This window comes from Rugamonas sp. FW305-51 (assembly GCF_058786935.1).
In genome coordinates this window covers 31,300-88,578 of the sequence record NZ_JBYSZG010000008.1, presented here as the reverse complement: position 1 = coordinate 88,578, position 57,279 = coordinate 31,300, and the positions used below count along the sequence as shown (strand labels likewise).

The following is a 57,279-nucleotide window of genomic DNA, read 5'->3' as shown; positions in this document are numbered from 1 at the left end:
CGTGATCAGCGGGCATTCCGCGTCATTCAGCATGGTCAGCGCTTTTTCGATCTGGGCGCGGGTGGCCTTGGGCTTGTAGGCTTCCAGCGGCTGGTAGGTGTCCGGATCGAATTCGATTTCGGCCATCTGCACGTCGAACGGCAGGTCGACCAGCACGGGGCCTGGACGGCCGGAGCGCATGATGTGGAAGGCTTGCTGGAACACCATCGGCACCAGTGCCGGCTCACGCACGGTCACGGCCCATTTGGTCACCGGCTTGGCGATCGATTCGATATCGACGGCCTGGAAATCCTCCTTGTACAGGCGGGCACGTGGGGCCTGGCCGGTAATGCAGAGGATAGGTATGGAATCTGCCTGGGCCGAATACAGGCCCGTAATCATGTCGGTGCCGGCGGGGCCGGACGTACCGATGCACACGCCGATGTTGCCGGCCTTGGCGCGGGTGTAGCCCTCGGCCATGTGCGAGGCGCCTTCCACGTGGCGCGCCAGGATGTGCTTGGCGCTGCCCTGCTTTTTCAATGCCGCGTAAAATGGGTTGATCGCGGCACCCGGTACACCGAATACCTGGTTGACGCCTTCTTTTTCCAAAACGATTGCTGCTGCCTGCGCTGCCGTCATGCGTGCCATGCTGTGCTCCCTTGTATGTGTAAGGATTGACTGATGAATGGATGCTACCGGCAAAAAGCGGCGCTGATAAGAAGACAAAACCTCGCTTTATTCGATACTGGAAATATCGAATAACTGTGGAATAATGTGGCTATGGACAAACTCACCCAAATCGAGGCCTTCGTCGAGGTGGCCGAAAAGGGCAGCCTGGTGCGCGCCGCACTGGGCCAGCACATCACGCCCGTGATGCTGGGACGCCGCATCGACGCGCTGGAAAAGCGCCTGGGCGTCAAGCTGATGCACCGCACCACGCGCCACCTGACGCTGACGGAACAGGGCACGCTGTATCTCGACCACTGCCGCAAGCTGCTGGCCGACCTGGGGCACGCGGACCGCATGGTGTCCGAAGGCCGCCACCGCGCCACCGGCCACCTGACCGTGTCGGCGCCGGCCGCCTTCGGCCGCAAGCACGTGGCGCCGCACGCGGCGGGATTCGTGCGCGCCCATCCGGACGTGCAGATTTCGTTCAACCTGACGGACCGCGTGGTGGACCTGGTACGGGACGGCTACGACGTCGGCATCCGCATCGGCGGCGTGATCGACCCCAGTTTCGTGGCCGTCAAGCTGGCCAGCAACCGGCGCGTGGTGTGCGGCACGCCGGAATACTTCGAGCGCAACGGCATACCCCGCACGCTGGAAGACCTGGCCCAGCACAACTGCCTGGCCTTCAACCTGCAGGGCGGCCAGCAGCGCGGCTGGTACTTCCAGGACCAGGGCAAGCAGGTCACGGTACGCGCGGACGGTAACCTGAACTGCAACGACGGCGAGCTGCTGCACCGCTGGGCCACCGAGGGACTGGGCCTGGCCTGGCGCTCGTCGTGGGAAATCCAGGCGCAGCTGGCGTCCGGCGAACTGATTACGGTGCTGGACGACTACGCCCTGCCCCAGTACGACATCATGGCCGTCTACCCGCAGCAGCGGCACCTGCCGGCCAAGGTGCGCTTCTTCATCGACATGCTGAAGGAGATCTACGCGCGGCCCGACTACTGGCTGGGCAACTGACGGAAGCTTGCGGCGGCGTGCAAAGCGCAGTAGTCTCACGCATGGGTTCCGCACTCGGCGGCCACTCGCCACACATGGAGAAATAGGTATGAAAAAGATAACCGGCTCGCGCCGCACCATGCTCGCCGGCTCGCTGGCCGCCGCTGCGGCGGGCGCCCTCGCCGCCACGGGCGCCACTGCCGCACCGGCCGCTGCCAAGCCCACGGCTTACAAGGCGCTGTTCCAGGTCAGCGACGACGATCCGAAAAAATGGAACCAGACGCTGAACAACATCAAGAACCTGCAGCAGGACCTGGGCGCGGCCAACGTCACGGTCGAAATCGTGATCTTCGGCCCGGGCATCGGCATGGTCAAGGTCGAATCGGAGGTGGGCAACCGGGTGCAGGAAGCGATCGACGCCAAGGTGGCGGTGCTGGTATGCCAGAACACCATGCGCGGCGCCCACCTGACACCGGACGACATGCTGCCCCGGATCGGCTACGTGCCGGCCGGCGTGGGGGAAATCGTCCGCCGCCAGGCCGAAGGCTACGCCTACATCCGCTCCTGATCACACCACCACGACCAGTTTGCCGCAGGCCGCGTCGCGTTCCATGAGCGCGTGCGCCTCCGGCAGCCGCTCCAGCGGGAATACCTGCCCCACGCGAGGACGCAAGCGGCCCGCTTCCACCATGCGCACCATGGTCCGGAAAGGCACCGCGCTCAAGGGAAAGGCGGCGCCGCCGAACTCGAAACTGCCGAAAAAGCTCAACTGCACGCCGCTCGGCATCTGGCTGAGGGGCTGGAACGCTTCGAGCGGCGCCATCCCGCCCAGGAAGCCGGCCAGGCACACCCGGCCGCCGGGCCGCGTGGCCCGCATCGAATCGAGCACCGTGCTGTTACCCACGATATCGAGCACGGCATCGAAGGGCGCGCCATCCCACGCCGAGTCGGCCAGCGCACCGTCGGCTACGATGGCCTGCGCCACGCCCGCCTCCAGCAGCTGCGCCTTGCGCGCCGGCTGACGGGTCGTTGCGTACACTTCCGCGCCCAGCTGCAAGGCCAGGTCGATGGCAGCCATGCCCAGGCTGGCCGTGCCGCCCCGCACCAGCAGCCGCTGGCCCGGCCGCAGCGCCAGGTTGCCGTGCAGGCAGGTCCAGGCCACGGCGTACGACTCCGGCAGGGCCGCCAGAGTGGCCCAGTCCAGCTTACTGTCGACAGAGACGACATTCTCGCGCCGCACCGCGACGAATTGCGCGTAGCTGCCGTTTACCGTGCGTCCCATGCCGCCCATGCAGGCCATGACGGTCTGCCCCCGCGCCAACCGGCCACCGGGATCGGCCGCCACCACGCCGACGCACTCGATCCCGCTGATGGGGGCAGCATCGCCCCATTCACCGCGCCGCATATAGAGTTCGGCACGATTCAGGCCGAAGGCGCGGATCTCGATCAGCACCTCGCCGGCGCCGGGGACTGGCACTTCCACCTCACGCATTTGCAGCACCTCCGGACCTCCGTACTCCCTGCGCACCATGGCTTTCATTGTTTTCGCTCCTTGAACTGATGAAGAAGACGTCAGCTTAATGGGCCGAAGTTGAAATAAAAATCACGAAATTTCAACACACAATGTAGACTAAGCCTACTTTCATAACCCAAGCGCCACGCACTGCCCCATGCCCGATCCCACCATCCTGCAATTGCAATGCTTTGTCGCGCTGGTCGAGGCAGGCAGTTTTGCCGCCGCCGCACAACGCCTGCACCGCACCCACCCCACCATCCATGCGGCCGTCAAGGCGCTGGAACAGCAACTGGGACTGGCCCTGCTCGATCGCGGCGGCTACCGCGTGGCGCTCACGCCGGAAGGCGCCGCCTTCCTGCCCCGCGCCCAGCTGTTCCTGCGCGAGTACGGCGAATTGCAGCGCGGGGCGATCCAGCTGGCCAACGGCGAGGAGCCGGAACTGCGCATCGTCGTGGGCGACCTTTGCCCGCTGCCGGCCACCATGGCGCTGCTGGTGCCGTTCTTTTCCGCCCGTCCGGGAACCCGGCTGACCCTGCAGGCGGACGCCATCAGCGGGCCCTGGGAGCGGCTGGCGCGCGGCGAATGCGACCTGATACTGCACCACCGGGACCAGCCGTCGCCGCGCTACGAAACACTGCCGCTCGGCGCGGTCAGGCTGGTGCCGGTGGCGGCGCCCGGCTTTATCGGCGCGGCTGACGGCGAACCCGCAGGCCCTGAAAGGCTGCGCGGATACATGCAATGCGTAATCCGCGATTCCAGCAGCCGGCCGCAGGAGGCCAACTATCACCTGCTCGACGGCGCCCGCACCTGCAGCGTGCCGGATCAGGCGATGAAACGGGAGCTGATCGTGCAAGGCATGGCTTGGGGCCACATGCCGCTGCATCTGGTCAGCGACGATCTCGCGGCGGGCCGCCTGCAATCGCTCGAAAGCGCGCTGCTCCCTGCCACGTCGCTGGAACACTACGCCATGCGCCGGCGCGATGTCGCGCACGGTCCCGTGGCGCAGGCCCTGTGGCGCCACCTGGCCGGCCAGGCGCCGGCCGGGCAGCCGAAGTAACAGCTCCGGCCCACGCAAAGCCTGGTAGCTTCCGTCCGCGCGAGCTGTCACAATACCGGTTTTGCCCCCTAACTGTTCACTGCTATGACTACTCCACGCATCTTCGGTACCCCACTCACCCCATCGGCCACCAAGGTCATGCTGCTCGGCTCCGGCGAATTGGGCAAGGAAGTGATCATCGCGCTGCAACGCCTGGGCGTGGAAGTGATCGCCGTCGACCGCTACCCGAACGCACCGGGCCACCAGGTGGCGCACCGCGCCCACGTCATCAACATGGCCGACGGCGCCGCGCTGGCGGCCCTGATCGAGCAGGAACGGCCCGACCTGATCGTGCCGGAAATCGAAGCCATCGCCACCGACACCCTGGCTGCGCTGGAGCAGGCCGGCAAGATCACCTGCATCCCGACCGCCCGCGCCGCCCAGCTGACCATGAACCGCGAGGGCATCCGCTGCCTGGCGGCCGAAACGCTGGGCCTGGCCACCTCGCCTTACCGCTTCGCCAGCAGCCTGGCCGAACTGGAGGCGGCCTGCGCCGAGATCGGCTTCCCGTGCGTGATCAAGCCCGTCATGTCCTCGTCCGGCAAGGGCCAGTCCAAGATCGACGGCGCCGCCGAAGTCAAGGCGGCCTGGGATTACGCCGCCGCTGGCAGCCGCGTCGATTCGGGCCGCGTGATCGTGGAAGGCTTTATCGACTTCGATTACGAAATCACGTTGCTGACGGTGCGCTCGCTGGGCGCCGACGGCCAGGTCGAAACCAGCTTCTGCGAGCCGATCGGCCACCTGCAGGTGCTGGGCGACTACGTGGAATCGTGGCAGCCATGCCGCATGAACCCCGTGGCCCTGGAGCGGGCGCGCGACATCGCCCACAAGGTCACGGCCAACTTGGGCGGCATGGGCCTGTTCGGCGTGGAGCTGTTCGTCAAGGACGACATGGTCTGGTTCTCGGAAGTGAGTCCCCGTCCGCACGACACGGGCATGGTGACCATGGCCACCCAGGTGCAGAGCGAATTCGAATTGCACGCCAAGGCCATCCTCGGCCTGCCGGTCAACGTGGCGCTGCGCGCGCCGGGTGCGTCGGCCGTGATCTACGGCCAGCACGAGGCGGCCGGTATCGCTTTCGAAGGCGTGGCCGACGCGCTGCGCGTGCCCGGCAGCGACATCCGCCTGTTCGGCAAGCCGGAATCGTTCGCGCGCCGCCGCATGGGCGTGGCCCTGGCCACGGCGGACGATGTGGAAACGGCGCGCCTGCGCGCCAAGGAAGCGGCGTCGCGCGTCAAACCGGTGCTGGCCAAATAAGGGCGGCCGGGCGGATCGGGACAGGCGCCCCGCCAGCGCGGCGGCTTCTGTCCTGGAACTTGCCATTTGGGTCAAATCGGCCAATACTGCTTGAGCTTGCATGGTAAATAGACAAGACTGCAGTTTTGCTACTTTCCATTTGACCGCAAAGGAAACCCGCTATGGCTAACTGTCCCGTTGATCTCTGGCGCGCGCTGCACAGCGACGACTTTCCCGAAGGGGCGACCTTCCCCGACGGCAGCGCCCGCCCCGGCATCCTGTATCCCCTGTTCGAACGCAAGACCCTGCCCAAGCCCGGCGGCGGCACCCGCATCCGCCAGCCCGACGTGACGGTGCGCGACGGTATGGTGCAGACGGGCGGCGGCACCTCGCTGTTCGACCGCAGCCACTGCTTCAAGGGCAAGAGCTGGCGTTACTTCGTCATCCCCAAGGACACCGTGGTCGACCCCAACCTCAAGATCGTCGACACCGGCTACAATCAGCAGTTCGCGGCCGAGCATTACCAGATCGAGGTGGAAAAACCGATGTTCGTGGCCGCGCTGAAGGGCGCGCTGGACAACCTGGCGCGGGCCGCCATTCTCAAATCCGTCGAAAACGCACGCAAATAAGCGAGCCGGGAGAACACCATGGGTATCAGCGACCAAACCGCCATCATGGCCATCCGCGCCATTGCCGCCAAGACCAGGGAGCTGGCAGCGCAGATCGAGACGGCCGACGATGACGAGGTATCCTATCTGGAGGAGGAACTGCTCGATTATTCCAAGGCCCAGATGGACCTGAAACGGCACTACACCGCGGTGCAGGCGCAAAGCGACAACCTGCCGCCCTACGACAGCCTGCTGGACTAGCGGCCAGCGGGTGGCCACCGCTACATCTGCCGGAACAGGTCCACATAGTTGCGGCTGACCACCAGCTGTTCCGGCCTGCCCTTGAGCTGCACCATGAGCCGGCCGCGGAAATCCTGGCGGGTGCCGGCCACATGGCGCGCCGCCACGATCACGCTGCGGTGGATCTGCCAGAACTGCTGCTCGTCGAGCTGCTCTCGCAGCTTGCTCAGCGGCGTGCGGATCAGGCTCTCACCCCCGGCCAGGAACACGCTCGTATATTTGTCGTTGCTCTGGAAGTAGATCACTTCATCGATAGGGATCAGGCGCGTCTCGTCGCCGTGCGCGGCCCGTATCCATTGCAGGGGCGGCGCGGCAGGCGCCGGCGCCGGCGCCACGGCTGGCTGGCCGCCCAGCTGCCCACCCAGTTGCCGCAGCAGCGCCTGCAATACTGCGGCGGACGCATCGCCTGAAATGGGCGCCGGAATGCCGGCCGCGCGCTCGCCTTCCCGCCCACCCAGCGCCGCCTTCAGCTTGGCCACGGTCTTGCCCAGCCGTTCCTGGCTGGCCGGCTTGAGCAGGTAATCGACGGCCGAATGGTCGAACGCATCGACCGCATATTGGTCATAGGCGGTGATGAAGACGATGCGCGGCGGGCGCTCGCCGCCGGCCAGCCTGGCCGCCACGTCCAGCCCCGTCATGCCGGGCATGCGGATGTCAAGGAATACCACGTCGGGCGCCTCCTCGTCGATCAGGCGCAGCGCATCGAGGCCGTTGGCGGCCTTGGCGACGATACGCAGTTCCGGCCAGGCGTTGGCCAGCAGGGTTTGCAGATGGTCGCGCAGATGCGCCTCGTCGTCGGCGATTATTGCGCGCGGGTGGTCGATGGCTGGCTCCCGTTCAAAGGCAGCAGCAGACGCACGGTCATGCCGCAAGGTTGATTTTCAAGCAATTGTACCTGAGCCGCATCGCCATACAAAGTGCGCAGCCGCTCGCGCAGATTGCTCAAGCCCACGCCGCCGCCCCGCTTGTCCGACACGGGCGCGGCACCGGCCAGCCCGACGCCGGTGTCGCTCACCTGCAGGCACAATTGCCCGTCCCGCACGGCGGCGCCGAGGACGATCTCGCCGCCCTCCACTTTCGGTTCCAGCCCGTGGGCGATGGCGTTTTCCACCAGCGGCTGCAGCAGCATGGGCGCGATCACGGCGGCCCGCAGCTCTGCCGGCACCTCGATCCGGTAGCGCAGGCGCTCGCCCATGCGCACAGCCTGCACGTCGAGATAGGCGGCGATCAGGTCGGCGTCGGCTCCCAGCGTGGCTTGCTCCTCGCGGCTGGCCGCCAGGCTGGCACGCAGATAGTCGATGAAGCGCTCCAGCATGTGCTGGGCCAGTCCCGGCTGCGGGGCGATCAGGCCGGCCACGTTGGCCAGCGTGTTGTACAGGAAGTGCGGCTCGATCTGGGCCTGCAGGGCCCGCAGGCGGGCCTCGGCCAGCTGGCGCGCGGCCGTCTCCAGCTGCTCGCGCTGGCGGGCCGCCTGCGTTTCGGCCGCGATGCGCCGTTCGCCGGACAGATGCACCGCCAGCATGAACAGGGCGATGAAGACGGCCAGCGGCAGTACTTGCGTCAACGCCTCGCGGCTCACCAGCAGCTGCAAGGGATTGCTGCGCTTGAGCAGCGCGAAGCCCAGCGCGTAACCGAGCAGGGAGCAGGCGCAGGCCATGCCGAGCCGGTACGCGAGCCGCGGCCAGCCGCGCGCCCGGCGCGGCCAACCGTTCAACAGCCGGTTGCCCGCCAGCGTGCACAGATGGATCAGGTAGCCGATCAGATTGGAGATCAGCAGCATCGGCCACCAGTAATCGGCAAACGTTGCGCCGCCCGTGGTGAACATGATGGATACCCCCGCCAGGCACAAGGCCAGGCCGGCATTCCACAAGCCCGTGTAGACGAAGTTGCGCAGCGGCGAGGCCGGGAATCGCCGGAACAGCGGGATCGCATCGAGCGGATGGGGCGACAGCTTGAGCTCTGCCTGGGCAGATACTTGAGTCATCTTCGGTTTTCCCCGACGGTGCGGCGGCGCCGGCTCACAGGCCCTGTCCCGCCACGATGGCCGTGGCGCCCACGCCGGCGCGGCCCGCCGGCAGATGGCGCAGGATGACGGCGAACATCTGCTCGACGTCGATCGGCTTGGCGATGAAGTCGTTCATGCCGGCCAGGATGCATTGCTCCTGCTCGGACTGCATCACGCCGGCCGTCATGGCCAGCACCGGCACGTCGAGCCGCAGCTCGCCGCGGATGGCGCGGGTGGCCTCGAAGCCATCCATCACCGGCATCTGCACATCCATCAGCACGGCGTCGTAGCCGTCGGGCCGCGCGCGCAACGCGTCCAGTGCGGCCTGGCCGTTGTCGGCCACGGCGACCAGGGCGCCGGCAAATTCGAGCATGCCGCGCGCCACGATCTGGTTCAGGGGATGGTCTTCCACCAGCAGCAGCCGCAGGCCGGCCAGGCGCTGCGCGGCGCCGTCGGGCGCGCCCGCGCGGGGCGCGTCGCCGCCGCGCTGGGCCAGCGCCTCGTGCAGCGTATCGAACAGGCTCGATGCCGTCACCGGCTTGATCAGGACGGCGTTCGCGTCGCGCGCCTGCTGCGACGCCATCAGCTTGTCGCGGCCCCAGGCGCTGACCATGATCACCACCGGCAGCTCGCCTTCGGGCAGCGCCGCGCGCAACGCCTGCATGGTGGCCAGGCCGTCCATGCCGGGCATCTGCCAGTCCGCCAGCACGGCGTCGTAGCGGCTGCCGGCGGCCAGGGCGCGCTGCAGCAGCGCCACCGCCTCCGGGCCGGAACGGGCGCTGTCGGCGTCCCAGTGCCAGGCGTGGATGGTCTTGCACAGGTAATCGCGGCTGGTGTCGTTGTCGTCCACCACCAGCAGGCGCAACGGCCCGATAGTCGGCGCCGGCGCCACTACCTCGGGCGCCAGCTGCAGCGGCACCGTGACGGCGAACCGGCTGCCCCGTCCCACGGCGCTGCTGACGTCGATGCTGCCGCCCATCAGCTCGACCAGGCGGCGGCAGATGGCCAGCCCCAGTCCCGTGCCGCCGAAACGGCGCGTGGTGGAGGCGTCGGCCTGGCTGAAGGCCGAGAACAGGCGCCCTTGCTGGGCCGCGTCCATGCCGATGCCCGTGTCGCGCACGACAAAGCGCAGGCGCACGCCGTCGGCGCCGCGCGCGGCCAGTTCCACCAGCAGCGACACTTCGCCCTGCTCGGTGAACTTGACGGCGTTGCCCACCAGGTTGATCAGGATCTGCTGCAGCCGCATGGCGTCGCCCACCAGCGCGGCCGGCACGTCCGGGTCGACGCCGATGGCCAGCTCGATGTTCTTCTCGCCCGCGTTCAGCGTCATCACGGTGGCGATGGCGTTCAGTACGTCGTTGAGCTGGAACGCCATGGGCGCCAGTTCCATGCGCCCCGCCTCGATCTTGGAAAAGTCGAGCACGTCGTTCAGGATGCCCAGCAGGGCCTTGCCGGAGGCCAGTATCATGTCCAGGTACTTCTTCTGCACCGAGCTCAGTTCCGTATTGCCCAGCAAATAGGCCACGCCCAGCACGGCGTTCATCGGGGTGCGGATCTCGTGGCTCATGTTGGCCACGAATTCGCTCTTGGCCCGGCTGGCCGCCGCGGCCCGCTTTTCGCTGGCGGCCTGCTGCAGCTCGGAGTTCTTGCGGCCGGTGATGTCGGTCGCCATCAGATAGGCGCCCGCCACCGTGCCGTCCGGCGCCACGTCCGGCACCAGGTCCACCATGAAGTGCTGCACCTGCTCGCCCTGCCCCGTGGCCCGCTCGTAGTGGATACGCTCGCCGTTCAGCGCCCGCGCCAGGTCCGCGCGCCACGGCTCGGAAGTGCCCAGCGACACCTCGTCGATCCGCTTGCCCAGCATCGACTGCGGGTCTATGCCCCACTGGCGCTGGTAGTGGCTGTTGGTGAACTGGTAGCGGCCCTCGCGGTCCAGGTAGGCGATCAGCACGGGCAGGTTGTCGGCGATGATGCGGGCCCGCTTCTCGCTGGCGGCGATCTGCTCCTCGTAGGCGATGCGGGCCGAAACGTCGTGCAGGAAGGCGGTCGCCATGTAGCTGTCGCCGTCGCGCAGCACGCCCACCGACAGCTCGACCGGCACTTCGCTGCCGTCGCGCCGCATGGCCGGCACCCGCACCCGGTTGTTGACGATGGGCCCGGTGCCGCTGGCGGCGAAGGCGCGCATGCCGGCCACATGGTGCTGGCGCAGCCGTTCCGGCACCAGCAGCACGGCGATGTCGGAGCCGATCGCCTCCTCGCGGCGCCAGCCGAAGGTCTGCTCGGCCTTGGCATTCCACTCCGTGACGATGCCATCGCTGTTGCAGCTGACGAAGGCGTCCGGCGCCCGTTCCAGGATATTGCGGATCAGCGTTTCGCTGTCGCGCGTGCGCTGCTGGGCTACCTCGCGCTCGGCCATCAGGCGATAGAAGGCGCTGCTCAGTTCCCCGATCTCGTCCTTCCGATTCAGCTGCAGCACCTGGATGCCGGCGCGGCTGTGCGTGATGCGGCCGATATTGCGCCGCAAATGCTCCAGCGGCTGCAGCAACCGTTCTATGCCGACCCAGGCCAGCAGCCCGGCCAGCACCGCGAACACGAAGGCGGCGCCGGCCGCCTCGTAGCGCATCTGGCGCAGCGGCGCCAGCGCTTCGTCGCTGGGGAAGCGGGCCGCCGCGATCCAGTCCGTCTGCTGCAGGCGCTTGTACGAGTAGATGCCGCGCACGCCATCCTTGTTGTCGGCCTCGGTCCAGCCTTCAAAACCGCCCAGCGCCCGTTCCGTGGCCAGGTTGCGGCCTGGCCGGGCGTTGATGTTCTGCAGGATGCGGGCCTTGCTTGGGTGGCTCAGCAGCACGCCCTGCGCCGTCATGATGAAGGTGAAGCCCGTGCTGCCGGGCTTGAGGGCGCTCAGCGACTGGAACGGCGCGTAGCGCAGCAGGTTGATGCCGCCGGCCAGCACCAGCGCCAGCTTGCCGTCGCGGTCATAGACGGGGGCCGTGATCAGCACCGTTGGCGCACCCACGACATGGCTGAAGAACGGGGCCGAAATGACGCCGCGCCGGCTTGCCACGGTGCGGTCGAAGTAGGGCCGGCCGCTGGCGTTGAACGGCTGCAGCGGCATGTCCGTGTCGAAGGTGTCGAGCAGGCTGCCGTCGGCTGCGTACACTTCGATGCTGTTGAATGCCCCGCGGCTGGTGGGGCGGTCGGCCAGGAACTGGTGCAGCAGGCGCCGGTCGCGGTGGGCGCTCTCGGGCACCGATTCGGCCAGCGCGGCCAGCATGGCCAGCTTGCCGGCCAGGTGTTCGTCGATATGGGCCGCCGCGCCCGACAGCAGCGCATATTGCTGGTTGCCGATCACCGCCTTCATGTCCCGTTCAGCCAGCATCAGCGCCACCACCGTCACCGTCACGGTGGCGGCCAGCACCAGCAACACCACCATGGTGCTGAGCCTGAATTTCAGGGTGGACGGTAAAAAACGGTTAAGCGGCATGGGTAACATAGACTTCATGACAACGACAGAAATGAAAGTATCACACGGCGCGGCCCGAAAGGCCACTGGCGGCGCTTGTGGTGTGCCGGATACGATCGCGGCCAGGAGAGCCGGCCTACCCCGCGTCCGGCAGGAATTGGGGCGCAATCGGGGCCAATTTGCGCTATAGTTATTTCCTTGGAAGCAACTAGGGAGCCCTGCATATGACCGATGGCGCGCAGACGAAACAGCAGGACGGCCGGGCATCGCCCAACGCCCCCGCGCTGACGGCCCTGCTGCCGGTCGTGCTGCTGGCGCTCGCCTATTACGGCGCGGCCCGTCTGGGTCTGCTGCTGGCTTTTTCCAACAGCAACGCCAGTCCCGTCTGGCCGCCCTCGGGCATGGCCTTCGCCGCCGTGCTGCTGTTCGGCTACCGGGTCTGGCCCGGCATCCTGGCCGGCGCCTTCGCCGCCAACCTGTCCACCTTCCACGCCAACGGCTTGCCGGTGGACGGCACGGTGCTGATGGTGTCGCTCAGCATCGCCGTCGGCAACGTGCTCGAGGCGCTGGTCGGCACGGCGCTGCTGCAACGTTACGCGGACGGCGCCCGGCCCCTCAACCAGCTGCACAACGTCTACAAGTTTGCCGTGGTGGCCATCTTCATGTGCATGGTCAGCGCCGGCATCGGCAGCAGTGCCCTGGTGCTGTCGCACCTGGTGCCGGCCAGCGCCCAGTGGACCGTGGTCAGCACCTGGTGGGTGGGCGACACGGCCGGCGTGCTGGTGGTGACCCCGGCCCTGCTCGCGTGGCGCCACGCCGGCGACCAGCGCTGGAGCGCCGCCCTGCTGCTGGAACTGGCCGTGTCGCTGGCCCTGCTGCTGGCGCTGGTGCTGCTCATCTTCGGGCGCCACTACACGGGCGCCAGCGGCACCCAATGGCTGGCCTACCTGGTGCTGCCCTGCATCGCCTGGTCGGCCTGGCGCCACGGCCTGCGCGGCACCACCCTGGCATGCCTGACGACGGCCGCGGCGGCCGTGCTGGGCACCATCAACGGCCTGGGGCCGTTTGCCACCGGCACCTTGAACGACGCCCTGATTTCGCTCGAGAGCTTCGTCGTCGTGTGCAGCCTGCTGGGCATGGTGCTGTGCGCGGACGCGCGCGAGCGCCAGCGCCTGCGCCAGTCCCAGCATGGCCGCTTCGGCACCCAGTGGCTGACCCTGTTCGCCGGGGTGGCCATCACCGTCACCGTCTGGCAGCTGGTGTCCGTCAACACGGAACGGCGGGCCCGCGAGCAGTTCGAAGTGAGCTGCATGAACATCCAGCAGCGCATCGCCAAACGCATGACGCTGTACGAGACGGGCTTGCGCAGCGCCCAGGCGCTGTTCAGGACCACGCCGGCCGTGTCGCGCCAGCAGTGGCACGACTATGTGGAGGGCATCGCCATCGGCCGCAATTTCCCCGGCGTGCAGGGGATGGGCTATGCCCGTTACCTGCGCCCCGGCGAGCAGGGTGCGCTGGAACGGGCCGTGCAGGCCTCGGGCTATCCCCAGTTCCGGGTATGGCCGCCGGCCGACAGCGACGCCTACGCCCCGGTGCTGTACCTGGAACCGTTCACCGGGCGCAACCTGCGCGCCTTCGGCTACGACATGATGTCCGAGCCGATCCGGCGCCGCGCCATGCTGGAGGCGGCCCGCAGCGGCCGGGCCACGCTGACGGCCAAGGTCACGCTGGTGCAGGAATCGGAGGAGCACGTGCAGGCCGGCTTCCTCATGTACCTGCCCGTGTATTTCCGCGACGCGCCGCAGGCCACGCCGGAGCAGCGCATGGCCGCCCTGCAGGGCTTTGCCTACAGCCCGTTCCGCACCCAGGACCTGATGCGCGACATCCTCGGCAGCGACAATATGGCGCTGCAGCTGGAGATCGACGACGGCGGCCCCACGGACGGCGGCGGCCGGCTGTACGCCAGCGGCATCCGCAGCGCCGAACAACGCCGGCTCTATCCCAATCCCTTCCTGCTCACCAGCACCATGACGGTGGCCGAGCACGGCTGGACGCTGCACTTCACCTCCCTGCCCGCCTTCGAGGATTCCATCGACCGCCAGAAGAGCCACATCGTACTGCTGGCCGGCACCGTCATCAGCCTGCTGTTCTTCGGCGTGGTGCGGGCGCTGACGGCGCGCCGCGAATACGCGCTGGCGCTGGCCGAGGACATGACGGCGGCCCTGCGCCGCTCGGAGAGCTCGCTGCTGGCGGCCAAGGAGCAGGCTGAGGCGGCCAGCCGGGCCAAGACCGAGTTCGTGGCCAACATGAGCCACGAAATCCGCACCCCGCTCAACGCCGTGCTGGGCATGACCCACCTGCTGCACAACACGGAGCTGTCGCCGGACCAGCGCAAATACCTGGACATGATCACGCAGTCGGGCAAGTCCCTGCTCAGCATCCTCAACGACGTGCTGGACTTTTCCAAGATCGAGGCGGGCCGGCTGGAACTGGCGCCGGCGCCGTTCCAGCTGGCCACCCTGCTCGAGGCGATGGCCACCATCATGACCGTCAACGCCAGCGACAAGGACCTGGAACTGGCCATCGGCGTCACGCCCCAGGTGCCGCTGAACCTGATGGGCGACGCGCCGCGCCTGCAACAGATCCTCGTCAACCTGGTGGGCAACGCCATCAAATTCACCGAGGTGGGCACAGTGTCGGTGCTGGTGGAGCTGGCCGGGCGCGACGCCGGCCACGCCCAGCTGCGCTTTGTCGTGCGCGACACGGGCATCGGCATGGAACCGGCCCTGCTGCAGCGCATGTTTGCACCGTTCTCGCAGGCCGACGCCTCGATGACGCGCCGCTTCGGCGGCACCGGCCTGGGGCTGGCCATCTCGCGCCGGCTGGCCACGCTGATGGGCGGCGCCATCACGGCCCATACGGAACCGGGCCACGGCAGCGAATTCGTACTGACCGTGCCGCTGGGCGTGGCTGACCAGGGCGCGGCCCACGCAATGGCCGACCTGCCGCTGCTGGTGGTGGACGACCACGCCATCAGCCGCGAATTCCTGTGCCAGACCATCCGCAGCTACCACGGCGGGGCCGACGACGTGGCCACCATCGAGGCGGCCGAAGTGCAACTGGGCCAGACCGGCACCCGCTACAGCGCCGTGCTGCTCGACTGGCAGCTGCCGGGAGCGGACACCCGCGGCGCAGTGGCACGGTTGCGGGCAGCCGGTGGCGGCACGCCCGTGCTGCTGATGGTCAGCGCCTTCGGCCAGGGCAAGCTGCTGCAGACGGACGTGAGCCATGCCGGCGACGCCGTGCTGCTGAAACCCGTCACGCCGGAGCGGCTGACGGCGGCGCTGCGCCAAGTGCATGCGGCCACCGCCAGCGTCCCGGCCGACCGGGTCCAGCAGCGGCTGGACGGCATCCGCATCCTGCTGGTGGAAGACAACCCGCTCAACCAAATCGTGGCCAAGAGCATGCTGGTGCACGCCGGCGCCACCGTGCACACGGTGGACAATGGCTTGCTGGCGCTCGACGCGCTGCGGGCCGACAGCGACCGTTACGATCTGGTGCTGATGGACGTGCAAATGCCGGAAATGGACGGTTTCGAGGCGACCCGCCGCATCCGCGACGAGCTGGGGCTGACCATCCCGGTGTTGGCCATGACGGCCGGCGTGCTGCTGTCCGAGCGCGAACAATGCATCGCCTGCGGCATGAACGACTTCATCGCCAAGCCGGTCGATGTCGAGCAGATGTTGCGCGCCATCGTACGCAACCTGCCGGCCCTGCGGCGCAATGCGCTGGCCGGCTGAAACCGCCCGGTATTGAAGCGCATGGCGTTTTAATGTAGCATCTCAAATAAATCTTATCCCGTTACGCTAGCCATGACTCCCCTGGAACTGAACCCCGCCGCCATCGCCACCCTGGTCCACACCTTTTACGACGACGTGCGGGCTGACCCCGAACTGGCGCCCATCTTCAACGCCGCCATCGGCGACCAGTGGGAACCGCACCTGGAACGCATGGTCGATTTCTGGTGCACCGTCATGCTGGGCCAGCGCAGCTTCCAGGGCAATGTGTTCGGCACCCACATGCAGCTGACGGGTGTGCAGCCGGAGCATTTCCGGCGCTGGCTGGACCTGTTCCTGGCCACCGTGCAGCGCCTGTTCGCGCCCGAGGTGGCCGACGAATTCCTGATCGTCGCGCGGCGCATCGCCCACAGCCTGCAGTATGGCTACTTCGGCAAGGTGATGGCGGAATAGCACCACTTTGGCTGTACAACATTTCGTTTCGGCCAATAATCAGTATTTTAGATGCTTGTTTATATAAAACCTGCCATAATGGGTCATCCGATCCCACTAACCGAGGAGATAAACATGAAAGCCCTGCCTGAACATGTCGTCCACTACAAAAGCTCGCCCGTGTTCACGGACGGCACCGTGCCCGCCGCCCTGCAGCGTGGCCACACCACGGCCGCCGGCGTATGGGGCCGCATCACCGTGCTCGAAGGCAGCCTGCGCTACCGCATCACGGGCGCCGGGCCGGAAGAGCTGATCCTCACGCCGGAGCGCCACGGCGTGGTCGAACCCCAGGTCGAACATGAAGTGGAAGTGATCGGCCCCGTCAAGTTCCGGGTCGACTTCCACCGCTAGGCGCCGCCCACGCCCGCTGCGCGGCGAAGTCGCGGACATCCAGCGGCGATTTGACGGCGATTTCGCGGACGCTTATCGGCCGCTTATCGGCCATAAAAATTCATGCAAAATATATCTTCAACACCTGCCACCGGAGAAACTGCACCATGAACATCGACAAATTCAAGCACCAGCACATCGACATCCTGAGCGACATCGCCGCCCTGCGCAAACTGGTGCAGTCGGGCATCGCGCCCGCCGCCGCTGCCATCGCGGCCCGCATCGTCTCGATGAGCGGGGTCATCAAACTGCACCTTGCCGTGGAAGACCGGGTGCTGTATCCGGCGCTGGAAGCGAGCGGCGACGCCGAGCTCGCGCGCCTGAGCCGCCAGTACCAGGGCGAAATGGAAGGCATCGCCGCCAGCTACCTGGCCTTTGCCGCCAAATGGAACACGCCCCGCCTGCTGGAACAGCAGCCGGAAACGTTCCGCGCCGAGGCCAATCAGGTGCTCAAGACGCTGTACGAGCGCATGAAGCGGGAAGACCGCGAGTTCTACCCGGCCATTGAAGCGGCAGCCAGCGCCATGGCCTGAGCGCGCTAGAACTCCAGCTCCTCCGTGATGGCGGCCAGCCCGGCGCGGGCGCAGGCCTCATCGGCGGCGCCGTTCGGTGCGCCGGACACGCCGATGCCACCAAACGTCACCCCGCCCGCCTCGACCAGGATGCCGCCGCCCACCGCCAGCACATGGGCGATCTGGCGGATGCCGCTGGAATCCTTGTTGCCCTGGGTGCTCTCGGCCAGCGCCAGGCTGGTGGTCTTGAAGCTGATTGCCGTCCAGGCCTTGCCGGCGGCAGCATCGGGCGTGTGCATGCCGGCGTAACGGTCGCGCAGCATCACCTGCGGCACGCCGCTGCGGTCCAGCACCACCACCGCCACCTGGTAGCCGCCATCACGGCATTTTTTCAGCGCGCCCTGGGCCGCCTTGAGGGCCGTTTCAGGCGCCATCAGCTTGACGGCGTAGGTCGCATCGGCCGCCTGCGCGCCCGGCGCCGCCCCCATGAGCAGCGCCGCCAGCGCCGCCGATGCTGCCGTTGCCATCGCACTTGCCAATGAATTTGCTGCCGTATTTGCGCCTGAATTTGCGACCGAATTTGCGACTGAACTTGCCGATGCCAGCCTTGCCGCTCCTGCCTTGAAGTGCGGTCTCATTGTCACTCTCCCTGTGGTTTGCTGCCTGCGTGAGACGCCAGCCGCCGCATTGCCTCGGCCAGCGCGTTGTCCAGATAGCCGCCATACAGGCCGGTCGTGTCGCCGCCCACGATGGGCGCGGTGAGCAAGGCGCCGCCGGCGTCGACCAGCACGACGGTGGGTGCGAAGCGCGCCTGGTAACGCGCGGCCAGGCGCTTGCCGCTGCTTGGCGCGCCGTCGAAACCGCGCAGCGGCGCCGTATCGTCCAGCTGCACTTCGCGCACCACGGGCCGCTGCCCGGGCGGCAGGTCGCGCTGCAGCGGCAGCAGGTAATTGCGCCGCACCACCAGGCAATAGCCGCAGTCGGGCAGCGAGAACAGCAACACCACCGGCACGCCGCGTGCTGCCGCCTCGGCGCCATCGGCGCGCAGGTCGCGGGCCGGCGCCAGCAAGTCCATCAGAACTGCGGGAAGTACAGCTTGGCCCGCTCCAGCTTATAGCTCCAGGGCAGGCCAGCGTTCTTCCAGCCGTTGACCACACGCTGGCCGGCCTGCGGTCCATCCTTGGCCAGGTCCCCCTCGAAACCATCGATGACCGTGTAGACCTTGTGATAGCCCAGCTGCGCCAGCAGGCTGGCGGCGCGGCCGCTGCGGTCGCCGGAGCGGCAGATCAGGATCACGGTATCGTCCTTGCCCAGGCCCTTGGCCGTCATGCGCCGCGCCAGTTCCGGCCCGAAGTCGTTGTTGACGGCCATGGCCCAGCGGCCGGCCTTGGCGTCCCAGCCCGCGTCGTCGGGATGCTCCACGTAGGGGATGTTGGCATCGGCTACGGTGGGCATGCCCAGGTAGGCCACTTCGTAGCGGGTACGCACGTCGACCAGGTAGGCCTGTTCGCCCAGGCGCTGTTTGAGCGCGTAAGCTTCCTTCGCATCCACGTATTGGGCGCCGGCGGCGCGCTTGGCTTCGGGCACGGCCGCCGCGTCGTACGCGGAAGCGTGGCCGGCCACGCCGGCCAGCGCCAGCCAGACGGCGGCGCACATGAAGCGGGTATTCGATCGCATGTCGTTCTCTCTCCTTGGTTGATTGCCACTACGGCGCGATGCCGGGATTGCCTTCCATGCCGATCAGGCGCGGCGTGTTGAGCTTGCGGGGGGCGACGGTCTTCTTGTCGCGCAGCCATTTTCCCACCACTTCCCACACCGGTTCGCCGCTGGCCCCTTCCGCCACCGGCGCCCAGCCGGCCACCTTGTAGGTCTTGTCGGCGTCGATCAGCTTGCCGTCCAGGCGCATGTCCTGGATGCGCGCGCCCATGCGGGCCTTGGGTTCGATGGCATAGCTCATGCCGCCCACCCGCACCATGTCGCCGCCCTGCTGGTAGTAGGGATCGGGGTTGAACAGGTTGTCGGCCACGTCCTCCATGATGTTCTTGATGGTGGCGCCCGTCATTTCCGTCAGCGTGCTGTAGGAATAGGTGGTGGCCGTCTGGTCCATCAGGTGCTCCATCAGGATAGGGCTGTCGGGCAGCAGCGAGGTGCCCCAGCGGAAGCCGGGCGAGAATGCCAGGTCGGCGCCCTTGACGTCGATCAGGGCATCGACGATCAGCTGGTCGAAGGTGCCGTTGAAATTGCCGCGCCGGTACAGCGTGCCCTGAGTCATGGCCAGCTTTTCGTTGAGCTTCGCCTCGTACGGCGCGCGGATCTTCTGGATCAGCGCCGTCATGGCGCGGTCGGCCGGCAGGAAGTTGGAGAACACGGGCAGCAGCTTGTAGCGGAAGCCCTGGATGGCGCCGTCACGCACGTCGAAATCGAGCACGCCGAGGAACTTGCTGTTGCTGCCGGCATTGGTCACCAGCGTCTTGCCGCCGCCGTTGGCCACGATTACGGGCGCCGGCATGCCGTCGTGCGTATGGCCGCCCATGATGGCGTCGATCCCGCGCACGCGCGAGGCCATCTTCAGGTCCACGTCCATGCCGTTATGGGACAGCACGACGACCACCCTGGCGCCCTTGGCGCGGGCCTCGTCCACCGTCTTCTGCATGTTCTCTTCCTGGATGCCGAAGCTCCATTCGGGCACCATGTAGCGCGGATTGGCGATCGGCGTGTAGGGGAAGGCCTGGCCGATGATGGCCACCTTGACCCCGTTCATCTCCTTCATCACATAGGGTTTGAAGACCGGGTCGCCGAAGTCGGTGGTCTGGATGTTCTGGGCCACGAAATCGACCTTGCCCTTGAAGTCGCGCTCGACGATTTCCTTGACCCGCTTGTCGCCCAGCGTCATTTCCCAGTGCGCCGTCATCACGTCCACGCCCAGCTCCAGGCAGGCATCCACCATATCCTGGCCGTTGGTCCACAGGGCCGTGGCCGAGCCTTGCCAGGTGTCGCCGCCGTCCAGCAGCACGGCGCCGGGCCGGCTGGCGCGCATGCGCTTGACCAGCGTGGACAGGTGGGCGAAGCCACCTACCTTGCCGTAGGTGGCAGCGGCCTGTTCGAAGTTCAGGCAGGTAAAGGCGTGCGCCTCGGGCGTGCCCGGCCTGATGCCGGTCTGGCGCAGGAGCTGCTCGCCCACCAGGTGCGGCATGCGGCCGACGGCCTGGCCCACGCCCAGGTTCACGTTCGGTTCGCGGAAGTACACGGGCGTCAGCTGCGCATGGCAGTCGGTAAAGTGCAGCAGGTGCACATTGCCGTAGCGCGGTACATCGTACAGCGCGCCGGCCGAGGGCGCGGCCAGCGCCCCTTTCGCATCGAGCAGCATGCCGCCGGCGGCGGCGATGCCCATCACCTGCATGAATTCACGCCGACTCAGGCTCATATCAATTTCCTCACTGTTTGCATGGTTGCGCGGCTCACTGGTTGACGGGCGAGGCCGGGTCCAGCAGGAGGGCCATCACGTCGCGGATCTGGGCCTCGGTCAGGATGCCGTTGTGGCCGAAACGGGGCATGCTGGAACAGGCACGGTAGGCCTGCGAGTTGTAGATCTTGCCCCAGGTGTAGCGCACCATGTCGGCGCCCTGCCCGCGCAGCTTGCCGTACTGGTACAGCGACGGGCCGATATTGCCGAACGAGATTTCCTCCTTGCGCAGCTGGTGGCACGCATAGCAATTGCCGCCGTTGACGCTGCCCACGGCATCCGAAGACTGCATGCCGCGCCCGTTCTGGGCGATCTTTTCGCCTTCCTCCCACTTGCCCAGCCAGACGCCGTCGGCCGGATAGACGATGGTCTTGAGCTGGCTCGATTCGATCTGCGCGTCCACCTTCTTGCCGCGCGCGGCCGGCTGTTCGCTGCAGATCTTCTGCACCTCGTCCTGCCGGGTCACCCGTTCCACCGTGGCCGGGCCCTTCGAACGGAAGTCGCTGGCCAGCATGTCGCGCGCCATCTTGCCGTAATCGGGACCGGCCGCAGCCGCCGTCGCACAGGCGGCCGCCATCAGCACCGCCGCTGCCTTGTCGATATGTCGCATCTGCGTCTCCTTAACGTTTCAGCGCGGGCGCGTCGAACTTGCCGCCGTCCGCGCTCTTGGCCAGGTACATGGTGAGCGCCGTCACCGCGTCCGATGCGTACACCGGCTCGGGGAAGCGCTGCTGGCGGAAGCAGTCCATCAGCCGGTGCTGCATGGTGCGCACCTCGCCCTGCGACACCCGGTAGGCCGGCCACGTGGTGTAGGCCGCCTGCGCGTTGGCCTTGTTGAGCATATTGGGCAGCTCCTGCAGGCGGATGCGCTGGCCGTCCGCGCCGTGGCAGGTGGCGCACGCGAAATCGTGCGCGCCGCCACGGTAGAAGAACAGCTTCTTGCCCACTTCGTAGGCTTGCTTTTCCAGCGGGTGGGCGGTGGAGACGTTCATGGGCATGCCGCGCGACTCGGCCGCCACATAGCTCATGATGGCTTCAATGTCGGACGGATTGCCGGCCGAGCCGAACGGCGTCTTGAGCGCCTCGACCTGGGTCAGGCCCTGGATCGTCATGCGGCAGTAGGCCAGCCGCTGTTCGGCGTCCATCACCTTGCCCGTGTCCTTGAAAAAGCGCGGCAGCGCCACGTAGGCGCCTTTCAGCACGCCCGGCCCCTGGCCCATGTCGCAGCTTTCGAGCGAGGCCTGCTTCGGCCCCGCCTTCTTCTTCCACAGCTCCTCGCCCCGCATTTCCCACAGTTCGGCGGGATTGCCGTCGGCCAGCATCTGCCGGTACTTGGCGATTTCGTCGGTGGCCGAGGTCTGCGCCAGCGCCGGCAGCGCTGCCAGCGCCGCCAGGATCAAACAAGCTTTTCTTTTCATCGTGTTTCCTCCAATTGCTTGCCCGGGGCGCCGCCGTATCAGCTGATGACGGCTTCGTCGCTGCGGCTGTCGCCCATGTTGTCGGCCCAGGCCACGCTGACCTTGTCGCCCTTGGTGCCGCCCTTGAACTTGAACGACAGGAACGGGTCCTTCGACACGGAAGGACCGAACTGCGCGTCCAGCACCACCTTGTCCTTGCACTTGACCACCAGCGTCTTGATGTGGTGGGCCGGTATCACCTTGCCCGTCGCATCCTTGCGCTGGCCCGTCTCCATATCGTGACGCATCAAGATCTTCACTTCCACCGTGTCGCCCGCGGAGGCGGCGCGAATACGCATCGGATCACCCATGATAATTCCTTTACTTTGATCTGAGAGAGAGATTGGATGACGGCCGCTTAGCCGCCGCAGCCGCCCAGAGTTACCTTGATTTCCTTGCTGGCCACCAGCCACTTGCCGTCCGCCTTGACCAGCGCGTGGACGTTGGAGGTGGAGCCCATCTTGACGCGGGTGCTGATGGCCGGCTCGGTCCCGGGCGGGATGGCGAAGGCGGCCGACATGGCGCTGGGGTTTTTCTCCACCAGGATCGCCATGTATTCCGTGTTCGGGGCCTTGGACGCGATCGCCACCGGCACCACGGCGCCGTTTTCGGCGATATCGGGGCCACTGACGGTCACGTCGGCGCTGACGGCGAACTTGTCGCCGCCCAGCGCCTTGAGCACGTCTTCCAGGCTCTTGGCGTCAAACACCTTCTGGCTCCATTCCGCCGCGAAGACGTCGGACGGCTTGAGCAAGCCCGCCGTGAATGCCATGCCCAGCACGGACGAAATGCGCAGCATGTCGCGTCGACTCTGATTCATCACTATCTCCTATCGAAAAATACAAGGCTGGCCGGTGGCCGGAGCCTGGGTTTGCAGCTATGGTTGCCGCTATGGTTGCCGCTATGGTTGCTACTGTGGTTGCTGCAATCGGATGGGCGGACCGCCCGCAGCCGGCCCGCGACGTTCTTGCCTGGTCCTGATTCGCGCCTATCTGGCGCCAGCCAGGACCCAGGCCACCAGCGTCTGGATTTCCTCGTCCTTCAGGCTGGACTGGGCCGGCATGGCGACGGCGCCCCAGGCGCCGCTGGTGCCGGCCCGTATCCGTGCCGCCAGGGCCGCCGGCGCGGCGGCGTCGCCCCGGTAGCGGGCCGCCACGTCGGTGAAGGCCGGGCCCACGATCTTGTTGCTGACGCCATGGCAAGCCACGCAGGCGTTCTGCCTGGCCAGGCGCAGGCCTGCGCTTTCCTCGGCCACCGGCGCGGCGGCTGGCGCCGCGGCGGCCGCGCGCAGCAGCGCTGTTGGCGCGGGCTTGGTGGTGTCGGCGCCGCGTACGGGGCCGAACGTGCGGTTCTGCAGCGCGATGTTGCCGTGCGCGTTGCGCGACGGCTCGGGCAGGGTCGAACGCAGGCCCGGTTCGACGGGGCAGTTCTTCATGCAGGCCACGCTGTGCACATCGGGCTTGCCCTTGATGTCCCACAGGCCGTGATTGGTTTCCATGCCATTGCGGTTAGGCATGCGCTGCTGCACCTGGGCGATGTTCTGGTCCGACAGCGTAAAGTCGTCCGGCACGATCTCGCCCATGTTGAGGATGTAGGCCAGCACGGCGTACACCTCGTCCGTCTTGAGCGACTTGGGCGCCGTCCACGGCATGGCGCGGTTGATGTAGTCCCACAGCGTGGAGACGGTGGCCACTTTCATGAGCGTGGTCTTTTGCGGCTGGCGGCCTGTCTTGAGCGCGGCCACGTGGCCGGTCTTGATGTCGTCGGCCGTGGTGCCGCCTACGATGGGGGTGAACACCTCGTTCGATTCGCCGAAGGTGCCGTGACAGCTGGCGCAGCGCCCTTCCCAGATTACCTGGCCGGCAGCGACCGTGCCGGCCCCTTTGGGCAGGCCCTTGAAGTCGGGCCGCACGTCGATGTCCCAGGCCGCTACCTCCTGCGCCGTGGCGGGACGGCCCAGGCCAGTCAGGGCCGTGGCGCCGGGCCGGGCGTCGGCGGCCGGGCCGGCCTGCGCCAGCGGGCTCGCGCCGGCAGCGGCCAGCGCCATCAACAGGACGGACTTAATAAACCTGGACATTGGACACCTCGCCGGATTGCGCGACCTGCCAGGACTGGATCGCATTGTTGTGGTAGATGGACTTGGTGCCGCGCACGGCGCGCAGCTCGTTGATCTTGGGCTGCACGTAGCCGGTCTCGTCGATCGCGCGCGACTGCAGCACGGCGGGCGTGCCGTCCCATGCCCAGTCGATGTTAAAGCGCGTCAGGCACTTGGGCAGCACGGGCGATTCGAGGCGCGCCGTGCGCCAGTTGCGCCCGCCGTCCACGGACACATCGACCCGCTTGATCCGGCCCCGCCCCGACCACGCCAGGCCCGTGATGTTGTAAAAGCCCTGGCCGAGCAGGGTTTGCCCGGCCGACGGCGTGGTGATGACGGACTTGCATTCCTGGATGGAGGTGTACTGGCGGAAGTTCCCGTCCGGCATGGCATCGATGTAGTGGACCGCCTCGTCCTTGGTGGCATAGGGCTGGTCGCCCACCTCGATCCGGCGCAGCCACTTGACCCACGACACACCCTGCACGCCCGGCACCACCAGGCGCAGCGGATAGCCGTTCTCGGGCCGCAGCATTTCGCCGTTCATGCCCCAGGCCACCAGCACATCGTCGAGCGCCCGGTCGAGCGCGATGGTGCGCGTCATGGCCGAGCCGTCGCCGCCCTCGGCCAGCACCACGCGCGCATTTTTCTTGTCGTAACCGCAGTCTTCCAGCAGCACGGACAGGGGCACGCCTGTAAATTCGCTGCAGCTGAGCATGCCGTGCGAGTACTGCACGGTGGGCACGGCCACATTGCCCCACTCCATGGCCGTGTTGGCGCCGCACTCGATGAAGTGCATGCGTGACACGGACGGCATGCGCATGAGCTCGTCCATGGTGTAGACCTTGGGCGTCTTGACCATGCCGTTGATCATCAGCCGGTGGTGCGCCGGGTCGATGTCGTACCAGCCCTGGTGGTGGCGTTCGAAATGCAGGCCGCTGGGGGTGATGATGCCGAACAGCCCTTGCAGCGGGGTGAAGGCGACGGAGGCCGCGCCCACCCGCGTCAGGCCGGGCGATTCGCGCCGCAACAGATTGGTCTCGTATTTGGACGGCATGCCGTAGGGATTGCTGGCCACCGGCTTGCCCAGCGTGCGCGCATGCTCGGGCAGGTTGAGGATGTCGGGATCGCCGCCCGCCTGGGCCAGCGCGGGGCCGCCGGCCAGGGCCCCGGCGGCGGCCAGGAAGCTGCGGCGCAGGAAGCCGCGCCGCTGCTCGTTCCATCCCTCGGCCGTGATGTCGGCGGCCAGCTTGCCGTCAACGAAATGCTCGGGCGCGCGCAGGATGCGCCCCCGCTGCTTGGGTACGTTTGCCATGACCTGATCTCTCTCCTCGATACAACAATATAGTTATATAATCATTCAGGCATATATAGATTACACGGCGGCCGCCGCCTGCGCGGCCTGCCCTTACGCGTCGCCGACCATGAACGTGCCCGCCACCTTCTCCGCGGACGCGCGACTTTCGATCCGGCTGGCCATTTGTCCGCAGACGGTGCGGCACAGGTCGATCGTAGCCTGGTCATCTATCCGGTAATAGACTTGCGTACCTTCCTTGCGCCGGCCCAGTATCCTGGCCCGGTACAGCATGTTCAGCTGGCGCGACACGTTGGCCTGGGTCGATTCGATCTCGGTGACGATCTCGCCCACGGCGCGCTCGCCGCCGCACAGCGCGTGCAGGATCTTGAGCCGTGTCGGTTCCGACAGCAGGAAGAAGTAGTTCGACACTTCCTCGAACACGGCGCCCATGGCTTCCCGGCCTAAATTCTCTTTCATCTTACAATTCACTATATGCCTATATACGCATATAACCAGATTTGCCCGGTAAACGCAAGCGCGGGCCCCTTCCCCACGCTGCCCCTATCTGGCCTGCAGGCTTTCCCGCTCCATCAAAATGTAGGTGCCGTAGGCGTTCAGCCGGTTGGCGGCGGCAAAGGCGGGATATTGCGCGAAGCGGCCCCAGTCCGTTTGCGCATAGGCTTGCTCGAACGGCACCATGTCGGCCACGGCCGCGCCCATCTTGTCGCGCAGAAACAACAAGTAATCGCGGGTCAGGGCGATGTCGGCCAGCGGCGCACGCGACATGGCGCCGTGGCCGGGCACCACCACTTGCGGGCGCAGGGCCAGCATGCGCTCGAGCGCCGTCAGCCACACCTTGCTGTCGGCGTCGCCCACGAAGGGGATGCGGCCCGTGAAGAACAGGTCGCCCGCGAACAGCATATGGTCCTCGTCCACCGCCAGCATGATGTCGCCTTCCGAATGGGCGCCGCTGCTGTCGATGAGGCGCAGGTGCAGGCCGCCCATCTCGAACGCCAGTTCGCCACTGGGGCCGAAACTGAGCCAGCGGTCGGCCGGCACCAGCCGGGTCTGCTCGTTGACCCATGGCGCCAGCGCGCTGCGGCGCTGTTCCAGCCGCTCGCGCGCCAGGTCCGAGGCCAGGTACAGCTTGCCGTTCTCGTGGGCCCACACTTGCGCCCCGCGCGCCTTGAACGCCTGCAGGCCGTAGAAATGGTCGGCGTGGTAGTGGCTGACGATCACGCGCCGCACAGGCTGGCGCGTTACCTTGGCGATGGCCTGCAACATGGCCTCGCCCAGGGCCGGACTGCCCAGCGTGTCGAACACGAGCACGCCGTCGGCCGTGACGACAAAGCCGGCGTTGGACATGAACCCCTGGTTGTCGGCCCCGGCCACCCCGGATTGGCCCTGGAAATAATAGACGTGGGGCGAGACGGGAATGGCCTGCAGCCGCAACGGTGTGGATGGAGGCGGCGGAGCCGTGGCCGGCGCGGCGGCCAATAAGGGGAGCGCAGCCGGAGCCGCGGCGGAGACGGGCACGGCCCCTGCCTGCCCCAGCGGCAGTAACAGCAACGCCGGCAGCAGCAGCGTCAACGCCAGCAGGCTGGCCCTTCCCTTGATCGAGGCACCCATACAGTCTCCCTGTTGCGCCGCGGCACGGGCCGGTGTTACTGGCCGTCGCGGCTTGCTATTTAACATCAATATAGCACCATTTGCGTATATGCCTATAGAGGCATATATGCTTTAATTATTCCGATACGCAACGATACGGAGAAGGCTGCCATGAACTTGCTGACGCTGATGGAATCGGTGGGCGAATCCCAGACCCTGGCCCTGGGCGGCCTGCTGATCGGTCTGTGCTTCGGCTATCTGGCCCAGCGTTCGCGCTTCTGCCTGCGTTCGGCCGTGATCGAGACTTGCCATGGCCAATTGGGCGGCAAGCTGGCCGTGTGGCTGCTGGCCTTCGGCGCGGCCGTCTCGCTGACCCAGCTGTTCATCATGGCCGGCGTGCTCGACGTAAGCAGCGCCCGCCAGCTGGCCACGCGCGGCACCCTGTCCGGCGCGCTGGCCGGTGGCCTGCTGTTCGGCTGCGGCATGATACTGGCCCGCGGCTGCGCCAGCCGCCTGTTGATCCTGGCCGGCACGGGCAACCTGCGGGCCCTGCTGTCGGGCCTGGTGTTCGCCGTCGTGGCCCAGGCCGCGCTGGGCGGCGTGCTGGCGCCGCTGCGCCTGGCCATCAGCAACTGGTGGACCATCGACGGCGGCGACGCGCGCGACCTGCTGCTGTGGTGCCACGCCGGCCACGGCGCGGGACTGGCGTTCGGCCTGGCCTGGCTGGGCGGCGGCATGGTCTTCGCCTGGCGCGCCCGCCTGGGCTTGCGGCCGGCCGCGGCCGGCATGGCCTGCGGCGCCATGGTGGCCTGCGCCTGGCTGTTCAACTACCAGGTGTCGGCCCAGGCGTTCGAGCTGGTGCCCGTCAAGAGCCTCAGTTTCACGGGACCGGCGGCCGACATGCTGATGCTGGTGCTGTCGCCGCCCGGCAAGCCGTGGAACTTCGACATCGGCCTGGTGCCCGGCGTGGCGGCCGGCGCCTTCCTGGGCGGGCTGACGGGGCGCGAACTGAAGCTGGAAGGCTTCCGCGACGGCCTGAGCATGCGGCGCTACCTGGCCGGCGCCGCCTGCATGGGCCTGGGCGGCATGCTGGCCGGCGGTTGCGCCGTGGGGGCCGGCGTGTCTGGCGCGGCTGTGTTCGCCCTGACGGCCTGGATCACCCTGTTCGCCATCTGGGCCGCGGCCGCCGTGACGGACCGCGTGCTGGACCGGGCGCCCGCCTGAACTGCGTCCCGGCCCCGTCCACCCCGCCTTCCCGGCGGCCATGGATGGCTCTTTTTTTGCCAAGTGGCATAATTGCCACAAAATCATCCCTTCACGCCGGTCAAGTTCTCGCGCAAAATGGGGCGGCAAGGATACACTTGCTACAGCAGCAATTGCTTGTCCAAAATAAACAGGCTCGCCGGGCGGGCCAACCAGGCCAAAGTACACGATGCATACTTTCCAGTTCCATTTCCGTTGCGCTTGGCAGCGTTGAGCTACGCGGGCCATGCGCCTGGGGGCGGCACCCTGCCCGCTGCGGCCGTGCGCGCGGCCGGCTGGCTGCTGGCCGCCCTGCTGGCGCTGGGAGCCGTCCCGGTGCACGCCGACCCCAACGCGGCGCCTGACAGCGGCGCGGCCCACGCGTCCCGTGCCGACCAGCTGGCCCAGGCCGCCGACCCGGCGCGCCGCCCGCGCCTGGGCGCCGGCACGCTGGCCGTGCTTTACCCCGACATCGGCGAACCGTACCGCAAGGTCTTCACGGAAATCGTGGAAGGCATAGAAGACCAGGCCCAGCTACGGGTGCACGGTTATCCGGTGGCCGCCGGCGCCGACCCGGCCGAACTGCAGGCGGCGTTAAAGAACAGCGGTTGCCGTATCGTCATCGCCCTGGGCCGCCAGGGCTTGAAGACGGCCAGCAGCCTCGATCTGCCGCTGGGCATGGTGGTGGGCGGGGTCAGCTCGGTGCCCGAGGCCGACAAGCTGAACGGCATCAGCCTCACCCCGGACCCGGCCCTGCTGTTTTCCCACCTGAAAGGCTTGCTGCCGGGGGTAAGGCGCGTCATCGTTGTCTATAACCCACAAACCAATGAAGCGCTGCTGCGGCTGGCGCGCGAGGCGGCCCGCACCCAGGGCCTGGAGCTGCTGGCGCTGGAGGCGACCGACCTGGCCGGCGTGGCGCACCGTTACGAGTCGGCCTTCGCCACCGCCGACGGCCGGCGCGACGCCCTATGGCTGCCGCCGGATGCGCTCACCGTGGACGAGGGCGTAATCCTGCCCATGGTGCTGCGCGAGTCGTGGAATCGCAACATCGCCATTTTTTCCAGCAGCATCGTCCATGTGCGCAAAGGCGCCCTGTTCGCCCTCTATCCCAACAATTTCGAATTGGGACGCGACCTGGCCACGCTGGCCCTGGCCCGCCTGAACGGCGACACGGCCCGGCGCGGGGTGGCGCCGTTGCGGGCCGTGCGCACGGCCCTCAACACGCGCAGCGCCAGCCACATGGGATTGAATCTTTCCACTAGTCAACAACGTAGTTTTGATGCAATATTCCCCGAACCGTGACCTGAACTCATACTCTATGTTTTCTGGAAACAAATTTCCTTTAGGTTAACTTGGTTCAGCATATATACTACGGCGTACTTTTGCCCCGGGTGTCCACGGGGCGGCTACCGACTGCTTAATGAATAATCAGAACCTTTTCGCCGGCCGCCTGGTGCGTGCCGGCACCGCTTTGCTGCTGGCGCTGGCCGCCGCATGCAGCCCGGGCGCCGCCAGCGCCCAGCGCGCCGAGCCGCCCTCCATCATCGACCTGCCCGGCGCTTCCCGCTCCGACGTGGGGGCGCTGATGGACCGCATCGAATCGGGCACCGTGGCCGTGCCGGCCGCCTACCGTCCCGTCACCCTGGCCCAGCTGGAAGACCAGCTGCGCCGGCCCGAACTGCAGGCGTCGATCGGCAAGGGCGGCACCATCGCCGTGCTGTATCCGAACGTGGAAGAACCGTTCCGCTCGGCCTTCGTCAGCATGATCCAGGGCATCGAGGAGCGCACCAAGCTGCGCGTGCGCAGCTATCCGGTCGACCCGCGGGTCGACACGGCCGAACTGAACGCCACCCTCAAGCACAACGGCACCCGGGTCGTGATCGCCCTGGGCCGCCAGGGCTTGAACGCGACGGCCGGGCTGGACAAGGAAATCACGGTGCTGGCCGGCGGCGTGCTGCTGCTGTCGGAGGCCGACAACGTGGCCGGTATCAGCATGACGCCCGACCCGGCCCTGCTGTTCGCCCGGCTGCGCGTGCTGCTGCCCGAGCTCAAGCGCGTGATCGTCGTCTACAACCCGCAAAAATCGGAGTGGCTGATCAAGCTGGCGCGCGAGGCGGCCCGCAGCCAGGGCCTGGAACTGTCCACCCACGTGGCCGGCGACCTGGCCCGCGCGGCCCAGCTCTACCCGCAGCTGATCGCCGCCGCCGACAACCGCCACGACGCCGTCTGGCTGCCGCACGACACCACCACCGTGGAGGAAGGCACCATCCTGCCGCTGGTGCTGCGCGAATCGTGGAACAGCGGCGTGCCCCTGTTCTCGAGCAACGTGCTGCACGTGAAGAAAGGCGCGCTGTTCGCCATGGTGCCCAACAACGTGGAGCTGGGCCGCACGCTGGCCAGTTCCGCGCTGGGCGTGATCGCCGGCGACAACAAGCGGCGCAGCCTGACGCCGCTGCGCGAACTGCAGACGGCCATCAACGTGCGTACGGCCAGCCACATCGGCCTCAATCTCGGTTCGCGCCAGCAACGCAGTTTCGACTTCGTCTATCCCCAGCCGTGAAGCGTTAGCATCCCCTTAGACTCCTGAGCACGGTAAACATGTTTCGTCACTACTTACGCCGCACCGGATTCCAGCATCAACTGACCGTCATCGTCTCGGCCGCCATTCTGGTGCTGGCCCTGTTCTCGTCGTTCATGAACTCCTGGGAGGCGCGCTCGCGCATGCGCGAGCACTTCATCGGCCAGGGCCAGCGGGTGGCGGAAAACCTGGCCCGCCAGAGCACGCTGGCGCTGCTGTTCCACTCGCCGGAAAACGCGCGCGACGTGGTTACTTCCACCCTCGCCTTCCCCGACGTGGTGGGGGTGCAGATCAGCGACGCCAAACACAAGGTACTGTTGTCCAAGGTGCAGGGCGAGGCCACGCTGGACGCGGCGGCCGGGCGCGGCGCCAGCCTGGCCCATGCCGGCCTGGTGAGCGAAAGCCCGGACGCCTGGCTGTTCGCCGCCCCCGTGTTCGGCGGCCAGGCCGAGGCTTCGCCGTTCGAACTGCAGGAGCGCCAGCCCCAGTTGCTCGGCTATGTCCACGTCCAGTTCGGCAAGGACACGCTGCAACGCCTGACCCTGTCGCTATTGCTGGGCAACCTGGCCATCAGCCTGTCGTTCGCCGTGATCCTGCTGTTGCTGGTGCGCCTGCTCACGCGCCACATGATCAACCCGCTCAACGCCCTGTCGACCCTGATGCGGCGCGCCGAGGCGGGCGAATCGGGCATGCGCGCCAAGCCGGCCGGCCCGCGCGACCTGATCGAGATGGGGCAGGCCTTCAACAAGATGATGAACGTGCTCGAGCAGCGCGAGGCCGAACTGATGGACTCGCGCGACGCGGCCGTCAACATGGCCCAGATGAAGGCCCAGTTTGCCGCCACCGTCAGCCATGAAGTGCGCACCCCGCTCAACGGCGTGGTCGGCATGCTCGACATGCTCAAGGAAATGCGGCTCAACCAGCGCCAGCAGGAATGCGTGGACGTGGCCTGGAATTCCTCGCGCACCCTGATCGACCTGATCAACAACATTCTCGACTACTCGAAGATGGAGGCCGGCAAGCTGGCGCTGGAGGAAGTGGACTTCGAGCTGCGCACGCTGCTCGAGGAAGTGGTGGAACTGGTGGCCCGGCCGGCCCAGCAGAAAGGCGTGGAGATCGCCTACCTGCTCGATATGGCCGTGCCGGCCCGCATCACGGGCGACGCCCTGCGGCTGCGCCAGATCCTCATCAACCTGCTGGGCAACGCCGTCAAGTTCACGGAACAGGGCGAAGTGGCGCTCAGCGTCACCCCGGCCGCGGTGGGCGACGACGCCGGCCTGCGCTTCGAGGTACGCGACAGCGGCATCGGCATGAGCCTGGAGGCCCAGCGCCACCTGTTCGAATCGTATGTGCAGCCCGACCCGTCGACCACGCGCCGCTACGGCGGCACGGGCCTGGGCCTGGCCATCTGCAAACAGCTGGTGGGCTTGCTGGGCGGCGAGATCGGCGTCACCAGCGTGCCCGGCGCCGGCACCACCTTCGTGTTCACCGTGCGCTGCCGGCCCGCCGCCGCCCAGCCGGCCGCACCGGCCGACGCCACCCTGGCCGGCGTCCCCGTGCTGGTGGTCGACGGCAGCGAGCTGGTACGCACCTTCCTGCGCCAGGCGCTGGAACGGCACGGCGTGCGCTGCCAGGTCACCGGTTCCGGCGGCGCCGCATTGAGCGAACTGAAGGCGGCAGCGGCCGCCGGCCAGCCCTACCGCGCCGCCATCCTCGACATGACGGCCACCGACGACGACGGCGCCGACCTGGCGGGCCGCATCGACGCGGCCGGCCTGGGCACGCAACTGCTGGTGCTGGACCGCTTCGGTCCGGCCGCCGGCGGCACCACCATCAGCGGCCACGCCACACTGGGCAAACCGCTGCGCCAGGAACGGCTGCTGGCCGCCCTGCGCACCCTGCTGGCCGGCCGCCCCGCGCCGGAACCGCAACAGCTGGCTCCGGCCGGCCCGCCGCCGGCGCGCCAGTTCCGCGTGCTGGTGGCCGAGGACAACCGCACCAACCAGATGGTGGCTGCCGGCATGCTGGCCATGAACGGCTGCGTGTGCGAATTCGCCGCCAACGGCCGCGAGGCCGTGCAGGCGGCCGAGCGCGGCCAGTACGACCTGATCCTGATGGATTGCAGCATGCCGGAGATGGACGGCTACGAGGCCACGGCCCATATCCGGCTGGCCGAGGAAGCGCTGGGCCGGCGCACCCCGCTGGTGGCCATGACGGCCAACACCCAGCGCGGCGACGCCGAGAAATGCCTGGCCGCCGGCATGGACGACTACCTGGCCAAGCCCATCACCCTGATCGAGCTGCGCCACAAGCTGGAGAAATGGCTGCCGCACGGCAGCGACGCCGCGCCCCATGGCCAGCCGGCCGCGCCGGCCACCGCGCCGGAAGAAGAGCGCGAGCGCAGCACAGCGCCGGCCAGCCCCGTCGACCGCGACGTGTTCGACAAGCTGCGCGATATCCTGGGCGCCACCTTGCCGCACGCCCTCACCCCCTTCCTGGAAGACGCGCCGGCCAGCCTGGACGAACTGGAACAGGCGGTGCACGGCGGCGACCTCGAGACGGCGCGGGCCCGCGCCCACGCCCTCAAGGGTTCGTCCGGCAACCTGGGCGCCACCGAACTGGCCCAGCTGGCCGCGCAGGCCGAACAGCTGGCCATCGCCCATAAGGTGGCCGAGATCGCGCCGCTGCTGCCGCGCCTGCGCGCCAGCTACCACGACGTGGCCACCTTCCTGCACCAGCAGCTGGGCGGCTCCGCCGCCGACGGCGCGCTGGGCGGCGAAGACATGCCGCAGGTGCTGGTGGTGGACGACGACCGCAGCACCCGCAGCACGCTGCGCTACACCTTGCAGCGCGACGGCTTCCGGGTCGAGGAGGCGGCCGACGGCGCCCAGGCGCTGGCCATGCTCAAGCGCTTCCAGCCCGACGTGATCCTGATGGACGCCGTGATGCCCGTGATGGACGGCTTTACGGCCTGCGCCCGCCTGCAGGAACTGCCCGGCGGCAGCGCCATTCCGGTGCTGATGATCACGGCCCTGCAGGACAACTCCTCGGTCGAGCGCGCGTTCGCGGCCGGCGCCAGCGACTACATCCCCAAGCCCATCCACTATGCCGTGCTGTCGCAGCGCGTGCGCCGCATCATCGAAGGCAACCGGGCCGAGAAGCGCATCCGCCACCTGGCCTACAACGACTTGCTGACGGGCCTGCCCAACCGCACCCTGTTCTTCGAGCTGCTGGGCCAGAGCATCGAGGCGGCCGCCGCGGCCGACAGCCAGGTCGCCGTGCTGTTCATGGACCTGGACCGCTTCAAGTACGTCAACGATAACCTGGGCCACGACGTGGGCGACCGCCTGCTGCAGGCCGTGGCCCAGCGCGTGCGCCACAGCGTGCGCAACGTGGACACGGTGGCGCGCCTGGGCGGCGACGAATTCACCGTCGTGCTGAGCGACCTCGATGGCCCCGGTGCGGCCGCCACGGCGGCCCACAACATCTGCCGCATGCTGGCCACCCCGTTCCAGATCGACGGCCACGACATCTTCGTCACCAGCAGCGTGGGCATCGCCATGTATCCGCACGACGGCACCGACGTGGCCACCCTGGTCAAGCATGCCGACAGCGCCATGTACCGCGCCAAGAAGACCAACACCGGCTTCCAGTTCTACGAGGCGTCGATGGAACAGTCCATCTCCGAGCACGTGCGGCTCGAGAGCGACCTGCGGCGGGCGCTGGAACTGAACCAGCTGGAGGTGTACTACCAGCCCCAGTCAAGCTTCGCCACCGGCCAGATCGTGGCCATGGAAGCGCTGGTGCGCTGGCACCATCCGACCCGCGGCATGGTATCGCCGGCCGAGTTCATCCCGCTGGCCGAGGAGACGGGCATCATCATCGCGCTGGGCGACTGGGTGCTGCGCACGGCCTGCGCCCAGCTCAAGGCCTGGCACAACGAGGGCTTGCCGCCGCTGCGGGTGGCCGTCAACCTGTCGGTGCGCCAGCTGCTGCAAAAGGATTTCTCGCGCACGGTGGAAGCGGTGCTGGCCGATACGGGCCTGGCGCCCCACCTGCTGGAACTGGAGATCACGGAAAGCACGCTGATGGAAAACGCCCAGGACACGCTGACCGCCCTGCACCGCCTGCGCTCGCTGGGCGTGCGGCTGTCGATCGACGACTTCGGCACCGGCTACTCGTCGCTGTCCTACCTCAAGCGCTTCCCGGTCGACATCATCAAGATCGACCGCTCCTTCGTGCGCGACGTGCCGCAGGATGCGGACGACGCGGCCATCGTCACCGCCATCATCGCCCTGGCCCACAGCCTGCGGCTGGAAGTGGTGGCCGAGGGCGTGGAAACGGTGGCCCAGCTGCACTTCCTGCAGGCCCGCCATTGCGACCTGCTGCAAGGCTACCACCTGAGCCCGGCCATCCCGGCCGCCCAGTTCGCGGCCCTGATCCGCCAGCACGAAGCGGCCGCCGTGCGCGTCTGACGCCGGCGCAGGCAGCGGCGGGGGCGGTGTGCCCGCCGGACTGCGTGCGGCAACGTGTCTCGTTGGCGCTGCCACTCCTGTCTCGTCTTGTCTCGTTTTGTCTTGTTCCCCCAGGAAATACGGGGCCGGACAAAACGAGACAGAACGAGACAGAACCAGACAGGCCAACGAGACAGCTTGCCGGATGCTCCCGGCTGGCCTACCGCCCCGCCGACCGCCATCTTTCCATCCCTCCCGCATCCCGCCGCCGCCCCGCCTGCCGCCACCGGTCAGTTGCAATTTCGCCACAACGGCATTCATGCTGCATTGCACTATGAAAAACCGCTGTCGGGCCAAATTTCCTTAGAATAATTCTCCTAAATTCTCACGGAATGTCACACTTCCTTTGTTTTTACGCTATCATTGCGCTCCAGAATCATTCGTTACTTACAAACAAATGTAGTTGCTGTATTGCTATTGTGTGTCGGCTCCCCAGATAGCCGATATCGCCTATCCTGAGGAGCTTTACATGTTTGACGCAGTTGAGTTTGAGCAACAAGAAGTCGCATCCATCCCCCGCACCCTGTCCGTCCCGCCCCCGAGCGAACCCGAGGTCATGGACATGGCCGACCTGCTGGTGGCCTACCTGGAACAGCTGGAAATCGATTATGTGTTCGGCATCCCCGGCGGCGCCATCGAGCCGCTGTACAACGCCATCGCCCGTAACCAAAGGCGCGGCGGCCGCTTGAGCCACATCGTGGCCCGCCACGAAGCGGGCGCCGCCTTCATGGCCGACGGCTACGCCCGCGAGACGGGCAAGATCGGCGTGTGCGTGGCCACCTCCGGCCCCGGCGCCACCAATCTGATCACGGCCGTCGCCACCGCCTACGCCAACGACGTGCCGATGCTGGTCATCACGGGCCAGCCGGCCCTGCCCTCGTTCGGCAAGCACACCTTGCAGGAATCGACCTGCACCGGCATCGATGTCATGGGCATGCTGCGCCCCTGCACACGTTACAATTCCCTCGTTTCCCATCCGCTGCAATTGGAGTGGAAATTGCTTACCGCACTGCAGCATGCGACCCGCGCGCCGCGCGGTCCCGTGCACCTGAGCGTGCCGGTCGACGTGTTCCGCACCCCCAGCATGCAAAGCGCGCCGGCCTACCACCTGCCGTCGCTGCTGCGCCCGTCGGCCCTGGTCGACAGCGCGGCCGTGGAAACGCTGCGCACCATGATGGCGGCCTGCCGCAACGTGGTGCTGCTGATCGGCGGCGGCTGTGGCGATGCCATCCACCCCATCCTGCAGTTCGCGGCCCTGAAAGGCGCCACCTTCGTCACCACGCCCGACGGCAAGGGGCTGGTCAGCCCGCAGCACCCGCTGTACCGGGGCGTGTTCGGCTTCGCCGGCCATGCCTCGGCCGAAGCGGCCCTGCGCGACCCGTCCGTCGACCTGATCCTGGCCGTCGGCGCCAGCATGGGCGAATGGAACACGGGCGGCTGGAACGACAGCCTGCTCAACGAGCGCCTGGTCCACATCGACGAATCGGAAGAGCACCTGGCCCGCACGCCCATGGCCCGCTTCCATATGCGGGGCAACCTGCGCTCCATCTTCGACTGCCTGGTCGAGCGCATCCACGCCTGCCGCCAGCAGGCCGACGTGTCGGTCGAACGGCGCCGTGCCGCCCGTGAGCTGAGCGCCCTGACGTGGGATGCGGAAAGCGTGCTCGATGCGCCGGCCGCCTTCCACAGCGAAGCCACGCCCATCAAGCCGCAACGCCTGATGTACGACCTGGGCCGCCTGTTCCCGCCCGCCACCCGTTTCCTGGCCGATGCCGGCAACAGCGTGGCCTGGGCCACCCACTACCTGCAGCCGCGCGACCGCCGCCTGGGCGGCGAACGCCGGCACGAGCAGGACCTGCGCGCCAGTCAGGGCGGCTGGCTGCGCCTGACCACCCACTTCGCGCCCATGGCCTGGGCCATCGGCGCGGCGGTCGGCACGGCGGCCGGCAACCAGAACGCGCCCGTGGTCTGCATCACCGGCGATGGCAGCATGCTGATGAGCGGGCAGGAAATTTCGGTGGCCGTGGCCGAGCAGCTGTGCGTGATCTTCGTCGTGCTGAACGACCGCGCGCTGGGCATGGTCAAGCACGGCCAGCGCCTGGGCGGGGCCGAGCAGATCGGCTTTGCCTTGCCGCCGACGGACTTCGCCATGCTGGCCCGCGCGCTGGGCGGCCGGGCCCACACCATCCACTCGCCGGCCGACATGGCGGCGCTCGACATCAAGGCCATCTGCAACTACCCCGGTCCCACCCTGCTCGACGTCCACATCGATCCGGAGGAAGTGCCGCCCATGAACAGCCGCCTGCGCGTGCTGCAGGAAGGGGTGTAAGCGATGGGTAAGGCGGAACTGTTCCTGGCCGAGAGCGGCCACGCAGCGAGCGTGCCGGCGCACGGCAAGCTGGCCGGCAAGGTGGTGTTGATCACGGGCGGCACCAGCGGCATCGGCCTGGCCAGCGCCCGCCTGTTCCAGGCCCACGGCGCCAGGCTGGCCGTCACCGGCCGCAACCCGGACGGACTGGAACAGGCCGGCGCCGCGCTGGCCGGCCATGCCCTGCTGCTGCGCAGCGACGCCGGCAGCCTGGAAGAAATCGACGCCGTCATGGCCGCCGTCAAGCAGCGCTACGGCCGGCTCGACGTGTTATTCATCAATGCCGGCGTGGCCAGTCCGGCCCCCATCGAGCAGGTGGACGAAGCGAGCTTCGACGCCCAGATCGGCATCAACCTGAAGGGCGTGTTCTTCACCATCCAGAAAGCCCTGCCCCTGTTCGACGGGCCGGCCAGCGTGATCGTGACCACCTCCATCACCAACCGCCTCGGTTCGCCCAACTTCAGCGTGTACGGGGCGGCCAAGGCGGCCCTGCGCTCGCTCGTCAAGTCGCTCGGACTGGAACTGATAGCACGCGGCATCCGCGTCAACGCCATCAGCCCCGGCCCCATCGACACCCCCATGTTCGACCGCCTGGGCCTGCCCGACGCCGTGGCTGCCGCCAAGAAGCTGGCCATCGCGGCCAAATCGCCCAGCGGCCGCTTCGGCAGCGCCGACGAGGTGGCCAAGGCCGCCCTGTTCCTGGCCAGCAGCGACTCGTCGTACATGGTGGGCGAGGAAATCGTCGTCGACGGCGGCATGAGCCTGCTATGAGCGCGCGCGCCCCCACGCCCGACGCGGCCGACCTGATCCACACCCGCATCTGGCACGAGACGCCGGAGCCGGACAATCCCTTCGCCACCCGCAGCGCCCTGTGCCGCGGCTATGACGTGTACGGCCAGCTGGTCGGCCGCGTCCGCTGGGTCGAGATGCTGTATTTGCTGCTGCGCGACGAGCAGCCGCCCCCGTCGGCGCTGGCCATGCTCGAAGCGCTGGCCGTGGCCCTGGCCAATCCCGGTCCGCGCGACGCCTCCGTGCATGCCGCCATGTGCGGCGCCGTGGGCGGCTCGACGGCCGCCGCCAGCCTGATCGCGGCCCTGTCCGTGGGCGCCGGGCGCCACGGCGGCGCGCGCGACGTGCATGACGCCATGGTGCTGTGGCAAGCGTGCGGCCCCGACCTGGCCGCCTGGCAGCGCCATCACGCCGGGCAGGCCGATGCGCCCATCGATCCCTGGCCCCGCAACGAGCGCCTGCCCGGCTTCGACCCGCACGGCGCTTCCACCGCGACCGTGGTGCGCCAGCTGCTCGCCACCCTGGTCACGGTGGGCGGCGACAACGGCCACGGCTACACGGGCTGGCTGCTGCAGCACCTGGACCGGCTCCCCGCCCTGGCCGGCCTGCCGCTGGCCATCAGCGGCGTGGCGGCGGCGGCCCTGTGCGACCTGGGCCTGACGCCGGACGAGGGCGAAATGCTGTATCTGCTGCTGCGCCTGCCCGGCGCGGCGGCCCATGCGCTGGAACAGAAGCACGGCGGCTTCAAGCGCTTCCCGTTCTACCCGGTGGAACTGGCCGCGGCCGGGGTGGCGCCATGAGCGGCCCGGACCTGCTGCGCCAGCACGCCGGCCGTCTGGCCACGCAGGTGGGCGCCTGCTATCCGGGCAGCCATGCCGTGTTCCGCGGCCACGACCTGCACCGCGACCTGCGCGAGCTGGACTGGGTGGAGCTGTATGTGTTCGGCATCACGGGCCGGCGCCTGACGCCGTCCCAGGTGGCCATGCTGCACGCGATCTGGGTCTGCACCAGCTATCCGGACGCCCGCCTGTGGAACAACCGGGTGGCGGCCCTGGCCGGCAGCGCCCGCAGCAGCGCCAACCTGGGCATCGTGGCCGCGCTGGCGCTGTCGGAAGCGACCGTCTACGGCGGCCAGGCCGGCATGCGCGCCATCGCCTTCCTGCAAGCGACGCGGGCGGCCGTGGACGGCGGCGCGGCGCTGGCGCCGCTGGTGCTGGCCGAAGCGCGCGCCCGCCGCGTGTACGGCTACGGCCGGCCCATCCATGCCACCGATGAACGCTTGCCTTGGATCATGGAACTGGCCCGCCAGCACGGCCTGGACGAGGGGCCCCACGTGCGGCTGGCGTTCGAAGTGGAAAAAGTGTTGCTTCCACACTACCCACAGTTGCGTATGAACTACGCTTCCCTGCACGCGGCCCTGATCGCCGACATGGGCCTGTCGGCGCGCGAATACCAGCTGCTGCGCATCCCCACTTTCCTAGCAGGCATGCCGCCTTGCGTGGTGGAGGCGGCCGAAAAGCCGGAAGGCGTGCTGTTCGCCACCCCCTGCAGCGGCGTCGCCTATGCCGGCCTGCCCCGGCGCGAATGGCCCGCCAGCGTCACTTGACGCTTGATATTTTGAACATAAGTGAGTTTTGGCACGCTACAATGCAAAAACTCATCTACACAGGAGACACGATTTTGAAGTCGTCGCATGCGTACCGTTTCTGCCTGGCAGCCGCACTGACCGTTCCCGTTGCCCTGGCCCAGGCGCAACCGCAACCCTCCAGCGAAGAAGAGGAATTGACGCTGGTTTATGGCGACAACGACAGCGTCAGCATCGCCACCGGCAACGTCCAGGCCCTGCGCCGGGCGCCGGCCGTGGCCTCCGTGATCACGGCGGCCGACATCGCCGCCATGGGCGCAACCGACCTGGACCAGGTGCTGGAAACGGTGCCCGGCATCCACGTGGCCCGCAGCGCCAACAATTACGCGCCCCTGTACGTGGTGCGCGGCATCTTCGCCGCCTACCTGCCCCAGTTGCTGGTGATGCAGAACGGCGTGCCCGTCACCACCATTTACCAGGGCAACAAGGGCAATCTGTGGGGCGGCTATCCGGTCGAACACATCGCCCGCATCGAAATCATCCGCGGTCCCGGCTCGGCCCTGTACGGCTCGGACGCCTTCTCCGGCGTCATCAACATCATCACCAAGAGCGCGGCCGAGACCCAGGGCACGGAACTGGGCGCCCGCGGCGGCGCCTTCCACACGTACGACGGCTGGGTGCAGCACGGCGGCAAGGCCGGCCCGGTGGACGTGTCGGCCTATCTGCGGGTGGGCCAGACGGACGGCTTCAAGAGCATCATCGACGCCGACGCCCAGAGCCGCAACGATCGCCTGTTCGGCACCCATGCCAGCCTGGCGCCGGGGTCCGTCAACGTGGGCAACAAGGCGGTGGACGCCAACCTGGAACTGGGCTACGACAAGTGGCGGGCACGCTTCGGCTACAAGCTGCGCGACGACCTGGGCACGGGCGCCGGCATCGCCTCCGCGCTCGACCCCGTGGGCCAGCAGAAAAGCGAACGCATTACGGGCGGCGTGAGCTGGGCCGATCCCCAGTTCCGTCCCGACTGGGGCCTGGGTGCCAGCCTGAACACGCTGCAGTACATGCAGCAGATCCCGGTCGACTTCCAGCTGCTGCCGCCGGGCACGGTGCTGCCCAGCGGCGCCTTCCCCAACGGCATGCTGGGCGGGCCGGACACCACCGAACGCCAGGTGCGGCTGGCCGCCTACGCCGACTACACGGGCTTCGAGCAGCACCGCGTGCGCATCGGCGGCGGGCACGACGACCTGAATATGTACCACACCCACGAGACGCGCAATTTCACCTATGCGCCCAACGGCGCGCCCATCCCGCTGCCGGCCGTGGTCGATTTTTCCGACACCAATCCCTTCATCTTCCCGCAACACCGCCGGCTCGACTACCTGTACCTGCAGGATGAATGGAATCTGGCCAAGGACTGGAACCTGACGGCCGGCGTGCGCCATGACCGCTACTCGGACTTCGGCGGCACCACCAATCCCCGCCTGGCCCTGGTGTGGGACGCCAGCTACGACCTGACGGCCAAGCTGCTGTACGGCCGCGCCTTCCGCGCCCCGTCCTTCAACGAGAGTTACAGCATCACCAACCCTGTCGCACTGGGCAACCCCAACCTGCGGCCGGAAACGAACGGCACGGCCGAAGCGTCGCTGGCCTGGCAGGCCCGCGCCGACGCCCTGGTCAACGCGACCTTCTACCGCTACGACATGCGCAACATCATCCGCACCGTGCCCAACGCGGTGGCCGGTACAGGCGCCACCTACGCCAACACGGGCGACCAGACGGGCCACGGCCTGGAACTCGAGTCGAGCTGGACGGTGAACCGCGACTTGCGCCTGCTGGGCAACTACGCGTGGCAGAAATCGGTCGATGCGGCCACCGGCCGCGATGCCGGCTATGCGCCCCACCACCACCTGTTCGGCCGGGCCGACTGGCAGTTCGCCGGTGCCTACCTGCTCAGCACACAGCTGAACTGGGTGGCCGACCGTCACCGCGCCGCCGGCGACGCGCGCGCCCCCATCGCCGACTACAAGACGGTGGACCTGAGCCTGTCCACCCGCCACGGCCGTGAGCAGTGGAACTTCACGGCCACCGTGCGCAACCTGTTCAACGCCGACGTGCGCGAACCGAGCCTGGCGCCCGGCCTGGCCCTGCCGCACGACCTGCCCATGGCGCCGCGCGCGCTGGCGCTGCAGGCGGTCTACAAGTTGTAAAAGGGAACGGGGCGGCGCGCTGCGGCGCCTGCCCCGGCCGCGGCCAACGCCCACCCAAGCCCGGCCCCGTGGCCGGCGCATTCAGGTCGCGGAGCGGTTTTCCGGTATCAGCCACCAGCCCAGCTCCTGCCGCACCCGTTCCGGCGGTGGCGGCGGCGTATGCTCGCTGCGGCGGCGTTGCATCAACTCGCGCACGGCCTGCTTGGTCGGGTGCGTGGTCTGGGTCGGCTGCTGTTCCATGATCGCCTCACTGGCTGTAGATCACTTAGTGATACTGTACAGCACCATCATGCGCCGTGGCGTACGCCACTGATGCGACAAACAGCAAGCCTTGCACCCGCCTATTCCCCCATTTCCTGACTTGCCGCATGCTGGCGCGGCACGCCGCTTGCCAGCAGGCATTCCGCACGCCGTCGCGCCATGGCGGGCCCGACACTGTTACAATTTTGCGAGCGGGCGGACCGCCGTATCAATTGCCGCGCCGAAAACGGTTGTGCCCTGGACAATTCACCGGTACGATCGATGATTCCAGGGCAATAAAAGTTACTCTCTTGACAATTTCGCCGCGCACCGCCCCAGCCTGCGCGCGACGACAGGCATGGCACCGTCGGCGCCGAAAGGAGCAGCATGTCCGCACCGCCCGTCCCGCCGGCCAGCAGTGCGCCGGCCGAAGCGCATGCGCCGGCCCGCGTGGCCGGCGCGCTGCGCCTGCAGTTCGCCGCGCTGCTGATCGTGGCGCTGGCTGCCCTGTGGGGCTTTACCTTGCTGGCGCTGGACCGGCGCGCCGAGCTGGACCTGGCCAGCGCCGAGGTGGAAATGCGCGGCCTGTCCCAGGCCTATGCGGAAAATACCCTGTCGACCATCAAGCGCATCGACCTGATCCTGCTGGAGCTGGCCCGCACCTGGACCCTGCACCCGGACGAGTTCGAGGCAGACATCCTGCGCCACCAGCAAGACGTGGACGACGTGGCGATCCAGGTGGCGGTGACGGACCGCAGCGGCCTGGTGGTGTACTCCACCATCCAGCGTCAGGGGGAGCGGATCAGCCTGGCCGACCGCGAACACTTTCTCGTGCACCGGGAAGTCCACAGCAGCAGCCTGTTTATCAGCAAGCCCGTGCTGGGCCGCGCTTCGGGCAAATGGTCGCTGCAATTCACCCGGCCCCTGCTGCGCGACGGCCGCTTCGACGGCATCATCATCATCTCCGTGGCCCCCGAGCTGTTCAGCCGCTTCTACGACACGCTGTCCATGGGCCGCCACGGGGTGGCCGTGATTGTGCGCGACAGCGGTGAAATCATGGCCCGCGCGCCGGACTGGCGCGAATACATGGGCCGCTCGCTGCCGATGGCGCCCTACCTGGCCCCGGGCGCCCCCCTGCTGGGTAATTTCCAGAAGGTGGCCGTGCTCGACGGCGTGCCCCGCCTGTATGGCTACCGCAAGCTGCCCCAGTACCACCTCAATTTCGTCACCGCCCTGCCGCTCGATGAAATCCTGGCCGGGGCCCAGCGCCAGCGCCAGGCCACCTTCGCCATCATGACGGCCGTGTCGCTGGCCCTGGCGGCCATGACCTGGCTGATCCTGGGCAGCGTGCGGGCCCGCGACCGGGCCGAGCAGGCCCTGCGCCTGGCCAACACGGAACTGTCGCTGGCCGGCAGCGTCTACCAGCACACCAAAGATGCCGTGATGGTGACCGAGATCGACGGCACCATCATTTCCGTCAACCCGGCCTTCACGGCCGTGACGGGCTACAGCGCGGCCGAAGCGATAGGACGCAAACCCCGGCTGCTCAAGTCCGGGCGTTATGGACGCGAGTTTTACCGCGCCATGTTCGAGCAGCTCAGCAGCACAGGCCAATGGCGCGGCGAACTGTGGAACCGCCGCAAGGATGGCGAGTCTTACCTGGAATGGCTCAGCGTTTCCCTCATCAAGGACGCGGCCGGCAAGCCGCTGCGCTATGTGAGCGTGTCGAACGACGTGACAGAGCTGCGGGCCGGCGACGAACGCATGCGTCACATGGCCTTCCACGACCCGCTCACCGGCCTGCCCAACCGCGCCCTGCTGCTCGATCGCATGACCCAGGGCATGAGCGCGGCGGAACGGGACGGCCGCGGCCTGGGCGTGATGTTCATCGACCTCGACAACTTCAAGCCCATCAACGACACCCTGGGCCACGAGGTGGGCGACCAGCTGCTGCAGGAAGTGGCCCAACGCCTCAGCCACGGCGTGCGCCAGTCCGATACGGTGGCCCGCATCGGCGGTGACGAATTCGTCGTGCTGCTGGAACAGGTGGACGACGGCGTCACCTACGTCAACGTGGCCGAGAAACTGCTGGCCAGCCTCAGCCTGCCCATGGTGCTGGGCTCCCACACCTTGACGGTGGGCGCCTCGATCGGCATCGCCTGCTATCCGGCCGACGGCCCGGATCCCGCCACGCTGTTGAAACACGCGGACGCGGCCATGTATGTGTCCAAGGCCAGCGGCCGCGGCGCCTACTACTTCTACCGGCCCGGGATGACGGTGCAGTCCACCCAGCGCGCGGCGCCGCCCGGCTGAACTTCGGCTAAACTTCGGCTGAACTTCGGCTGAACCCCGGCTCGACGCCGGCCGTCAGCCGGCCGCGCCGTCCACCCGCGCGCTGCTCAGATAAGGCAGGTACACGATCACGTAGGCCACGAAGGCCACCGTCCAGCACGCGGCGCTCAGCAGCAAGGCGCCGTCGCGCACGCCGTCCGTGGTGAGGGCGGCCAGCACACGGACCAGCGCGCCGCCCTGTATCAGTGCGAACATGGTGAACTCGGCCCGGCCCGCCTTGAGCGGACGGCCCGTGTGACCGAGCGTGGTGCGCGTGATCATGCCGATGATGAGGCCGGCCATGGAACCGACCGTCAGCGCGTGGAAGGCGGCACTGGTGGGCAACCAGCCCAGCGCGGCGCCGGCCAGCAGGAAGCAGCCCACGGCGATCCAGGCGTACGACAGGTGCAGCACCCACAGCAGCGGCACGTGCCACACCTTGTGCGGCTGCCAGCCGGCCAGGCGCACCAGCACCAGGGCGCCGGCGGCCAGCGCCAGCGGCGCCGTCAGCCAGCCCGGCAGGCCAGCCACCCAGGCCAGGCCGGTGGCGGCCAGCAGGCCCAGTGACACACGGTCGCGCATGGGGCGCACCACGGGGTCGGTGCCGGGCGCGCCGTTGCGGGTGAACATGGGCAGCACACGGGTGCCGATGGCCGATTCCATGACGACGATCACAAGGATGGCCGCCTGTACCGGCGCCGCCTGGGCCAGCGTCACATAGCCCAGCGTGGCGGCATGGAACAGGGCGTTGGCCACGGCCAGCAAGGCCAGCAGGCCGACCAGGAAGTAATTGCGCTTGTTGTTGGACTGCTGCATCACGCGGAACAGAGGCCAGGCGGCCAGCGGCAGGAACAGCCAGTCGACGGCGGCCGCCAGCGCCGGCGGCGCCCACAGCATGGCCAGCCGGCCCGCCAGCCACAGGCCGGCCAGGGCCGCCAGGTGGCCACGCACGGGCGTCCACAGGCCGGTCCAGTTGCGGGCGGCGGTGAACAGGAAACCGATCACCACCGCCGTCACCATGCCGAACACCATCTCGTGCATGTGCCAGCCGGCGTCGATATGGGCCGCGTGCAACACGCCGTAGTACTGGGCGATCCACAGCGGGATACTGAGCGCGGCGAACACGGCCGCCAGCAGGTAGAACGGGCGGAAGCCCAGCCGCCACAGCGGATGGGCCATCTGCCAGGGGGCCGGCGTGCTGGCCGGAAGAGGTTCGTCTATGTGTAACAGGCTCATGATGGATACTCGCTGATGCTAAGGTTGCAGGCCGCTAGTGTGGTGTTGCATTCTTGGGGCCGCTTATAAAAATGATGCGTTTGCGCGCCAGGCTAGGCGCCAACCGGAGCGATAGCGAGCTATCGCGAGGATTGGCAACCCCGCCTTGGCGCGACGCATGGCACGCAAAGGCGCATTTTTATGCGGCAACAAGGATGCAACACCACACTCCCCGCGCGGCCAGCGCTGTTTAGGTCAGGCTGGCCCGCCCATTGTGTGTGCGGGCGCAACCCTTGTGAAGGCGCCCCGCGCAAGCGGATGATTTGAATCAAGGAAAACAAATTTTCCGGCCGCTACGCCCGTTTCCGTATCGACGCGGGACGCCGCTTCCCTTACGCTACAACTTCCCGACGTCGCCGCGGCCGATACGCCGCCTGCGCCGTCCCCTGATTTCTTATGAAGGAAGTTCGCCATGCAAAACGCTACTTTGAAAATTGACGGCATGAACGGTGAAGCTTGCGCCGACCTCGTCACGCTCGTCCTCAACAACATCACCGGCGTGAGCGACGTGCGCGTCTCGCTGCTCAACAGCCAGGCCAGCCTCAAGTTCGACGAGCGCCACACGTCGCAACCCTACCTGATCAACAGCCTGGCCCGCGCCGGCTACCAGGCCCGCTCCGGCGAGCAGGCCGAAAAGGCCGGCGGTTGCTGCGGCGGTTGCTGCGGCGGCTGACCGCACAGGCGGACGGCCCCGCCGTCCGCGCCTTGCCTGCGCGGCGACCATCCCTTGGCCGCGCATGGATTGCACCGCACCGTGACATCGCCCGTTCTTTGCCGTGCTTTGCCCGTGCTTTGCGCACTGATCACTGGATTACCATCCAGCTACCATAGGCCCGCCGTCCGTTCATCATCGGACGAGCAAGCGCCGGCACCCGCCCGGCGCCTGACGGCCCGCCTCCAGCAGGCGCCTAGCGCTCGCCGCCGGCGCCCATCAGGCGATGCTCGACGGCGAACACGGCCGCCTGCACCCGGCTGCTCAGCTTGAGCTTCTTCAACACGTTCTGCACGTGGATCTTGACCGTGCTTTCGGCCAGGTCCAGCGAGCGGGCGATCAGCTTGTTGCTCTCGCCGCGCGCCAGGCAGGCGAGGATTTCCTTTTCGCGCGGCGTCAGCTTGTCGATTTCGGACGCCACCGGCGCGTCGCTGCCGCCATGCAGCTGGGCCACCAGCTTGGCCGTCATGGCCTCCGCCACCACCGTCTCGCCGGCCGCCGCGCGCCGGATGGCCCGCGTCAGGTAGTCGGCGTCGATATTCTTCAGCAGGTAGCCCGAGGCGCCCGCCTTGAGCGCCACCGACAGGTCGTGCGCATCTTCCGACACGGTCAGCATGACGACGGCGCTCTCGGGGCAATCCTGCAGCAGCAGCTGCAGCGTTTCCACGCCCGACATGCCGGGCATGTTCAAGTCCAGCAGGATCACCTGCGGCTTCAGTTGTTGGGCGCGCTTGATGCCCTCCACCCCGTCGGCCGCCTCGCCCACCACGGCAAATTCCGGGTTACGCTGCAGCAGCAGGCGTATGCCGCTGCGGAACAGGGTGTGGTCGTCGACCAGCAGGACGGTGATCGGGTTGCTGCTAGCTTCCATTGTGGCTGTGCCTCTCTGCGATTGGGTAAAAGTATGGCTAAGGTGCGGGCTCAGGTGCGGGCTCAGGCGGCGCGCCGTTGCTGGCGCGGCAGGCGCAGCGTGACGGTGGTGCCGCCGCCGACCACGGAGCTGACGGCCAGCTGGGCGTGGATGCGTTGCGCCCGCTCGCGCATGATGTGGATGCCCACGTGGCTCTCGCCCTTGCCCGGCAAGGATTCGGTATCGAAACCGGCGCCGTTGTCGCTGATGCTGAGCACGAAATCGTACTGGTCCTGCAAGCGCACTTCGACCCGGGTAGCCATGGCATGCTTGCGCACGTTCGACAGCGCTTCCTGCACGATGAACAGCAGTTGCAGCTGCTGCTCGCGGGGGAATGGCGCGCCGTCGCTGTCGGCCACCAGCACGGCCTCGATGCCGCTCTGGCGCTGGAACTTGTCGATGGTCGTTTCCAGCGACGTCACCAGGTTGCCCTGCTCGAGCCGGGTGCGGAAATTGTGCAGCAGTTCGCGCACATCCTGGTAGCTCTCCTCCACGCCCGTGCGCAGCAGCGGCACGATCTCGGCCACGTCGCCGAACTGCTGCTGCTGCACCGACTGGTCCAGCATCTGCACCTGCAGGTTGAGGAAGTTCAAGCCCTGGGCGATGCTGTCGTGCAGGCCCTGGGCCACCAGGTTGCGCTCTTCGGATATGGCCATCTCGCGCTCGCGCGCGGCCAGGCGCTGGTTCTCGATGGCCGTGCCGAGCAGCTGGCCCAGCGTTTCCAGCAAGGCCGTCTCACGCTGGTTGAAGGTGACGGGCTTGCGGAAGTGCAGGTTGAAAAAGCCCAGGTGCTGGCGCTGCGCATAGATGTGGAACACGGACACCGTGACGAAGCCTTCCTGGTGGCATTGCAACTTGTGGCTGTCGTCGATGCGGCGCAAGTCATGCACCACGGCGATCTTCTTGGCCACCGCTTCGCCGCACAGGCAGTCGCCCACCTTCAGGCAGTGCTCGGTCTTGACCAGCTGGTCGGAGATGCCGTGGTGGACCAGCATGTGCAGGTTGCCGCGGATGGGGTCGAGCACGCGCACGGAGCCGCCGTCCGCATGGAAGTAGGCGCTGATGCGCTTCATGAAGCCGTCGCACAGCGATTCGGCCGGCTGCGGCTGCTGCAGGAAGGCGGCGCTGTCGTACAGCAGCGCCAGTTCCCGGTTCTGGTCTTCCAGCGCCGCCGTCTTGGTCTGGACCAGCTGTTCCAGGTTGCCGTACAGGCTTTGCAGCTTGTCGGCCATCAGGTTGAAGCCCTGGGCCAGCTGGCCGAATTCGTCCTGCGTGTCGACCGGCAGCCGCACTTCGAAATCCTGCTCGCGCATGCGCTCCATGCCCTCCTGCAGGCTGGTGACGGGATTGACGATCAGGTTGAACATCAGGTAAATGATGGACACCGTGCCCACCATGGCCAGCGCCAGCAGCAACAGCTGCGAGGCCCGCAGCCAGAAGGTGCGCTGCTCGCTGTCCTGCTCGATCAGCTGCACCAGGCCGTTGACCTGGATCACGAAGCGCTCGGCCTGGGTATGGAAGGCGCGCGTGTCGGCCAGGCCGGCGTCGTCGCGCTGCAGCAGGGCCAGCGCGGCCGGTTGCAGTGTGTCGTGCCAGCGCTCGTTGACGGTGGTGAAAGCGTTGCGGATGGTGGCCGACGGCGGCAGGAACAGGGGCCGCTGGGGGTCGCCCTGGCGCAGCTGCTGCAGGGTCTGTTCGATGGCGGCCAGCTGGTAGCGCGCCTCGTCGCGGGCGGCGCTGCGGGCGCCGGCGTCGGCCAGTTCGCCCATGACGAAACTGAGCCGGTAGCTGTTCATGCGCAGGCTGCCCGTGACGTTGATGGCGGCGGCGCTGCCCTCGAGCTGCCACGACAGGAACAGCGTGGAGCCGATCACCATCAAGGCCACCACCAGGAAACTGAGCAGCACGCCCACGATCTTGGTCGACAGCTTCTGCCAGGCCGCAAACAGGTTAGGCGCGCCCATCATGCCCGCCCTCCGCGCGCCCACGGGCTAGCGCCCGGTGCGCGTTGCGCCCGGGTCCGGCCCTGGTCCACTACTTGTTCCATCCTGTCTCCTCTCATTGCGGCATGGCCGCCCCGGCGCTCACCGGGCACTGCCCAGTATACACGCGGCGCGCCCGGCCGCCGCCTTGTCCGCCCCGTTCAGCCGCCCGTTTGCGACATGAAGCGGATAATCTTTTCCGGCTGGCGGCCGAAATCGTGCTGCTGCGGCTTGAGCTCGATGGCGGCGCGGATCGCCTGCTCCAGTTCCGCATCGCTGGCCCCGCCCCGCAGCAGGGGCCGCAGCTCGAATTTTTCCTCCTGCCCCAGGCACAGGTAGAGCGTGCCATCGACGGCCAGCCGCACCCGGTTGCAGGTGGCGCAGAAATGCTGCGACATGGGCGTGATGAAGCCGATGCTGCTGCGCCCGTCCGGCGTGGCCAGGTAGCGGGCCGGGCCGCCGCCCAGCTCCAGCGCCTGCGGCACCAGGCCGAACTTGTCCTGCAAATGGCGCTGCACCGCGTCCAGCCCCAGATAGGAGGCATCCTTGCCCGTCGCGCCCATGGGCATCACCTCGATCAGGCGCAGCACGAAGGCGTGGCGGATGCAGAACTCCACCATGGCGTCGATCTCCTGGTCGTTCACGCCGCGCATGGCCACCATGTTGATCTTGATGGGGTCGAAACCCACCGCCTTGGCCGCTTCCAGCCCGGCCAGGATCTGCGGCAGGCTGTCGCGCCCCGTGATGCGGGCCATGCAGTCGCGGTCCAGCGAATCGAGGCTGACGTTGATGCGGCTGATGCCGGCCATCTTGAGGGCGCCCGCGTGGCGCGCCAGCTGGGTGGCGTTGGTCGACAGCGACAAGTCTTGCAGCCCCGGCAACGCCGACAGGCGGCTCGCCAGTTGCGGCAGATGGCGGCGCATCAGCGGTTCGCCGCCCGTCAGGCGCACCCGCCGCGTGCCCAGCCGCGCGAACGCGGCCACCACCCGTTCCAGCTCGTCGAAACTGAGCCAGTCAGGCGGGTCCTCGAAATCCTTGAAATCCTTGGGCATGCAGTACGTGCAGCGCAGGTCGCAACGGTCCGTCACGGAAACGCGCAGGTAGTCGATGGACCGGCCAAAGCGGTCGCTTAACATCGCAGCCTCCAGTTCATATTCAATAGGGAAATTGTAGCGGTCCGCCCGCCGTTTGCCGATGGCCATGACGACTTAGGCCGTCTAGTCCATAAGCACTAGTCCGCCATGTAACGCCAACAAGTGTTATTTCTCCATTGCAATTAGTTGCCTAATAGAATATTATTCTATTAAAGTAACATCGTCGCGCCCATGCGCCCTGCCCGGCGCAACGGCTGCACCCGGCGCGCCCGCCATCGCGTCCATGCCATTCGACCTAGGAGCCCCGTTTGACCTCGTCCGCCCCCACTACCTGGATACCCACCGTGCCCGACGCCGCACTGCGCGCCGATTTAACCGGCCTGGCGGCCGACGGTGCGCTCAGCTATACCGAAGCGCTGCAACTGCTGGCCGACGTCACCCGGGACGGCACGCTCACCGCCGCGGAACTGCAAGGCTTGCGCACGGTGGCGGCCCACTTGAACAACGGCTTGAAGACATCGAGCTACGTGGCCGACATCTTCCTGCAGGCGGTGCTGGGCAACCCGGCCAACGTCAGCTGGCATGGCGGCGCCAGCACGGCGACGCCGCTCGGCAACCTGCAGGCTGGCAGCACAGCGGCCCAGCTCAACGCACTGACGGCAAAATGGTTCCTGGGCAAGGACCTGCCCGACCCGACGGCGCTGACGGACGGCAAGCCCGACCCGGCCCAACCCCACTACGCGACGACCACGGGGCCGTTGTACGGCAGCAGCGGCGCGGCCGCCATCGTCGACGTGGCACAGGGCGCGGTGGGCGATTGTGTGGTGTGCGCCAGCATGATAGCGATGGTCAGCAACCACCCCGACCTGCTGCGCTCGATGATCGTCGATAACGGCAATGGCAGCTACGGCGTGCGTTTCTACCTGAATGGCAACGAAGTATGGGTCACGGTGAACGGCCAGTTGCCCGTCAACGCCAATGGCGCGCTGGTCTACGCGCACAATGGCGCCCTGCAGGAAAAGGCGCTGTGGGCCCCGCTGATCGAAAAGGCGTACGCACAATTGAGCGAGACGGGCATGGTCGGCCATCCCAAGGTCAACAGCTACGCCAACATCGACGGCAACACGACCGGCATAGTCCTGCCTGCCATGACCGACGGCAACGTCACCTACTATTCCACCGAGGCCCTCAACTGGACCAACCAGAAGGCTGCGCTGGTGCGCGCCCTGGCCGAGCACCGCGACGTGGTGCTGGAGACGGCGAGCAATGGCCGCACCACCTACGACAGCGCAGGGCAAACCTTGCTGGTCGGTTCGCACGCGTTCGCGATCCTGGGCTACGATGACGCCACCGGCAACTTCATCGTCCGCAACCCCTGGGGCAACAGTAGCGCCCGCCAGGACTGGAAGGCCCAGTTCGAAGTATCGATGCTGGACATGTGGTTCGAAGGCGGTGCGGTGGCCGTCGCGAACGCTGGCGGCATACCAGTGATCCAGCCGGCCGCCACCAGTTTCCATCTGGGCCTGTTTGCGCAGGTGGCCGTCGCGCCCCTGTTCTCCGTCGTTAATCCCGACGCGCTGCCGGTGAGCCACTACCTGTTCCACGTCAGCGGCGACGGCAGCTTGCACCTGAACGGGGCCACCGACCTGGCCACGGCCCAACAGCGTGCCGCCGGCGACGTCGTGATCGCTGCCGCCGACCTGGCCAAGCTGCGGTTCGGGGGCACGATGATGTCCGGTGACGCCACCCTCTCCATCCAGGCCCAGCTGGGTCAGCAGTGGAGCGCGGCCACCGACGTCGCCTGGACCTTCGACGCCTTCTCCGGCGATACCCTGCTGCTGCCCAAGGCCAACACCACCGTCGCTCCCGGCGGCAGCGTCGCCCTTGCCAGCCTGTTCCAGCTCGATGGCGCCAGCTTCGACCAGACCATCTATTCGGTACTGCTGCGGCCCGGCGAGGGCGGCAGCATCGAACTCAATGGCGCGCACAACCTGTGGACCGGCGCCGAACCGGGACAATACGAGTTCAGCGCCGCCGACATGAAACTGGTCAGCTACCGGGCGCCGTCCAGCGCCGGCACGGTCCAGCTGCTGCTGGACGCCTACCATGGCCACGGCTGGGGCGGCGACCAGCAAGTGCTGATCCATGTGGGCGGGGCCGACGTGGCCCACACGCTGCAAAATTACGCCAACGGCCAGTTCGCCGCCATCGGCGCCGTATCGGACAGCGCGGCCGCCATCTTCGAGCAGCTCGACGGCCTGCAGGCGCTGCTGCGCGCAGGACGGGCCAGCGCCATCGAGGTCAACGACAGCGTCCCGCAACGGCAAACCATCACCGCCGCCCAGTACGCCCAAGACCGCGGCGTGCTGGCCACCCTGTCCGGCAACTACAGCGTGACGGTGACGGACGTGGCGCCGACGGACGTGGGCCAGCTCGGCGCCACCCTGGGCAGCCATCTGGCCGCGGCCACGGTCAGCGGCAGCGCCGCCAGCGTGCTTGCCCATCTGGACGGCCTGCAGGCATTGGCCGCCCAGGGCAAGCTGTCGGGCGTACAGCTGACCGACGCCCAGGCGCCGGCACTGGCGCTGACGGCAGCCCAACTGGTGGCCGACGCCGGCGTACTGCATGCCATCGCCACGCCCTACCGGCTTGCGGTGGCCGGCGTGAACGCCAGCGTCGCCCGTTTCGTGGTCCAGCAAGATGCCACCCGCGCAGAGCAGGCGCGCGATCTGCCGCTCGTCGCCGGCGCCGCCATCCCGGCCGGCACCAACGCCGTGATCGGTTTCCAGAGCGCCACGCTGGGCCAGGGCTACCACGCCGTGGTGCTGGACCAGGCGCGCGACCATTACGCCGTGCGCCTCGACGGCACGGGCCAGCTCGAGATCAGGAACGTGGCGGCCGGCGATGCCGACTTCGGCAAGGCCGTCACCATCACCGGCGCCCGCTACATCGTGTTCGACGGCGCCCGCACGGGGACCGATGGCAATTACCCGGACATGTATTTCATCGCCGACGGCCACGACGCCGCCGTGGCCGAACTGTACGTGGCCGCGCTGGGCCGCCTGCCCGACCTGGCCGGCCTGGAATACTGGGAAACGGCGCTGGCCAGCGGCGCCACGCTGTCCGACATCGCCGGCGCCTTTGCCGCCTCCGGCGAATTCAAGACCCGGTTTGCCGCCGCCAGCGCGCCCGACCACGGCGGCAGCGGCGACCAGGCCTTCGTGACGGCCCTGTACCAGAACGTCCTGCACCGCGCCCCGGACAGCGGCGGCCTCGGTTACTGGCTGAACGCACTGGCCAACGGCGGCAGCCGGGCCAATATGCTGGTGGCCTTCGCCCTGAGCCATGAGGATGAAGCCAACACCCACGCCATGCCGGGCCACCAGGATGGCTGGCTGATCGACACCGGCAAGGGCGGTTACGCGGATGGCGCCATGCTGCTGGCCGCCCGCACCGTGCTGACCCAGGGCCTGGCCAACGGCAACGTCAATACGGGCTTGATCGACCCGGCCACCATCGGCGCCGGCGTCACGGTGGGCGGCGAGACACTGAGCGCAGCCACCCTGACCCTGGCACGGGGCATGGCGGCCCAAAGCGTCACCCTGTCCGGCGCCATCGTCAAGCTCCAGGTCCACAGCGACGGCAACCAGGTGTTCAGCACCGGCCACGCCACGATCACCACCGACGGCGCCGGCAACACGGTGCACACGGCCGGCGCCGACCGGGTCGACCTGCTGGGCGGCAGCGATACGGTGATCACCAATTTCCTGCCGGGCGCGGGCGCCACCTTGCACCTGTCCTATGGCGCGGCGGCAGGCCAGCCCACCCTGCTGAACGGCAGCGCCAGTCATGTGGCGGGGGCCAGCCTCAATTTCGACGCGGCCCACGGCTACGTGATCCAGGTCGGCAGCATGGGCGACGGCTCTGCCGCCGCCGCCGCGGCCGCCATCAACCGCGCCTACACGGCGGCCGGCACGCTGGCCGAACATGCGACCTTCATCGGCCAGGACGCCGGCGGCAATACCCAGGCCTGGCTGTTCGGCCCGGCGGCCGCGGGCGCGACGGCCGCGGCCGACCACAACGGCAACCTGCTGGTGGACGCCGGCGAACTGCTCCACCTGGCCACCCTGGTCGGCGTGAACACCAGCCAGCTAGGCGCAGCCGACCTGGCCTGATGGCCCATGGCGCGGCATGCCGCCGCGCCGCCTCTCCCAAGCCAGTTCGAAAACGACAACGGCGTCCGCGCGTACGCGGACGCCGCAGCGTCTCCCCTGTTGAATCTGGCCAGCCGGCTTATTGCACCAGCGGCGAATCGGCCCCTTCCAGCTCCACCCCTTCGATCTCGGCCTGCCCCACCAGGATGTGCAGGTACTGGTGCAGCGCGCGCTGCCACGACTGGCGTTGCAGCTCGTCGGCGATCTGGGCCTGCACGGCCTCGAACGGCAAGGCTTCGCCTTCGATGCGGCGCATCGCTTGCACGATGTGCAGGCCGAAGCGCGTTTCGAGCAAGCGCCCGGCCAGCTCGCCCGGCGCCAGCCGGAACAGCAGCTGTTCGAATTCGGCCACGCACTGGCCCCGGGCCAGCTGGCCCAGGCTGCCGCCCACGGCACCCGACGGGCAGTTCGAGTACTGGCGCGCCAGTTCCTCGAAACGCTCGGGATGGGCTTGCAGCTCGGCCAGGATCAGCTCGGCCGTCTGGCGCACCAGGTCCAGCTGCACGGTCGGCGTGACCTGGAACAGGATGTGGCGCGCCTCGACCAGCGCACCGCTCGAGAAACGCGCGATCTGGCTCTGGTAGTAGCGGCGGCACGCCGCCTCGTCCACTTCCGGCACCCGCACTGCGCGCTCGAACAGCGCTTCCACGCGGGCGTCGTCCGTGTCGCCGGCGATGCCCAGCCGGTCCGCTTCCTGCAGCAGCACCTGGCGCAGCACCACTTCGTGCACGGCCTGCTTGAGGGGATTGGCTGCGTCCTTGTGGTGCGGCAGTTCCTGCTCGATGGCGAGGTCGCTGACCTCGATTCCGTTGACGGCGATACCCATGATGTCTCCTGTCAGATCAGCGGGTACGAACCAGCTGGAAGGCGCGGCCCAGATAGCCGACCGCGCCGAAACCGCTCCACACGTGCACCAGCCGGGTGAACGGGAAGATCACGAACAGCGACATGCCCATGAACAGGTGCAGCTTGAAGATCAGCGGCGCCGTTTCGATGAAGCCGGCCGCGTCGCCGCGGAAGGTCACCACGTGCTGGGCCCAGGTCATGAGCAGCACCATCATGTGGCCGTCCATGTGCGAAGCCGAGGCGCCGATCGAGATCAGGCCCAGCGTCAGCGTGACCAGGATCCACAGCAGCACGATCTTGTCCTTGAAGGTGGTGACGGCGCGCACGCGGTCGTTGGAGAAGCGGCGTGCCAGCAACAGCAACAGGCCGACCATGGCGCACGCGCCCATGATGCCGCCAGCCGTCATCGCGATCAGCTGCTTGGTGCCGTGCTCCACGCCCAGCGCGTCCCACACGGCCACCGGGGTCAGCAGGCCGGCCGCGTGGCCGAAGAACAGGCCCAGCACGCCCACGTGGAACAGCGGGCTGCCCAGGCGCAGCGCGCCCCCGTGCAGGGTCTGGCTCGATTCGGACTTCCAGGTGTATTGTTCGCGGTCGAAGCGCACCAGGCTACCGAGCAGGAAAACGGCCAGGGCGATGTAGGGATAAATCCCGAACAGGAATTGGTGTAAATAGTTCACGGCAGTCTCCTTCAGGCACGCTGCGGCGCGGCGGCCGCAGCCTTGGGGTAAAAGTTAATCGGTTGCGGGCCGCCGGCCAGCGTGTTCTTGAGCAGCGGCTCGACGCCGTCGGCACCGGGGCCGAAGGTTTCCAGCGCTTCGTCCATGTCGCGCACGGGCGGCTCGCTCAGTTCCTCGGCCGGCACCGGGCTGTCCGCTTCCAGCAGATCGAACAGCGCGGCGTACGGGCTGGCGTTGGCCTTGAGCTTGCGCCCCAGGTAGGCCAGCACGTGGACCGCGTCGCCCAGCAGGCGCAGGCCCTCCTCGCGCTCCTGCTGCGACAGGAACTCGAGGAACAGCGGCACATAGTCCGGCAGGTCGTTGCCGACCATTTCCAGCCCATGCTTGCTGTACTCGCCCAGCAGGTCGACCATGGCTTGGCCGCGGTCGCGCGATTCGCCGTGGATATGCTCGAACAGGTGCAGCGAGTGCGAAGGATTGCGGTCGAACGTGGCCACGTACTGCTGCTGCAGGTCGATCAGCGGAGTGCTGGCCAGGTGCGTGAACAGCCCTTCCAGGCCGGCCTGCCAGTCGGGCCGGCCGGCCAGCTCCTGCCGCAGTTCCGGCAGCGCGTCGCACAGTTCCTGCTCGGGATAGAGCAGCAGCGCGGATAAGACTTGATAGCTTTTCATGTTGCTTCCTTGGTATTCGGTGTGCTCACAGGTGAGCGGCGGGGGGGGGGGGGGGGGGGGGG

Annotated in this window: 47 protein-coding genes (1 of these 47 only partly in view); 22 read left to right on the top strand and 25 right to left on the bottom strand. The window is 67.7% G+C overall.

Annotated elements, in window-relative coordinates:
- Positions 1-627, bottom strand: the beginning of a protein-coding gene (gene gcl / locus AC3WOS_RS08285) for a glyoxylate carboligase (RefSeq protein ID WP_492715424.1). The gene continues 1,149 nt to the left of window position 1, outside the view; the window shows 627 of its 1,776 coding nt (coding positions 1-627); its start codon is at positions 625-627; the stop codon falls past the left edge of the window.
- 132 nt (positions 628-759) lie between these two features.
- On the opposite strand from gcl, the gene AC3WOS_RS08280 reads away from it, so the two are divergent.
- Both AC3WOS_RS08280 and AC3WOS_RS08275 read left to right on the top strand, forming a co-directional pair.
- Positions 760-1,668, top strand: coding sequence for a LysR family transcriptional regulator (locus AC3WOS_RS08280; RefSeq protein ID WP_492715423.1), 909 nt, complete (start codon positions 760-762; stop codon positions 1,666-1,668).
- Positions 1,669-1,756: 88 nt separating this feature from the next.
- Positions 1,757-2,215, top strand: coding sequence for a DsrE family protein (locus tag AC3WOS_RS08275; RefSeq protein ID WP_492715421.1), 459 nt, complete (start codon positions 1,757-1,759; stop codon positions 2,213-2,215).
- Here the strand turns inward: AC3WOS_RS08275 and AC3WOS_RS08270 are convergent, their stop codons facing one another.
- Entirely contained in the window at positions 2,216-3,187 is a 972-nt protein-coding gene (locus tag AC3WOS_RS08270) for a zinc-binding dehydrogenase (RefSeq protein ID WP_492715420.1), read from the bottom strand.
- A 130-nt stretch (positions 3,188-3,317) separates the two neighbouring features.
- On the opposite strand from AC3WOS_RS08270, the gene AC3WOS_RS08265 reads away from it, so the two are divergent.
- The 4 genes from AC3WOS_RS08265 to AC3WOS_RS08250 all read left to right on the top strand — a co-directional run bounded on the left by AC3WOS_RS08265 (position 3,318) and on the right by AC3WOS_RS08250 (position 6,364).
- Positions 3,318-4,220 carry a LysR family transcriptional regulator gene (locus tag AC3WOS_RS08265; protein WP_492715419.1) on the top strand — a complete coding sequence of 301 codons (903 nt, stop codon included), beginning with the start codon at positions 3,318-3,320 and terminating at the stop codon, positions 4,218-4,220.
- 84 nt (positions 4,221-4,304) lie between these two features.
- Entirely contained in the window at positions 4,305-5,516 is a 1,212-nt protein-coding gene (purT, locus tag AC3WOS_RS08260) for a formate-dependent phosphoribosylglycinamide formyltransferase (RefSeq protein WP_492715418.1), read from the top strand.
- Positions 5,517-5,677: 161 nt separating this feature from the next.
- Positions 5,678-6,124 carry a Tse2 family ADP-ribosyltransferase toxin gene (locus AC3WOS_RS08255; RefSeq protein WP_492715417.1) on the top strand — a complete coding sequence of 149 codons (447 nt, stop codon included), beginning with the start codon at positions 5,678-5,680 and terminating at the stop codon, positions 6,122-6,124.
- Positions 6,125-6,142: 18 nt separating this feature from the next.
- Complete coding sequence (locus AC3WOS_RS08250) at positions 6,143-6,364, top strand: Tsi2 family anti-toxin (protein WP_492715416.1); 222 nt, start codon at positions 6,143-6,145, stop codon at positions 6,362-6,364.
- Between the two features lie 20 nt (positions 6,365-6,384).
- Here AC3WOS_RS08250 and AC3WOS_RS08245 read toward each other — a convergent pair whose 3' ends face one another.
- From AC3WOS_RS08245 to AC3WOS_RS08235, 3 genes are read right to left on the bottom strand one after another with little or no spacing between them, the layout of a single operon-like run.
- Entirely contained in the window at positions 6,385-7,185 is an 801-nt protein-coding gene (locus AC3WOS_RS08245; protein WP_492715493.1) for a LytR/AlgR family response regulator transcription factor, read from the bottom strand.
- A 20-nt stretch (positions 7,186-7,205) separates the two neighbouring features.
- Positions 7,206-8,387: a sensor histidine kinase gene (locus AC3WOS_RS08240; protein WP_492715415.1), complete on the bottom strand. Its 1,182-nt coding sequence runs from the start codon at positions 8,385-8,387 to the stop codon at positions 7,206-7,208.
- Positions 8,388-8,421: 34 nt separating this feature from the next.
- A complete protein-coding gene (locus AC3WOS_RS08235) occupies positions 8,422-11,892 on the bottom strand; it encodes a response regulator (RefSeq protein ID WP_492715414.1) in 3,471 nt (1,156 codons plus the stop codon).
- Between the two features lie 203 nt (positions 11,893-12,095).
- Here AC3WOS_RS08235 and AC3WOS_RS08230 point away from each other — a divergent pair, with 203 nt between their 5' ends.
- The 4 genes from AC3WOS_RS08230 to AC3WOS_RS08215 all read left to right on the top strand — a co-directional run bounded on the left by AC3WOS_RS08230 (position 12,096) and on the right by AC3WOS_RS08215 (position 17,083).
- Positions 12,096-15,671 (top strand): CHASE domain-containing protein, encoded by a 3,576-nt coding sequence (locus tag AC3WOS_RS08230; RefSeq protein ID WP_492715413.1) that lies wholly within the window; start codon positions 12,096-12,098, stop codon positions 15,669-15,671.
- A gap of 72 nt (positions 15,672-15,743) precedes the next feature.
- Positions 15,744-16,121, top strand: a complete 378-nt coding sequence (locus AC3WOS_RS08225; protein ID WP_492715412.1) for a group III truncated hemoglobin — start codon at positions 15,744-15,746, stop codon at positions 16,119-16,121.
- Between the two features lie 114 nt (positions 16,122-16,235).
- Positions 16,236-16,511 (top strand): TehB family protein, encoded by a 276-nt coding sequence (locus AC3WOS_RS08220; protein ID WP_492715411.1) that lies wholly within the window; start codon positions 16,236-16,238, stop codon positions 16,509-16,511.
- A 146-nt stretch (positions 16,512-16,657) separates the two neighbouring features.
- Positions 16,658-17,083 (top strand): hemerythrin domain-containing protein, encoded by a 426-nt coding sequence (locus AC3WOS_RS08215; RefSeq protein WP_492715409.1) that lies wholly within the window; start codon positions 16,658-16,660, stop codon positions 17,081-17,083.
- Between the two features lie 5 nt (positions 17,084-17,088).
- On the opposite strand, the gene AC3WOS_RS08210 is transcribed toward AC3WOS_RS08215, so the two are convergent.
- The 12 genes from AC3WOS_RS08210 to AC3WOS_RS08155 form a co-directional block, all read right to left on the bottom strand.
- Positions 17,089-17,589 carry a GlcG/HbpS family heme-binding protein gene (locus AC3WOS_RS08210; RefSeq protein ID WP_492715408.1) on the bottom strand — a complete coding sequence of 167 codons (501 nt, stop codon included), beginning with the start codon at positions 17,587-17,589 and terminating at the stop codon, positions 17,089-17,091.
- Positions 17,590-17,702: 113 nt separating this feature from the next.
- Complete coding sequence (locus AC3WOS_RS08205; protein WP_492715407.1) at positions 17,703-18,137, bottom strand: thioredoxin fold domain-containing protein; 435 nt, start codon at positions 18,135-18,137, stop codon at positions 17,703-17,705.
- Positions 18,137-18,739: a rhodanese-like domain-containing protein gene (locus tag AC3WOS_RS08200; RefSeq protein ID WP_492715406.1), complete on the bottom strand. Its 603-nt coding sequence runs from the start codon at positions 18,737-18,739 to the stop codon at positions 18,137-18,139. The genes AC3WOS_RS08205 and AC3WOS_RS08200 overlap by 1 nt, the downstream gene beginning before the upstream one ends.
- 28 nt (positions 18,740-18,767) lie before the next feature.
- Entirely contained in the window at positions 18,768-20,486 is a 1,719-nt protein-coding gene (soxB, locus tag AC3WOS_RS08195; RefSeq protein ID WP_492715405.1) for a thiosulfohydrolase SoxB, read from the bottom strand.
- A 34-nt stretch (positions 20,487-20,520) separates the two neighbouring features.
- Positions 20,521-21,135, bottom strand: a complete 615-nt coding sequence (gene soxX / locus AC3WOS_RS08190; protein WP_492715404.1) for a sulfur oxidation c-type cytochrome SoxX — start codon at positions 21,133-21,135, stop codon at positions 20,521-20,523.
- Between the two features lie 10 nt (positions 21,136-21,145).
- Positions 21,146-21,943, bottom strand: coding sequence for a sulfur oxidation c-type cytochrome SoxA (gene soxA, locus AC3WOS_RS08185; protein ID WP_492715403.1), 798 nt, complete (start codon positions 21,941-21,943; stop codon positions 21,146-21,148).
- A gap of 38 nt (positions 21,944-21,981) precedes the next feature.
- Positions 21,982-22,293 (bottom strand): thiosulfate oxidation carrier complex protein SoxZ, encoded by a 312-nt coding sequence (gene soxZ / locus AC3WOS_RS08180; protein WP_492715402.1) that lies wholly within the window; start codon positions 22,291-22,293, stop codon positions 21,982-21,984.
- 47 nt (positions 22,294-22,340) lie between these two features.
- Positions 22,341-22,802 carry a thiosulfate oxidation carrier protein SoxY gene (gene soxY, locus AC3WOS_RS08175; protein ID WP_492715401.1) on the bottom strand — a complete coding sequence of 154 codons (462 nt, stop codon included), beginning with the start codon at positions 22,800-22,802 and terminating at the stop codon, positions 22,341-22,343.
- 168 nt (positions 22,803-22,970) lie between these two features.
- Positions 22,971-24,059, bottom strand: coding sequence for a c-type cytochrome (locus AC3WOS_RS08170; RefSeq protein ID WP_492715400.1), 1,089 nt, complete (start codon positions 24,057-24,059; stop codon positions 22,971-22,973).
- Positions 24,043-25,389 carry a sulfite dehydrogenase gene (gene soxC / locus AC3WOS_RS08165; protein ID WP_492715399.1) on the bottom strand — a complete coding sequence of 449 codons (1,347 nt, stop codon included), beginning with the start codon at positions 25,387-25,389 and terminating at the stop codon, positions 24,043-24,045. The genes AC3WOS_RS08170 and soxC overlap by 17 nt, the downstream gene beginning before the upstream one ends.
- A 93-nt stretch (positions 25,390-25,482) precedes the next feature.
- A complete protein-coding gene (locus tag AC3WOS_RS08160) occupies positions 25,483-25,848 on the bottom strand; it encodes an ArsR/SmtB family transcription factor (RefSeq protein ID WP_492715398.1) in 366 nt (121 codons plus the stop codon).
- An 84-nt stretch (positions 25,849-25,932) separates the two neighbouring features.
- Positions 25,933-27,000, bottom strand: coding sequence for an MBL fold metallo-hydrolase (locus AC3WOS_RS08155; RefSeq protein WP_492715397.1), 1,068 nt, complete (start codon positions 26,998-27,000; stop codon positions 25,933-25,935).
- 150 nt (positions 27,001-27,150) lie between these two features.
- On the opposite strand from AC3WOS_RS08155, the gene AC3WOS_RS08150 reads away from it, so the two are divergent.
- The 9 genes from AC3WOS_RS08150 (at position 27,151) to AC3WOS_RS08110 (ending at position 42,262) form a co-directional block, all read left to right on the top strand.
- Positions 27,151-28,203: a YeeE/YedE family protein gene (locus tag AC3WOS_RS08150; RefSeq protein ID WP_492715396.1), complete on the top strand. Its 1,053-nt coding sequence runs from the start codon at positions 27,151-27,153 to the stop codon at positions 28,201-28,203.
- Positions 28,204-28,443: 240 nt separating this feature from the next.
- The gene (locus AC3WOS_RS08145) at positions 28,444-29,523 is read left to right on the top strand and encodes an ABC transporter substrate-binding protein (RefSeq protein WP_492715395.1); all 1,080 of its coding nucleotides are present in this window, start codon (positions 28,444-28,446) and stop codon (positions 29,521-29,523) included.
- 118 nt (positions 29,524-29,641) lie between these two features.
- Entirely contained in the window at positions 29,642-30,781 is a 1,140-nt protein-coding gene (locus AC3WOS_RS08140; RefSeq protein WP_492715394.1) for an ABC transporter substrate-binding protein, read from the top strand.
- Positions 30,782-30,819: 38 nt separating this feature from the next.
- Positions 30,820-35,274 carry an EAL domain-containing protein gene (locus AC3WOS_RS08135; protein ID WP_492715393.1) on the top strand — a complete coding sequence of 1,485 codons (4,455 nt, stop codon included), beginning with the start codon at positions 30,820-30,822 and terminating at the stop codon, positions 35,272-35,274.
- A gap of 508 nt (positions 35,275-35,782) precedes the next feature.
- Positions 35,783-37,642, top strand: a complete 1,860-nt coding sequence (locus AC3WOS_RS08130; protein WP_492715392.1) for a thiamine pyrophosphate-binding protein — start codon at positions 35,783-35,785, stop codon at positions 37,640-37,642.
- Positions 37,643-37,645: 3 nt separating this feature from the next.
- Positions 37,646-38,452: an SDR family oxidoreductase gene (locus AC3WOS_RS08125; RefSeq protein WP_492715391.1), complete on the top strand. Its 807-nt coding sequence runs from the start codon at positions 37,646-37,648 to the stop codon at positions 38,450-38,452.
- Positions 38,449-39,270 (top strand): citrate synthase family protein, encoded by an 822-nt coding sequence (locus AC3WOS_RS08120; RefSeq protein WP_492715390.1) that lies wholly within the window; start codon positions 38,449-38,451, stop codon positions 39,268-39,270. Before AC3WOS_RS08125 ends, AC3WOS_RS08120 begins: the two co-directional genes overlap by 4 nt.
- On the top strand, positions 39,267-40,076 hold the full coding sequence (locus AC3WOS_RS08115) for a citrate synthase family protein (protein ID WP_492715389.1): 810 nt from the start codon (positions 39,267-39,269) through the stop codon (positions 40,074-40,076). Before AC3WOS_RS08120 ends, AC3WOS_RS08115 begins: the two co-directional genes overlap by 4 nt.
- Before the next feature lie 74 nt (positions 40,077-40,150).
- Positions 40,151-42,262, top strand: a complete 2,112-nt coding sequence (locus AC3WOS_RS08110; RefSeq protein ID WP_492715388.1) for a TonB-dependent receptor plug domain-containing protein — start codon at positions 40,151-40,153, stop codon at positions 42,260-42,262.
- An 81-nt stretch (positions 42,263-42,343) separates the two neighbouring features.
- Here the strand turns inward: AC3WOS_RS08110 and AC3WOS_RS08105 are convergent, their stop codons facing one another.
- Positions 42,344-42,502, bottom strand: coding sequence for a hypothetical protein (locus AC3WOS_RS08105; RefSeq protein WP_492715387.1), 159 nt, complete (start codon positions 42,500-42,502; stop codon positions 42,344-42,346).
- 387 nt (positions 42,503-42,889) lie between these two features.
- Between AC3WOS_RS08105 and AC3WOS_RS08100 the strand changes: the two genes are divergently transcribed.
- Positions 42,890-44,815 (top strand): diguanylate cyclase domain-containing protein, encoded by a 1,926-nt coding sequence (locus AC3WOS_RS08100; RefSeq protein ID WP_492715386.1) that lies wholly within the window; start codon positions 42,890-42,892, stop codon positions 44,813-44,815.
- A 54-nt stretch (positions 44,816-44,869) separates the two neighbouring features.
- On the opposite strand, the gene AC3WOS_RS08095 is transcribed toward AC3WOS_RS08100, so the two are convergent.
- Positions 44,870-46,069, bottom strand: a complete 1,200-nt coding sequence (locus tag AC3WOS_RS08095; RefSeq protein WP_492715385.1) for an NnrS family protein — start codon at positions 46,067-46,069, stop codon at positions 44,870-44,872.
- Positions 46,070-46,520: 451 nt separating this feature from the next.
- Between AC3WOS_RS08095 and AC3WOS_RS08090 the strand changes: the two genes are divergently transcribed.
- The gene (locus tag AC3WOS_RS08090) at positions 46,521-46,781 is read left to right on the top strand and encodes a heavy-metal-associated domain-containing protein (protein WP_492715384.1); all 261 of its coding nucleotides are present in this window, start codon (positions 46,521-46,523) and stop codon (positions 46,779-46,781) included.
- Between the two features lie 235 nt (positions 46,782-47,016).
- Here the strand turns inward: AC3WOS_RS08090 and AC3WOS_RS08085 are convergent, their stop codons facing one another.
- The 3 genes from AC3WOS_RS08085 to moaA form a co-directional block, all read right to left on the bottom strand.
- Positions 47,017-47,691, bottom strand: coding sequence for a response regulator (locus AC3WOS_RS08085; protein ID WP_492715383.1), 675 nt, complete (start codon positions 47,689-47,691; stop codon positions 47,017-47,019).
- A 62-nt stretch (positions 47,692-47,753) separates the two neighbouring features.
- Positions 47,754-49,697 carry a type IV pili methyl-accepting chemotaxis transducer N-terminal domain-containing protein gene (locus AC3WOS_RS08080; protein WP_492715382.1) on the bottom strand — a complete coding sequence of 648 codons (1,944 nt, stop codon included), beginning with the start codon at positions 49,695-49,697 and terminating at the stop codon, positions 47,754-47,756.
- Positions 49,698-49,873: 176 nt separating this feature from the next.
- Positions 49,874-50,848 carry a GTP 3',8-cyclase MoaA gene (gene moaA / locus AC3WOS_RS08075; protein WP_492715381.1) on the bottom strand — a complete coding sequence of 325 codons (975 nt, stop codon included), beginning with the start codon at positions 50,846-50,848 and terminating at the stop codon, positions 49,874-49,876.
- Between the two features lie 266 nt (positions 50,849-51,114).
- Between moaA and AC3WOS_RS08070 the strand changes: the two genes are divergently transcribed.
- Complete coding sequence (locus AC3WOS_RS08070; protein ID WP_492715380.1) at positions 51,115-54,981, top strand: DUF4214 domain-containing protein; 3,867 nt, start codon at positions 51,115-51,117, stop codon at positions 54,979-54,981.
- Positions 54,982-55,099: 118 nt separating this feature from the next.
- Here the strand turns inward: AC3WOS_RS08070 and AC3WOS_RS08065 are convergent, their stop codons facing one another.
- The 3 genes from AC3WOS_RS08065 to narJ are packed head-to-tail and all read right to left on the bottom strand — an operon-like array spanning position 55,100 to position 57,217.
- Complete coding sequence (locus tag AC3WOS_RS08065) at positions 55,100-55,846, bottom strand: peptidylprolyl isomerase (RefSeq protein WP_492715379.1); 747 nt, start codon at positions 55,844-55,846, stop codon at positions 55,100-55,102.
- Positions 55,847-55,862: 16 nt separating this feature from the next.
- Complete coding sequence (narI, locus tag AC3WOS_RS08060) at positions 55,863-56,546, bottom strand: respiratory nitrate reductase subunit gamma (protein WP_492715378.1); 684 nt, start codon at positions 56,544-56,546, stop codon at positions 55,863-55,865.
- A gap of 11 nt (positions 56,547-56,557) precedes the next feature.
- The gene (narJ, locus tag AC3WOS_RS08055) at positions 56,558-57,217 is read right to left on the bottom strand and encodes a nitrate reductase molybdenum cofactor assembly chaperone (protein ID WP_492715377.1); all 660 of its coding nucleotides are present in this window, start codon (positions 57,215-57,217) and stop codon (positions 56,558-56,560) included.
- Between the last annotated feature and the right edge of the window lie 62 nt (positions 57,218-57,279).

What these genes read in the sequence shown, in the direction of transcription:
- AC3WOS_RS08280 (WP_492715423.1), top strand. Translation starts at nt 760, where the DNA reads ATGGACAAACTCACCCAAATCGAGGCCTTCGTCGAGGTGGCCGAAAAG.
- AC3WOS_RS08275 (WP_492715421.1), top strand. Translation starts at nt 1,757, where the DNA reads ATGAAAAAGATAACCGGCTCGCGCCGCACCATGCTCGCCGGCTCGCTG.
- AC3WOS_RS08270 (WP_492715420.1), bottom strand. Translation starts at nt 3,187, where the DNA reads ATGAAAGCCATGGTGCGCAGGGAGTACGGAGGTCCGGAGGTGCTGCAA.
- AC3WOS_RS08265 (WP_492715419.1), top strand. Translation starts at nt 3,318, where the DNA reads ATGCCCGATCCCACCATCCTGCAATTGCAATGCTTTGTCGCGCTGGTC.
- purT (WP_492715418.1), top strand. Translation starts at nt 4,305, where the DNA reads ATGACTACTCCACGCATCTTCGGTACCCCACTCACCCCATCGGCCACC.
- AC3WOS_RS08255 (WP_492715417.1), top strand. Translation starts at nt 5,678, where the DNA reads ATGGCTAACTGTCCCGTTGATCTCTGGCGCGCGCTGCACAGCGACGAC.
- AC3WOS_RS08250 (WP_492715416.1), top strand. Translation starts at nt 6,143, where the DNA reads ATGGGTATCAGCGACCAAACCGCCATCATGGCCATCCGCGCCATTGCC.
- AC3WOS_RS08240 (WP_492715415.1), bottom strand. Translation starts at nt 8,387, where the DNA reads ATGACTCAAGTATCTGCCCAGGCAGAGCTCAAGCTGTCGCCCCATCCG.
- AC3WOS_RS08235 (WP_492715414.1), bottom strand. Translation starts at nt 11,892, where the DNA reads ATGCCGCTTAACCGTTTTTTACCGTCCACCCTGAAATTCAGGCTCAGC.
- AC3WOS_RS08230 (WP_492715413.1), top strand. Translation starts at nt 12,096, where the DNA reads ATGACCGATGGCGCGCAGACGAAACAGCAGGACGGCCGGGCATCGCCC.
- AC3WOS_RS08225 (WP_492715412.1), top strand. Translation starts at nt 15,744, where the DNA reads ATGACTCCCCTGGAACTGAACCCCGCCGCCATCGCCACCCTGGTCCAC.
- AC3WOS_RS08220 (WP_492715411.1), top strand. Translation starts at nt 16,236, where the DNA reads ATGAAAGCCCTGCCTGAACATGTCGTCCACTACAAAAGCTCGCCCGTG.
- AC3WOS_RS08215 (WP_492715409.1), top strand. Translation starts at nt 16,658, where the DNA reads ATGAACATCGACAAATTCAAGCACCAGCACATCGACATCCTGAGCGAC.
- AC3WOS_RS08210 (WP_492715408.1), bottom strand. Translation starts at nt 17,589, where the DNA reads ATGGCAACGGCAGCATCGGCGGCGCTGGCGGCGCTGCTCATGGGGGCG.
- AC3WOS_RS08205 (WP_492715407.1), bottom strand. Translation starts at nt 18,137, where the DNA reads ATGGACTTGCTGGCGCCGGCCCGCGACCTGCGCGCCGATGGCGCCGAG.
- AC3WOS_RS08200 (WP_492715406.1), bottom strand. Translation starts at nt 18,739, where the DNA reads ATGCGATCGAATACCCGCTTCATGTGCGCCGCCGTCTGGCTGGCGCTG.
- soxB (WP_492715405.1), bottom strand. Translation starts at nt 20,486, where the DNA reads ATGAGCCTGAGTCGGCGTGAATTCATGCAGGTGATGGGCATCGCCGCC.
- soxX (WP_492715404.1), bottom strand. Translation starts at nt 21,135, where the DNA reads ATGCGACATATCGACAAGGCAGCGGCGGTGCTGATGGCGGCCGCCTGT.
- soxA (WP_492715403.1), bottom strand. Translation starts at nt 21,943, where the DNA reads ATGAAAAGAAAAGCTTGTTTGATCCTGGCGGCGCTGGCAGCGCTGCCG.
- soxZ (WP_492715402.1), bottom strand. Translation starts at nt 22,293, where the DNA reads ATGGGTGATCCGATGCGTATTCGCGCCGCCTCCGCGGGCGACACGGTG.
- soxY (WP_492715401.1), bottom strand. Translation starts at nt 22,802, where the DNA reads ATGAATCAGAGTCGACGCGACATGCTGCGCATTTCGTCCGTGCTGGGC.
- AC3WOS_RS08170 (WP_492715400.1), bottom strand. Translation starts at nt 24,059, where the DNA reads ATGTCCAGGTTTATTAAGTCCGTCCTGTTGATGGCGCTGGCCGCTGCC.
- soxC (WP_492715399.1), bottom strand. Translation starts at nt 25,389, where the DNA reads ATGGCAAACGTACCCAAGCAGCGGGGGCGCATCCTGCGCGCGCCCGAG.
- AC3WOS_RS08160 (WP_492715398.1), bottom strand. Translation starts at nt 25,848, where the DNA reads ATGAAAGAGAATTTAGGCCGGGAAGCCATGGGCGCCGTGTTCGAGGAA.
- AC3WOS_RS08155 (WP_492715397.1), bottom strand. Translation starts at nt 27,000, where the DNA reads ATGGGTGCCTCGATCAAGGGAAGGGCCAGCCTGCTGGCGTTGACGCTG.
- AC3WOS_RS08150 (WP_492715396.1), top strand. Translation starts at nt 27,151, where the DNA reads ATGAACTTGCTGACGCTGATGGAATCGGTGGGCGAATCCCAGACCCTG.
- AC3WOS_RS08140 (WP_492715394.1), top strand. Translation starts at nt 29,642, where the DNA reads ATGAATAATCAGAACCTTTTCGCCGGCCGCCTGGTGCGTGCCGGCACC.
- AC3WOS_RS08135 (WP_492715393.1), top strand. Translation starts at nt 30,820, where the DNA reads ATGTTTCGTCACTACTTACGCCGCACCGGATTCCAGCATCAACTGACC.
- AC3WOS_RS08130 (WP_492715392.1), top strand. Translation starts at nt 35,783, where the DNA reads ATGTTTGACGCAGTTGAGTTTGAGCAACAAGAAGTCGCATCCATCCCC.
- AC3WOS_RS08125 (WP_492715391.1), top strand. Translation starts at nt 37,646, where the DNA reads ATGGGTAAGGCGGAACTGTTCCTGGCCGAGAGCGGCCACGCAGCGAGC.
- AC3WOS_RS08120 (WP_492715390.1), top strand. Translation starts at nt 38,449, where the DNA reads ATGAGCGCGCGCGCCCCCACGCCCGACGCGGCCGACCTGATCCACACC.
- AC3WOS_RS08115 (WP_492715389.1), top strand. Translation starts at nt 39,267, where the DNA reads ATGAGCGGCCCGGACCTGCTGCGCCAGCACGCCGGCCGTCTGGCCACG.
- AC3WOS_RS08105 (WP_492715387.1), bottom strand. Translation starts at nt 42,502, where the DNA reads ATGGAACAGCAGCCGACCCAGACCACGCACCCGACCAAGCAGGCCGTG.
- AC3WOS_RS08100 (WP_492715386.1), top strand. Translation starts at nt 42,890, where the DNA reads ATGTCCGCACCGCCCGTCCCGCCGGCCAGCAGTGCGCCGGCCGAAGCG.
- AC3WOS_RS08095 (WP_492715385.1), bottom strand. Translation starts at nt 46,069, where the DNA reads ATGAGCCTGTTACACATAGACGAACCTCTTCCGGCCAGCACGCCGGCC.
- AC3WOS_RS08090 (WP_492715384.1), top strand. Translation starts at nt 46,521, where the DNA reads ATGCAAAACGCTACTTTGAAAATTGACGGCATGAACGGTGAAGCTTGC.
- AC3WOS_RS08085 (WP_492715383.1), bottom strand. Translation starts at nt 47,691, where the DNA reads ATGGAAGCTAGCAGCAACCCGATCACCGTCCTGCTGGTCGACGACCAC.
- AC3WOS_RS08080 (WP_492715382.1), bottom strand. Translation starts at nt 49,697, where the DNA reads ATGATGGGCGCGCCTAACCTGTTTGCGGCCTGGCAGAAGCTGTCGACC.
- moaA (WP_492715381.1), bottom strand. Translation starts at nt 50,848, where the DNA reads ATGTTAAGCGACCGCTTTGGCCGGTCCATCGACTACCTGCGCGTTTCC.
- AC3WOS_RS08065 (WP_492715379.1), bottom strand. Translation starts at nt 55,846, where the DNA reads ATGGGTATCGCCGTCAACGGAATCGAGGTCAGCGACCTCGCCATCGAG.
- narJ (WP_492715377.1), bottom strand. Translation starts at nt 57,217, where the DNA reads ATGAAAAGCTATCAAGTCTTATCCGCGCTGCTGCTCTATCCCGAGCAG.